At 54.9% G+C, this 57,671-nt stretch carries 52 protein-coding genes, 1 tRNA gene and 4 pseudogenes (1 of these 57 running past the window's edge); 51 read left to right on the plus strand and 6 right to left on the minus strand.

Translation table 11 applies throughout. From position 1 onward, the window contains the following. The 28 genes and pseudogenes from KHQ28_RS15425 to KHQ28_RS15550 form a co-directional block, all read left to right on the plus strand. A pseudogene (locus tag KHQ28_RS15425) lies at positions 1-279 on the plus strand (type VI secretion system contractile sheath large subunit); the annotation flags it as partial. A gap of 11 nt (positions 280-290) precedes the next feature. Beyond that, entirely contained in the window at positions 291-1,640 is a 1,350-nt protein-coding gene (gene tssK / locus KHQ28_RS15430; protein ID WP_025368032.1) for a type VI secretion system baseplate subunit TssK, read from the plus strand. Then, entirely contained in the window at positions 1,637-2,326 is a 690-nt protein-coding gene (gene tssL, locus KHQ28_RS15435; RefSeq protein WP_025368033.1) for a type VI secretion system protein TssL, short form, read from the plus strand. The genes tssK and tssL overlap by 4 nt, the downstream gene beginning before the upstream one ends. Then, positions 2,326-4,002, plus strand: a complete 1,677-nt coding sequence (locus tag KHQ28_RS15440; RefSeq protein ID WP_032415285.1) for an OmpA family protein — start codon at positions 2,326-2,328, stop codon at positions 4,000-4,002. The genes tssL and KHQ28_RS15440 overlap by 1 nt, the downstream gene beginning before the upstream one ends. A 2-nt stretch (positions 4,003-4,004) precedes the next feature. Further along, on the plus strand, positions 4,005-4,496 hold the full coding sequence (gene hcp, locus KHQ28_RS15445) for a type VI secretion system effector Hcp (RefSeq protein ID WP_025368035.1): 492 nt from the start codon (positions 4,005-4,007) through the stop codon (positions 4,494-4,496). A gap of 212 nt (positions 4,497-4,708) precedes the next feature. Beyond that, positions 4,709-4,879, plus strand: a pseudogene (locus KHQ28_RS15450) (type VI secretion system protein VasG); the annotation flags it as partial. A 37-nt stretch (positions 4,880-4,916) separates the two neighbouring features. Continuing rightward, entirely contained in the window at positions 4,917-7,274 is a 2,358-nt protein-coding gene (locus KHQ28_RS15455; protein WP_055314441.1) for a type VI secretion system Vgr family protein, read from the plus strand. Positions 7,275-7,280: 6 nt separating this feature from the next. Beyond that, entirely contained in the window at positions 7,281-7,682 is a 402-nt protein-coding gene (locus KHQ28_RS15460; RefSeq protein ID WP_223168855.1) for a hypothetical protein, read from the plus strand. After that, entirely contained in the window at positions 7,679-7,825 is a 147-nt protein-coding gene (locus KHQ28_RS29240; protein WP_322968824.1) for a hypothetical protein, read from the plus strand. The genes KHQ28_RS15460 and KHQ28_RS29240 overlap by 4 nt, the downstream gene beginning before the upstream one ends. 73 nt (positions 7,826-7,898) lie before the next feature. After that, the gene (locus KHQ28_RS15465; protein ID WP_032418589.1) at positions 7,899-8,369 is read left to right on the plus strand and encodes a DUF3828 domain-containing protein; all 471 of its coding nucleotides are present in this window, start codon (positions 7,899-7,901) and stop codon (positions 8,367-8,369) included. Further along, positions 8,370-11,093 (plus strand): hypothetical protein, encoded by a 2,724-nt coding sequence (locus KHQ28_RS15470; RefSeq protein ID WP_223175065.1) that lies wholly within the window; start codon positions 8,370-8,372, stop codon positions 11,091-11,093. Continuing rightward, entirely contained in the window at positions 11,090-11,707 is a 618-nt protein-coding gene (locus KHQ28_RS15475; protein WP_032418591.1) for a hypothetical protein, read from the plus strand. Before KHQ28_RS15470 ends, KHQ28_RS15475 begins: the two co-directional genes overlap by 4 nt. A gap of 64 nt (positions 11,708-11,771) precedes the next feature. Next, the gene (locus KHQ28_RS15480; protein ID WP_123836167.1) at positions 11,772-12,254 is read left to right on the plus strand and encodes a hypothetical protein; all 483 of its coding nucleotides are present in this window, start codon (positions 11,772-11,774) and stop codon (positions 12,252-12,254) included. Positions 12,255-12,517: 263 nt separating this feature from the next. Next, positions 12,518-12,961 (plus strand): hypothetical protein, encoded by a 444-nt coding sequence (locus KHQ28_RS15485; protein WP_123836168.1) that lies wholly within the window; start codon positions 12,518-12,520, stop codon positions 12,959-12,961. 189 nt (positions 12,962-13,150) lie between these two features. Next, positions 13,151-13,399, plus strand: a complete 249-nt coding sequence (locus KHQ28_RS29690) for a hypothetical protein (RefSeq protein ID WP_350028694.1) — start codon at positions 13,151-13,153, stop codon at positions 13,397-13,399. A 1-nt stretch (position 13,400) separates the two neighbouring features. Further along, a complete protein-coding gene (locus KHQ28_RS15490) occupies positions 13,401-13,859 on the plus strand; it encodes a hypothetical protein (RefSeq protein ID WP_123836169.1) in 459 nt (152 codons plus the stop codon). A gap of 86 nt (positions 13,860-13,945) precedes the next feature. Further along, a complete protein-coding gene (locus KHQ28_RS15495; RefSeq protein WP_071890414.1) occupies positions 13,946-14,347 on the plus strand; it encodes a lysozyme inhibitor LprI family protein in 402 nt (133 codons plus the stop codon). Between the two features lie 62 nt (positions 14,348-14,409). Beyond that, entirely contained in the window at positions 14,410-14,673 is a 264-nt protein-coding gene (locus KHQ28_RS15500; RefSeq protein WP_032418592.1) for a PAAR domain-containing protein, read from the plus strand. Positions 14,674-14,675: 2 nt separating this feature from the next. Continuing rightward, positions 14,676-15,884, plus strand: a complete 1,209-nt coding sequence (locus tag KHQ28_RS15505; RefSeq protein WP_032418594.1) for a membrane protein — start codon at positions 14,676-14,678, stop codon at positions 15,882-15,884. After that, positions 15,877-19,248, plus strand: coding sequence for an ImcF-related family protein (locus tag KHQ28_RS15510; RefSeq protein WP_032418595.1), 3,372 nt, complete (start codon positions 15,877-15,879; stop codon positions 19,246-19,248). Before KHQ28_RS15505 ends, KHQ28_RS15510 begins: the two co-directional genes overlap by 8 nt. A gap of 2 nt (positions 19,249-19,250) precedes the next feature. Then, positions 19,251-19,400 carry a hypothetical protein gene (locus KHQ28_RS15515; protein ID WP_153582916.1) on the plus strand — a complete coding sequence of 50 codons (150 nt, stop codon included), beginning with the start codon at positions 19,251-19,253 and terminating at the stop codon, positions 19,398-19,400. Between the two features lie 340 nt (positions 19,401-19,740). Beyond that, a complete protein-coding gene (gene tssA / locus KHQ28_RS15520; protein ID WP_032418597.1) occupies positions 19,741-21,348 on the plus strand; it encodes a type VI secretion system protein TssA in 1,608 nt (535 codons plus the stop codon). A gap of 33 nt (positions 21,349-21,381) precedes the next feature. After that, on the plus strand, positions 21,382-23,151 hold the full coding sequence (tssF, locus tag KHQ28_RS15525) for a type VI secretion system baseplate subunit TssF (protein ID WP_032418599.1): 1,770 nt from the start codon (positions 21,382-21,384) through the stop codon (positions 23,149-23,151). Then, complete coding sequence (gene tssG, locus KHQ28_RS15530) at positions 23,115-24,197, plus strand: type VI secretion system baseplate subunit TssG (protein WP_032418601.1); 1,083 nt, start codon at positions 23,115-23,117, stop codon at positions 24,195-24,197. Before tssF ends, tssG begins: the two co-directional genes overlap by 37 nt. A 33-nt stretch (positions 24,198-24,230) precedes the next feature. Next, a complete protein-coding gene (tssJ, locus tag KHQ28_RS15535) occupies positions 24,231-24,755 on the plus strand; it encodes a type VI secretion system lipoprotein TssJ (RefSeq protein WP_032418602.1) in 525 nt (174 codons plus the stop codon). Positions 24,756-24,759: 4 nt separating this feature from the next. Next, positions 24,760-26,221, plus strand: a pseudogene (locus KHQ28_RS15540) (type VI secretion system Vgr family protein); the annotation flags it as partial. Between the two features lie 114 nt (positions 26,222-26,335). Continuing rightward, positions 26,336-26,734 carry a hypothetical protein gene (locus tag KHQ28_RS15545; RefSeq protein WP_071844618.1) on the plus strand — a complete coding sequence of 133 codons (399 nt, stop codon included), beginning with the start codon at positions 26,336-26,338 and terminating at the stop codon, positions 26,732-26,734. Between the two features lie 72 nt (positions 26,735-26,806). After that, positions 26,807-28,030 carry a GIY-YIG nuclease family protein gene (locus KHQ28_RS15550; RefSeq protein ID WP_032418607.1) on the plus strand — a complete coding sequence of 408 codons (1,224 nt, stop codon included), beginning with the start codon at positions 26,807-26,809 and terminating at the stop codon, positions 28,028-28,030. Positions 28,031-28,254: 224 nt separating this feature from the next. On the opposite strand, the gene KHQ28_RS15555 is transcribed toward KHQ28_RS15550, so the two are convergent. Continuing rightward, positions 28,255-28,329 (minus strand) — tRNA-Arg (locus KHQ28_RS15555). An 89-nt stretch (positions 28,330-28,418) separates the two neighbouring features. After that, on the minus strand, positions 28,419-29,348 hold the full coding sequence (locus KHQ28_RS15560; RefSeq protein WP_004149224.1) for a formate/nitrite transporter family protein: 930 nt from the start codon (positions 29,346-29,348) through the stop codon (positions 28,419-28,421). Between the two features lie 289 nt (positions 29,349-29,637). On the opposite strand from KHQ28_RS15560, the gene mlaA reads away from it, so the two are divergent. After that, entirely contained in the window at positions 29,638-30,399 is a 762-nt protein-coding gene (mlaA, locus tag KHQ28_RS15565) for a phospholipid-binding lipoprotein MlaA (RefSeq protein ID WP_002913362.1), read from the plus strand. Between the two features lie 61 nt (positions 30,400-30,460). On the opposite strand, the gene fadL is transcribed toward mlaA, so the two are convergent. Then, positions 30,461-31,783 carry a long-chain fatty acid transporter FadL gene (fadL, locus tag KHQ28_RS15570; protein ID WP_002913360.1) on the minus strand — a complete coding sequence of 441 codons (1,323 nt, stop codon included), beginning with the start codon at positions 31,781-31,783 and terminating at the stop codon, positions 30,461-30,463. A 373-nt stretch (positions 31,784-32,156) separates the two neighbouring features. On the opposite strand from fadL, the gene KHQ28_RS15575 reads away from it, so the two are divergent. The 4 genes from KHQ28_RS15575 to sixA all read left to right on the plus strand — a co-directional run bounded on the left by KHQ28_RS15575 (position 32,157) and on the right by sixA (position 36,750). Next, complete coding sequence (locus tag KHQ28_RS15575; protein WP_002913359.1) at positions 32,157-32,441, plus strand: YfcZ/YiiS family protein; 285 nt, start codon at positions 32,157-32,159, stop codon at positions 32,439-32,441. 159 nt (positions 32,442-32,600) lie between these two features. Continuing rightward, the gene (gene fadI / locus KHQ28_RS15580) at positions 32,601-33,911 is read left to right on the plus strand and encodes an acetyl-CoA C-acyltransferase FadI (protein WP_002913358.1); all 1,311 of its coding nucleotides are present in this window, start codon (positions 32,601-32,603) and stop codon (positions 33,909-33,911) included. Beyond that, complete coding sequence (gene fadJ, locus KHQ28_RS15585) at positions 33,911-36,055, plus strand: fatty acid oxidation complex subunit alpha FadJ (RefSeq protein ID WP_032418609.1); 2,145 nt, start codon at positions 33,911-33,913, stop codon at positions 36,053-36,055. Before fadI ends, fadJ begins: the two co-directional genes overlap by 1 nt. A gap of 209 nt (positions 36,056-36,264) precedes the next feature. Then, positions 36,265-36,750 carry a phosphohistidine phosphatase SixA gene (gene sixA / locus KHQ28_RS15590; RefSeq protein WP_002913355.1) on the plus strand — a complete coding sequence of 162 codons (486 nt, stop codon included), beginning with the start codon at positions 36,265-36,267 and terminating at the stop codon, positions 36,748-36,750. A 20-nt stretch (positions 36,751-36,770) separates the two neighbouring features. On the opposite strand, the gene smrB is transcribed toward sixA, so the two are convergent. Further along, entirely contained in the window at positions 36,771-37,322 is a 552-nt protein-coding gene (gene smrB / locus KHQ28_RS15595; protein ID WP_002913348.1) for an endonuclease SmrB, read from the minus strand. A gap of 167 nt (positions 37,323-37,489) precedes the next feature. Between smrB and prmB the strand changes: the two genes are divergently transcribed. From prmB to KHQ28_RS15625, 6 genes are read left to right on the plus strand one after another with little or no spacing between them, the layout of a single operon-like run. Beyond that, positions 37,490-38,422 (plus strand): 50S ribosomal protein L3 N(5)-glutamine methyltransferase, encoded by a 933-nt coding sequence (gene prmB, locus KHQ28_RS15600; RefSeq protein ID WP_002913346.1) that lies wholly within the window; start codon positions 37,490-37,492, stop codon positions 38,420-38,422. Between the two features lie 41 nt (positions 38,423-38,463). Continuing rightward, positions 38,464-39,549, plus strand: coding sequence for a chorismate synthase (gene aroC, locus KHQ28_RS15605; RefSeq protein ID WP_002913342.1), 1,086 nt, complete (start codon positions 38,464-38,466; stop codon positions 39,547-39,549). Positions 39,550-39,551: 2 nt separating this feature from the next. Continuing rightward, the gene (mepA, locus tag KHQ28_RS15610) at positions 39,552-40,376 is read left to right on the plus strand and encodes a penicillin-insensitive murein endopeptidase (protein WP_004174960.1); all 825 of its coding nucleotides are present in this window, start codon (positions 39,552-39,554) and stop codon (positions 40,374-40,376) included. Next, entirely contained in the window at positions 40,376-41,185 is an 810-nt protein-coding gene (locus KHQ28_RS15615; protein WP_002913340.1) for a sulfite exporter TauE/SafE family protein, read from the plus strand. The genes mepA and KHQ28_RS15615 overlap by 1 nt, the downstream gene beginning before the upstream one ends. Next, entirely contained in the window at positions 41,185-41,733 is a 549-nt protein-coding gene (locus KHQ28_RS15620; RefSeq protein ID WP_004174962.1) for an elongation factor P hydroxylase, read from the plus strand. The genes KHQ28_RS15615 and KHQ28_RS15620 overlap by 1 nt, the downstream gene beginning before the upstream one ends. A gap of 31 nt (positions 41,734-41,764) precedes the next feature. Then, a complete protein-coding gene (locus KHQ28_RS15625) occupies positions 41,765-42,046 on the plus strand; it encodes a YfcL family protein (RefSeq protein ID WP_002913338.1) in 282 nt (93 codons plus the stop codon). Between the two features lie 61 nt (positions 42,047-42,107). Here the strand turns inward: KHQ28_RS15625 and mnmC are convergent. Beyond that, positions 42,108-44,097, minus strand: a pseudogene (gene mnmC, locus KHQ28_RS15630) (bifunctional tRNA (5-methylaminomethyl-2-thiouridine)(34)-methyltransferase MnmD/FAD-dependent 5-carboxymethylaminomethyl-2-thiouridine(34) oxidoreductase MnmC). A gap of 158 nt (positions 44,098-44,255) precedes the next feature. Here mnmC and fabB point away from each other — a divergent pair. Then, positions 44,256-45,476 carry a beta-ketoacyl-ACP synthase I gene (fabB, locus tag KHQ28_RS15635; RefSeq protein ID WP_002913291.1) on the plus strand — a complete coding sequence of 407 codons (1,221 nt, stop codon included), beginning with the start codon at positions 44,256-44,258 and terminating at the stop codon, positions 45,474-45,476. A 209-nt stretch (positions 45,477-45,685) separates the two neighbouring features. Further along, on the plus strand, positions 45,686-46,861 hold the full coding sequence (locus tag KHQ28_RS15640; protein WP_004149211.1) for an MFS transporter: 1,176 nt from the start codon (positions 45,686-45,688) through the stop codon (positions 46,859-46,861). Positions 46,862-46,947: 86 nt separating this feature from the next. On the opposite strand, the gene flk is transcribed toward KHQ28_RS15640, so the two are convergent. Further along, positions 46,948-47,925, minus strand: a complete 978-nt coding sequence (flk, locus tag KHQ28_RS15645; RefSeq protein ID WP_032418610.1) for a flagella biosynthesis regulator Flk — start codon at positions 47,923-47,925, stop codon at positions 46,948-46,950. A 110-nt stretch (positions 47,926-48,035) separates the two neighbouring features. Between flk and pdxB the strand changes: the two genes are divergently transcribed. The 10 genes from pdxB to KHQ28_RS15695 form a co-directional block, all read left to right on the plus strand. Then, a complete protein-coding gene (gene pdxB, locus KHQ28_RS15650) occupies positions 48,036-49,172 on the plus strand; it encodes a 4-phosphoerythronate dehydrogenase PdxB (protein ID WP_002913228.1) in 1,137 nt (378 codons plus the stop codon). Positions 49,173-49,235: 63 nt separating this feature from the next. Next, positions 49,236-50,249: an aspartate-semialdehyde dehydrogenase gene (locus tag KHQ28_RS15655; RefSeq protein WP_002913227.1), complete on the plus strand. Its 1,014-nt coding sequence runs from the start codon at positions 49,236-49,238 to the stop codon at positions 50,247-50,249. Then, positions 50,249-51,061, plus strand: a complete 813-nt coding sequence (gene truA / locus KHQ28_RS15660; RefSeq protein WP_002913226.1) for a tRNA pseudouridine(38-40) synthase TruA — start codon at positions 50,249-50,251, stop codon at positions 51,059-51,061. The genes KHQ28_RS15655 and truA overlap by 1 nt, the downstream gene beginning before the upstream one ends. A gap of 26 nt (positions 51,062-51,087) precedes the next feature. After that, positions 51,088-51,747: a DedA family protein gene (locus tag KHQ28_RS15665; RefSeq protein WP_002913221.1), complete on the plus strand. Its 660-nt coding sequence runs from the start codon at positions 51,088-51,090 to the stop codon at positions 51,745-51,747. Between the two features lie 185 nt (positions 51,748-51,932). After that, positions 51,933-52,853 carry an acetyl-CoA carboxylase, carboxyltransferase subunit beta gene (gene accD / locus KHQ28_RS15670; RefSeq protein ID WP_002913220.1) on the plus strand — a complete coding sequence of 307 codons (921 nt, stop codon included), beginning with the start codon at positions 51,933-51,935 and terminating at the stop codon, positions 52,851-52,853. Between the two features lie 75 nt (positions 52,854-52,928). Beyond that, positions 52,929-54,197 (plus strand): bifunctional tetrahydrofolate synthase/dihydrofolate synthase, encoded by a 1,269-nt coding sequence (gene folC / locus KHQ28_RS15675; protein ID WP_032418611.1) that lies wholly within the window; start codon positions 52,929-52,931, stop codon positions 54,195-54,197. Further along, positions 54,187-54,873, plus strand: coding sequence for a cell division protein DedD (gene dedD, locus KHQ28_RS15680; RefSeq protein ID WP_032418612.1), 687 nt, complete (start codon positions 54,187-54,189; stop codon positions 54,871-54,873). The genes folC and dedD overlap by 11 nt, the downstream gene beginning before the upstream one ends. A gap of 216 nt (positions 54,874-55,089) precedes the next feature. Further along, positions 55,090-55,578, plus strand: a complete 489-nt coding sequence (gene cvpA / locus KHQ28_RS15685; protein WP_002913214.1) for a colicin V production protein — start codon at positions 55,090-55,092, stop codon at positions 55,576-55,578. Positions 55,579-55,611: 33 nt separating this feature from the next. Continuing rightward, positions 55,612-57,129 (plus strand): amidophosphoribosyltransferase, encoded by a 1,518-nt coding sequence (gene purF / locus KHQ28_RS15690; RefSeq protein ID WP_019705512.1) that lies wholly within the window; start codon positions 55,612-55,614, stop codon positions 57,127-57,129. Between the two features lie 135 nt (positions 57,130-57,264). After that, a protein-coding gene (locus KHQ28_RS15695; RefSeq protein WP_002913212.1) for a UbiX family flavin prenyltransferase crosses the window boundary here: on the plus strand, positions 57,265-57,671 show its 5' portion. Its footprint extends 163 nt past the window's final position; 407 of the gene's 570 nt are visible here — the first part of the coding sequence; it begins with the start codon at positions 57,265-57,267; its stop codon lies beyond the right edge, outside the window.

Consider the following 57,671-nt stretch of genomic DNA (forward strand, 5'->3'; position numbering starts at 1 on the left):
AAGATGATCCAGCGCGAGAATATCGGCACCACCAAGGACCGGCGTCTGCTGGAGCTGGAGCTGAACACCTGGGTGCGGAGCCTGGTGACCGAAATGACCGACCCCGGCGACGAGCTGCAGGCCTCCCATCCGCTGCGCGATGCCAGCGTGGTGGTGGAAGATATCGAGGATAACCCGGGCTTCTTCCGCGTGAAGCTGTACGCGGTGCCGCACTTCCAGGTCGAGGGGATGGACGTCAATCTGTCGCTGGTTAGCCAGATGCCCAAAGCAAAAGCATAAGGCAGGACGGGATGAAAATTTATCGTCCACTATGGAACGAGGGGGCTTTACTATCTCCTCAACAGTTCCAGCAGCAGACTGAATGGGAGTCTTTCCGCAGTGCCGGTGCATCAGCGCTGGCATCCCCATTCCCCTGGGGCGTGGAAAAAATTGAGTTTAATGACAGTCTTCTTTCGTCCGGCCTGATCCAGATTACGCAGTTACGCCTTTGGCTGGAAGATGGTTCATTAATTGATGCGCAAAGGAGCGATTTGCCTCCGGCGCCGCGTGAGTTAGATGCCAGCCAGCTGACAGGTCGTGATGCGGTAACTGTAGTCATTGCATTGCCGCATATGCAGCCTGGCATAAGCAACGTTGAACAGGAGGGCGTCAGTTCAGAACGGCCGCTTCGCTATAGAGAAGAGTGGGTAACATTGCAGGATGCCTTTGGCTCTGAAGAAGAATCTATAGCAGTTGCCCGGTTTAATTTCACCATCCGGTTTGCCCATGAAAGCAATGATTCCTGGAAAGTGTGTCCGGTCGCAAGACTGATTCGGGATGGACAAAATGCGTGGCGACAGGATCTATCTTTTATTCCTCCAGTAGCGTCATTTGGAGCAAGCCCGGTTCTTCACGAACGTCTGATGTTGCTTAACCGCCAGTTACGCTCCCGACGCCAGCGTTTGATGACGATGCGCCGAGAAAGCAACGAAAGGCTTGCCGATTTTGCCGTCGCTGATGTTTCCCTTTTCTGGTTGCTGAATGCACTGAATTCTCACGCCACAGTGCTAGCAGAATACGAACGTTTTCCTTCACGTCCACCTGAACAAGTATGGGCTGAGCTCGCTCGTCTGGCAGGCAGTATGCTGACCTTTTCCCTGGACCATGATCTGGACGCCATACCGGGTTATGACCACGAGGAGCCAGCTAAGGCGTTTCCTCCGCTGTTTGACCTGATAACGGGTTTGCTTGAGGCAAGTCTGCCATCCCGAGTCATTGCTCTGGAAATGACCCGTCCGGACGGACAGACCTGGAAGGCCAACCTCCACGATATCCGTCTGCGTGAAGAGGCCGATCTCTATCTCTCTGTACGCTCGGATATCCCGGCCTGGCAGGTCGCCGAGAAATTTCCTGCACTCTGTCAGGCAGGTTCACCTGATGATGTCCGCGAAATCTATGGTGCTGCGCTCAAGGGGATCCCGTTGATACCGGTGAGCAGAGTCCCGGCAGCGTTGCCTGTACGCATGGAAAACCAGTACTTCGCACTTGATATAGAAAGCCCTGCTGCGCATGAAATGCTGGAGCAGGGGGTATGTATGTTCTATGTGCCTGAGTTACTTGGTGCTTTGGAACTTGAACTGTTTGCGGTATTGCGCTCATGAGACAGGATATCGATATCGACCAGCTAATGACGGAGACCTGGCTCACCGTCACCATGCTTAAGAAAGGCGCCATCACGCTTAATGGCTCTGCGCTTTACAACGCATGCGTTAAACAAGTTGAAAGTGTGCGGGAAGCGCTGGAGCGTGCCGGTTATGACGATGCCAGTGTGGAACATATTTCCTACGCACAATGTGCCTTGCTGGACGAAACGGTGATGAGCCGTAAGCCCGAAAAAAGCGAAGGAGGAGAGGAGCCGAAAGTAGATGAAGGCCAGATGGTCTGGCGTAAAGCACCGCTTCAGGCCCGTTTTTTTGGCTCACTTCGGGCAGGTGAAGCACTATGGGATCGGATTGCAGAGGTTCTGCGTCAGCCCTCACCGAACCCGGCCGTTTTAACCTGCTATCACCGGGTGATAGCGTTGGGCTTTCAGGGATTATACAGCCTGAAAGCGGTCAGCCAGTCACAGCGGGATGAGGTAGTGAAAGCCCTTTCTGAGCGAGTTTCTCCACCTGATGCTGGCCTGTCGCTGGTTGTTTACCGGATAGGGAAACATCGCTGGAGTCTGATGCGCTCGGTCTGGTTCTGGATAGTGCTGGCCGTCATTCTGACCGGGATTATCTGGTGGGGTGGCCATCTGTGGCTTCAGGCGCTGTTGTCAGCACAAATACCGGAGCTGCATGGCTAATGCGCAGAAAAGTCATCATTTCGGTAGGCCTACACACTTTAGCAGCTGTAGCCGCGCTACTGTGGTTGCTGTGGTATTTCATTCCGACAGGCAACGTATTTAAAGGCCTGTCCACTTTGCTGATCCTCCTTCTGGCAGGCTGGTATGTGTTCAAAAACTGTCGACATGAGGAGCCCGTACCCGACGCTTACCTCCCGGCGGCTGAACTGCCATTACTCGACGCTGAGGGCCCCGTTGTACTGGTGTGTGGCGACATGCTGGATGCGTTGTTTCAGGGAAGCCCTCTGCGTAAAACAGCCCAGGGATGGTGGCTACGGGTCGGCGACGTCAGCCGGTTAGCTGACGTTGTCCGCAGCATACAGACGCAGTTTCCGCGCCAGGTCGGTCAGCTCTCGGTAATGTACCGTTGCCTGCCAGACCATCATCAGGATGAAGCCGTACTTCGTTCCGCACTGAAAACGCTCCGCCAGCAGTGTAAACAGATTAAATCCCTGACGGGTATCACACTGCCGGTTGTGTTGAACGCTGAATTATCCGGGCCTGAAACGCCATGGATAATCGTCCGGGGTGACAAGCCGATGGTATGTCCCCTTAATGATTCACCGCAGGCATTCATTGACTGGCAGCAGACGGACGCCAATATCCTGGCGCTGCCGGCAGTCAGCCAGGCATTTTCCTTTATCCGTAATACGTTGGCTGATGAGCTGGATAAACCTGACCGCTTAACGCCGCCGGTGCGTGCATTTTCCGTGATCATGCGGCTCGGAGTAGTCAGCCCAGAGACTCGGTCTGTCTGGGCCGGTTGGCTCTATTCCCGTACCTGCTTGCAGTTTTCCCGAGCTCCCGGGCAGTCATCGACAAGTCTGTTCCCGGATGCGGTTTTGCCACTTCTGGCACCGTTTGCCTCGCCGGTACAGGGAGGCAAACGTACCCGTCTTCTGGTTTTGCTGATATGGCTGTGCGTTCTGACGGCGTTGGGCATCTCCGCCCTCAATAATCGTGATCTTATCCGTCATGTCAGTACCCATTTACAGCGCTGGAATGCTATTCCAATGAATCACTACCCCCCTAAAGCAGAATCACTGGTTGCACTGAAACAGGATGCGCTCCTGCTTGAACGCTGGCAGCGTCAGGGAGAGCCTTTACGTTATAGCCTGGGTTATTACCCGGGACAACGTCTGTGGCTGGCCTTGCAGCAGGCTATCGATACCTGGACACCGCCACCCGCCCCTGAACCGAAACCGGTACCGAAAATTGTACGACTCGACAGCATGTCACTGTTTGACTCCGGCAAATCGGTACTCAAAGACGGCTCAACCAAAATACTCGTTAATGCACTGGTAGGGATTAAAGCCAGACCAGGCTGGCTAATCGTGGTCAGCGGTCATACAGACAATACCGGCAGCGTTCAGCTAAATCAGACCTTGTCTTTGCAAAGAGCTGAGGCCGTCCGTAACTGGATGCGTGATACCGGGGACGTACCGGAAAGTTGCTTTGCCGTGCAGGGTTACGGCGACAGTCGACCGATTGCATCAAACGACACGCCTGATGGCCGTGCGCATAACCGGCGTGTCGAGATCAGTCTGGTACCGCAGGCTGACGCCTGTCGTCTGCCAGGCGCAAAACATGCGTCACAGGATGTAGGTGACGTTTCAACTCGAGAAATGGAGAAGTAAACATGGCAATCCCAGTTTATCTGTGGCTGAAAGACGACGGTGGCGCGGACATTAAAGGTTCCGTGGACGTGAAGGACCGTGAGGGCAGCATTGAGGTGGTGGCGCAGGAGCATAATCTGTACATCCCGACCGATAACAACACCGGCAAGCTGACTGGAACCCGTATTCACACGCCGTTCCTGTTTACCAAAGAAATCGACTCTTCCAGCCCGTACCTGTACAAGGCGGTGACCACCGGCCAGACCCTGAAATCTGCTGAGTTCAAGTGGTACAAAATCAACGACGCGGGTCAGGAAGTGGAGTACTTCAACACGAAGCTGGAAAACGTGAAAGTGGTAAAAGTGAATCCAGTGATGCACGACGTCAAAGATCCTTCTTTCGAGAAGCACAACCATCTTGAGCGGATCGAACTGCGCTACGAAAAAATCACCTGGACCTACAAAGACGGCAACATCATTCATTCCGATTCCTGGAACGAACGCACTACGGCGTAAGAACCTGGCGGGCAGGTCCTCTCTGTCCGCTCTTTTTGCTGAGCGTCTGTTTCACGGGCGTTGAGCAAAGAAAAACACAATCTGCCTGCCTGACCTGATGCGCTTTGGACTCCTTATCAAAAGGAAACAGCGACGGGCGGTAGCGTGTCTGCGAACTGCTAAAGAGAGAATCTCATGGAAAATCCCGCCATCTTGTTACGCCGTCTTAACCCTTACAGCGCCCGCTGACAATGCATGCCATGTGCACCATTGTTGGCATGAATCTGGCACAGATGAGCACGCGTCTACAACGCCACTACGGCATTTCTACTCACATTGGCGAACGTCGCATCGATATGCTGACGATGGCGTCTTTGCTGCCGGATACCGGTGCCCGCAACATAATTGACGATTAGTGGTATCCTGAAAGGGAGAAGAACTATGATTGATAGCTTAAGCAGCCTGGCGCAGAAGGCGATGGATGAAGCCCTGAGCCTGTCCCGCTACCGGGTTGCTGTGCATGAATGCAGCGATTTCCTGGATGTTCTGCGTTACAGCGCGGTGGAATCCCTCAGCCAGCCCTGGCGGTATGACGTGGCGGTCACCTGCTCCTCTGCGGATATTGCCTGTGACACGTTACTGCTGAAACCAGCGTCATTTACCTTCCAGACCCCGGTGTTTGACGGGATACCGGCGCTGCCGGTCCGGACGGTATTTGGCGTGGTGGAGTCGTTTCGCCGGATATCCACGTCAAATGACGATACCCGTTATGCTATGACGATCGTTCCCCGCATCGCCCTTCTGGACTATACGAAAGGGAGTGAAATCTATCTCAATCAGTCAGTCACTGAAGTGGTTGAACAGGTGCTGCGTAAACACGGTCTGGAGGGGCCTGATTTTGAGTTCCGGCTCTCCCGCGAATACCCCTCCCGGGAGCTCATCACCCAGTGGCGGGAAACTGACCTTGAGTTTATCCAGCGCCTGCTGGCAGAGGTCGGCATTTACTGGCGCTATGAAATGGACAGCCGACTTGAACAGGACGTGGTGATTTTTCAGGACAGCCAGCAGCAGTATGAATTTGGCGTCACGCTGCCACTGCGCAACCAGGCCGGGATGAGTGACAGCGGACAGGAGAGTATCTGGGATATTCAGACGGCATACAATGTGGTAAGCGGGGGTGTGGCCACCCGGGACTACAACTACCGTGAAGCGCTACAACCTCAGGACAGTGCCGAAAGCATTTTCAGCAAGGAGGGGATCACCACCGGGGAAACCTACCATTACGCGGAACCCTTCCTGACAGCAGGTGACGCTGAAAGCGCAGAGTCCGGGGCATACTTCGCCCGTCTGCGTCACGAACGCATTCTGAACGCCCAGTATCACGTCACCGGGCATTCCTCCAGCCCTCATCTGGCTCCCGGTCAGGTACTGGAAACGGACGGCACGTTACCCGATGCCGTCAGGGAAGGTATCGTCATCACCACGGTGCGTTCCAGCGGTTCACGTAAAAGTAGTTTTTCTCTGACGTTTGAGGGGATCCCCTACAGCGAAACTGTCTGCTGGCGCCCGGCACTGCTCAGTCGCCCGGTGATATCCGGCTCGCTTCCGGCACGGGTGGAAAGCACACAGAAAGGCGACACCTGTTCCTGGCTCGATCCGGACGGGCGCTACCGGGTAAAACTGGACTTTGACCGCAACAGTGCCGAACAGGGTTATGCGTATCTGTGGCTGCGGCTGGCGAAACCCTATGCCGGTGATACGTACGGATTCCACTCACCGCTTATCGACGGAACGGAAGTGGCCGTCGTTTTTGACGGCGGAGACCCGGATCGTCCCTACATCGCTTATGCCCTGCATGATTCAGAACACCCGGACCACGTCACCAGTGACAACCATACGCGGAACGTGTGGCGCACTCCGGCGAACAATAAGCTACGGATGGAGGATAAGCGCCAGGAAGAGCATATCAAGCTCGCAACGGAATATGGCAAAACGCAGCTGAACATGGGGCATCTGGTCAACAGCCAGCGTGAAAAGCGCGGGGCCGGTTTTGAACTGCGAACGGATGAGTATGGCGCAGTACGTGCGGCAAAAGGGCTGTTCCTGACGGCGGATGCCCAGGCCAAAGCCCAGGGGCCGGTACTGGAAATGGCCCCTGCCATTAATCAGATTAACCAGGCGAACAGCCAGATGCAGGCCCTGAACAGCGCCGCCGAAGCGGCCGGGGCCCTGATCTGCGACATCAATACCCAGATAAATTTTGTGACCGACAAAATCAAAGACCTCCAGTCTGCGGTCCTGCTGGGGAGTGCGCCGCAGGGGGTGGCACTGACCTCAGGCGAACACCTTCAGCTCAGCAGTACCCGCAACACCATGATCAATGCCGGTCAGCATCTTGATATCGGTGCGATGAAAAATGTTTCTGTAACGGTTGAAAAAGCCCTGGGTATGTTTGTGCATAAAGGCGGGGCGAAGCTGGTCGCCAATCAGGGAGACATCGAGATTCAGGCTCAACACAACACGATGGCCCTGTTTTCTGAAAAACAGCTGACGGTGACCAGCAGTGAAGATGAAATTATTATCAGCACCCCGGAAACACTGACGCTTAATGGTGGCGGGTCTTACCTGAGGCTGAGTAAGAACGGCATTGAACATGGCTCATCAGTTGAGTTCATTATGAAGACGTCTGACTATCTGGTACCAGGATCGGGCGCAAATCTCCCCAACGAAACACCCAATTTCAGCCTGACGGATATCACTCAGGAAAGCAAAATCAGCAGCAAATCTTTCAATGACTAAGGGCTGATGATGGATCCATTAATTCCTCATATGCGTAATGTGTTTTTATTTGCATTTTTGCTTTGTTTATCAAATTTTACACAGGCATCTGAGCAAACAAGCCCAGAAAGCATCGTGTACAATTTTTATAAGTCATATTTGAAAGAAGAATCATCGGACAACAGTCGATTTGTCAGCCAATATGTTTCTGATGAGTTAATGAAAAGCATTAACGACTCAATGATGTGTAATTATGATTCTGATGATTCAGTGTCGGCAGAAGAACTCGAAGAAAATGTTCACAAAAGCGCGAATGCAAGCAGTTTAAAGGGCGTTATATTTGTAACTGTCATGGTGCTTGGGTTGATACTGATGTTGATTATTTTACAAAATCACAAGATGTTTATCCTTCATGGAAAGCAAGCATAACTACCGTTGATGTATATCAGAAAGAGAATGACTCTTCAATCAACATTATTTTAGGAGTAGGTTCCGAGCCTAAAGTTAAACTTAATGTTGTGCTAGAAAGAATTGATGGGAAGTGGAAAATCACCAGCGTAACGGAACAATAAGAACGTGGTCATTTTCTAAATTTCTCACCTCGATTACTTATACAAATACCAACATATCTACGGAGAGACGTTCATGTTGAAGAAGATTGTTTTTGCTTGCTGCTTATTCTGCGTGGCCAATATAGCCTCAGCTTCAGCAGACGATAGTTCAATGCCTCGGGAAATTGTTGCAAATTTTTATCACGATTACCTTGTTGCGTCTGAAATGCCTGATATGGAATCAGCTGATAAACTAACTCAAAAAGCTATTTTTGAATATACAACTGAGCATCTCAGAAGTCTGCGGGATAATGATGAATCGGGTGCTGATTATTTTGTCGATGCTCAGGATATTTGTGAAGAATGGAAAGACAGCATTAATGTGGAAACTGTTTCAGAGAATGACCAGGTCGCACAAGTGAAGCTAACATTAGGATATGGTAAGGGTGTATCCCTGTATGCCGTTAACCTGGTTAAAGAAAAAGGGAAATGGTTAATGGATTCTGTTAAGCCCATATCTCATAGTAGTATTTATTGTCCTCGACAAGCAGAGGGGGGAGAATAAATGCTGGACAAGAATGTAGCAGTTAGTGTTTTAAATACTCAAGCCCTGGCCAGAGCGAAAATTAACGCTGAAAATTTTAAAAATGGCATAGATAAAAAGCTTAAATATGGCGAGTCAAAATGTGCCCGCTATGTTAAAAAAGCATTAATCGCTGGAGGGGCATCTGCAAAAAATTCAGGAATTGAATCAACTAAAAATTATGGCCCATGGCTGCTTGAAAATAACTTTAAAGTTGTGGGTGGCGCTACAACAGTGTGTACTGGCGGTGTATTCACAATTTCTGGTCAGCAAGTGGGGGATGTTGTCGTAATCCAGGCAGCACCACACCATGTGCATGGTCATATGGCGATGTTTAATGGTACACACTGGGTATCTGATTTTGTCCAGGAAAGGGGGTTCTATCCTGCCCAGATATATCGTGATCAAAACATACCCTATACACTTTATCGTTATGGCGATAATACCACATCAGAGCAGTACGCCACGGCTACCCAAAAAGGAAAAATTAAAATTGTCTGGCCGATCCCTTCTAATAACCGGGGAAGTGAGTTCAATAATCAGGAAGAGATCCTCTCTCATGTCAGGGGGGAATCCACCGGGCAGTATATGATTGGCCGTAGCGGGATGTGGCATGGCGGGATCCATATCACCGAAGCCACGACGCCGTGGTGTGCGCTTAGTGGTAAGTCTCCACTTGAAGCGATAGATTTCCCGGTTCCCTTTAAAGGTGAGCAGGCAATCCGATGCATGGCTGACGGCGAAGTGGTTGCTTATCGTATCTGCAAGGATTATCAGACGGTTGCATGGGAATCTGGTCCGCTGAATTTTTCCGGCTCTTTTGTTCTGGTGAAACACTACATTCAACCGGGTGAAACGAAATCCAGCGGGCTGCATTTCTACACCCTGTATATGCACCTGGCTCCGTATTCTGCTTATGAGTCAGAATCGGAAAATCAGTGGATTACACAGGATACGCTTAAAGCGTTTTCCGAAATGGACTGGCTCACGGCAAAACTGACTTCTGAACAACTTCAGCCTCAGATTGCAGGGTATATGCCTGTGAGGGCACGCGTTGAATGGGACTCCTCTGATGCCAGTCTTAACGCGGTGGGGTATAACCAGCGCCGGTATGGTCTTGTGACGTTGAAAAGTTTACCTGATGCTGATGGTCATACAGATGCTAAGAAAAAGGTCAGTACCTCACTTATCCCCGGTAAACGTTACTGGGTGGTAGTGGATAATAATAATATTAAACCCGCCCCCGGCGCTGGTCCGTCATGGTGGCGCAGGCTTATGCCTCCGGCCAAAGAGGTTATGAAATTTGACCAGGTTGTGTGCCCGACGCCCTGGGCCATCACTGCCGGTGATCCTGTTGGTCATATGGGCTACTATCAGGCCCCAAAGGATGGGGGATATGAGGCGAGATATCAGGTGCATATTGAATGTACCAGCATGGATGATAACCTTGAAAAATTCCTGACCAACCCGGAAAAGGTGGGGGAGAAAAACCCGCTCTGGTTGAAGTATTCTCCTGGGCTGGCGCTGTACAAAAAGGATGTTGCAACCGGTACATTCACGAAGGATACGAGAGTGACGACCAGGATCGGGATCCTGCCACTGAAACAGGTGCAAACGGAAGTCGATAAGTCGACCAGACAGGAATACTGGCAGCTGCGACCAGAAAATGCTTACGTCCCTAAAGGCCAGGCGGAACCTCAACTTTTGTCGCAGTATGATCTGGCAAAGCTGGGCTTCAGAACTGAAACCGCAGAACCAGCCAGCTTTGATTACCTGGATGGAAAAAACCAGCCCACTGGATTCTTCCGTAACCTTATCGATTCGCTTTACCAGGCCGCGACCAATGATCCGCGAACCAGTCATGCTCTCGTGAAGCATAATTATCAGCGCCTGCTGGATAAAATTGACAGCGGAAGTGACCGTTATTCTCCAATGGAGTACTGGAGAGCACTTCATAATCCCGACTATCGTGACGTCGTTCAGAAAACAATCGTAAAACATCCCAGCGACTGGTACTTCAAAAAAGACGATGTTATCTGGCAACCATTCCTGAATGCGCTTAAGAAAGACGCTCCGGAATGGAAGAAATACAGCGAAGATTTCCTTGATAAGATGGCGTGGATGCCAGACTTAACAACGGAGAAGCTTGGCCCTTCATTATGGCATATGCATCCAATAATGTTTTTAGGGACAATGATTAGCGTGAAAAAGCGACAATCGGGACTTTTCACTGTACAGGATGGGAAAGAAGCTTTATGTAAAATATATAATAAATACGGTAAAAACATGTCTGTAATAGTTGAAAGAATGTTTCGTATCGAGACCAAACACTTTACTTCTGGTCAATATCAACATTGTGGTGCTCCTGGTATGGAGGTACATGGTGCTCCACCAGCATACGGATGGAGTTCTGACTTTTTCTCGCAACATCCAGAATATCAACCGACTGGGATTTGGAGTAAAAAAGAAGGAAGAGGGTTAAGTGGGCAGGGAGGGAATTCCCAAGTCACAGATAAGCCAAAGCAATTTGTAGTATTCGATTCTGTTGAGAGTTCGATGGAATATATTGTGTACTATATTAATAAGCACGGCGGAAACTATGCCCGATGGTACTCAACCCAAGACTCAGCACAAAAACTATATAGAGAAGAATGTGGGGCGATCAAACCCAGATTCACTAATGAATTTTCTGAGGTAAAATCATGATCATATTTAAAGCACTTCCTTTTGTTTTATTGACTTACTCTATCTCAGCATTTTCTAGTGTTACTGATGATGATTTTGATAGATGCTCACAATTCTTAAATAAAATAGTGGCCTCCAGTAATGCAAATTTGATAAAAGAGTTGAAAGTGGATAGGGGGCTCATTAAAGCAGATGTTGACAGTATCAGTGGTAATGATATAACTGCTAAAGTTCAATTCAATAAGATGCAGTCAACTGACACTCCAGGTGAAGGCTTTCTTTTATGGATGAAATATGATTACGTTAAATTCAATTTGGAGGATGTTACTATTGATCCAGATAATCCAGAACAATTAAAGTTTGATAATAGATACGCGTCAGTATACTTCAGTTGCCTAAACAAAAAAGTGATTTACAAAGTCAATGGTGATTCCAGATTACAGTTTTATAAAGATGATAAATTATCAACTCCAGAAACCGGTGTGTTTATCTTACCAGGGGAATATGTGGAAGTTGAAAGAAAATCAGGGAGCGCCTCGTATGTTAAATATCAAGCAAAAAACGGAGTGGTATACTCTTCATGGGTGGATTCTAGCCGCATACAGAAATTTTCTCCAGAGGCCATTAAAAACTAAATAATTATTCTTCAAAGTTATTTTCTATATTAAACGGTAACCGGATGAAAAGCAGAGGATTGAAATGGTTAAAATCATGCTGTCCAGCTTATTATATTGTTTTTGTTACCATTCCTTTGCTAACGATTTTTGTTCCATTATGTCCAAAACAGCCGAGAATGAGCAAGCATATGTAGATCATTCTAAGAGTTTATTTAGGATTGCATCGAAAACCAGACTTTACTTCAATAGCGCACCAAGTAAACGATGCAAGATTAGCGATTTATTTATAGTTAATGGTGATGTTGTTTCAGGATACACCACACTTAATGGTTATTTGTTTGCGTCATACTTCAAGAGAAATGGCGATTCAGTTGATGGATGGCTTAAATTATCAGATTTAAAAAATACTGGATATACAAGTGGTCCGTCAAGTGACGAACAAACGGCTTTTAATATTATTCCGGATGCCATTAAGAAGAACGCACTGGCTACAGCACCTGAAAAATGTATCAATATCAGTAGAGATGACACTAACAATAAATACTACAAATTCGCTATAAATTGAAGAATGTAAAGACATGCAGCTCATTCCTTTTAGCATCTTGGTTAAAAAAGGGACTCAAGAAATTTACACAAACCAAGGGGATGATATTCATAAATTCCACCCCATCGAATGAAGCAGTTACATTCTGTATGATGAAAGGAGAAGCTATAATGACAATAAAGGCTTAGAACTGAATAAAGACAATGCAATAACCAAATATGAAGCAGGCTTTAAAGTAAGAGAGAAATTGAAATTAGGAGTGGAAGAAGGATATCGAGGTTAACATGCGAAAAATTCTGTGTTTGATAGTTACACTTTTACCTATGTATAGTATGGCAAACAGTTTCGACTTGCCCACAGTTCATTCAATAAAAAACGGAAACCAATGTGAAATATCTTTTAATGATAAAATTGTTTCGAAACATGACTGTGAGTATGAATCTCCTTCCTATTTGACATCTTACTCTCTCCTTGCTGATTCTTGGACTGGAGTATGGATATTCCAGGACTCTCCAATGGGAAATGCTTGTGAAGCAGGAGCAATCAGAATTATTTCCTTGGATTCTGAAAATAAAATCCAGGTGCATAAGCCGATAGATTATTGCATGGGGTCTGTTATGATTAATAATGACGGCGATAAAGTCATTGTTAATATTCAAGATATCAATGATTCTAAAAAATCTGAGGTGTGGGTATTTAAAGACAACAAACTAGCGAAGCTAAAATAGCTACATTTCCTATAATCACTGGTCGGTGTTTTGTGTTTTGTCAGCATTGTCCCAGTTGTAAAATTAATTACCTCCAAAAGTTGAGGCAGTGATTTTAAAAAAATGCTCGGTGAATTTATGAAAAATATCATTTGCAAAATTACCACAAGTTTGCAATTCCTCGATGCAATCTCATCCGGATAAGATCGACTGCATACAAACCAGCACAAAAAAACAGAGGACTCCGTTAAAGAGATTATTACCAAATCTGGTAAGGAGTATTCAATTGATATGGCGTTTTATAATAGTCAACGGAATTCTATTTCTGAACGATGCAGCTTATATAACTCGATGGAAGGTCAACGCACAGATTTGATAGAAAACCAATGCGAATATGATGGTGTAGAGCAACTAAATGATTTTATTAAAACCTATATGAAGACGGTTGATAATTATTAAAATGAACATAAAACTCTCTTTGGCTATGTTAATTTTAATGGCATCGGCAACATATGCTCAATGTTCTCAAACCAAAGATATTGATATGCTGGTAACGGCAAGTAAGCTGAAAAACTCTGGCTTTGTCGATGGGCAAACAGGTCGCGTTACTACTGACTTAAATGATGATGGTAAAAAAGATATCATCGAGTATACGTTTCTGAGTTCAACACCACCAGGCACTTGTGATCAATCGGAATGTATGTCTAATCTCGACAACTCTCCTACTTTAACATTCGAAATCACAATGCATGATGGAAAATCAATAGATGCAGCATATATGTGTACATCCATTGGAACATCAAAAAAATCACACAAAGGGCTAAAGGATATTTTTTTTGCGGACCTAAATATATCTTGCGATGGAATGGTGACGAGTATGATACAGAATAAATATTCAAAAGCATTTACATGCCATTGAGTCCAGAATGGGTCTTTTAAATTGTAGAACCAGACACTTATAGGTAAGTTAAATTACCAGTGCCTCCACTGGAGTGTTCAAATAAAATGAAGATTAAGAATAAAACACTGACTTTACTTCTAATACTCCCTTGTATTTCACATGCTGCACTAAACGACTATTCCAGGATTGAAACTGATTGCCGCAGAATGAATCAAGATATAAATAACTCTGTTGTAATGGGTTGTGCCGACCAGGCATCAGACGCCGCAAAGAAAGACATGAACATTGTTTACCAGAAAATATACAAAATCATTAAAGCGCGTGAAATGCCTGACATTACAAGTAAATTCAAGACGGCGCAAAAAAACTGGATTGCATCACGTGAAAATTGGTGTGATGTTCAAGGGTTTATAATCGGTTCGCCGATGTACAGCGTATGCCGTATGGACATGAATATTTCAAGAGTGAATGAGTTAAATGACTTACTGGAACAGATTCAGGATTAATATGTCTGGAGGCTAGTTACTTTAACCTAATGATAATTATTAACTAACAGAGACCCTTATTAATGCTCCAGATTATCCGCAAAGGCGATAAAACTACCCACGGTGGTTCAGTACTGACCGCCTCAGAAACGATGAAATTCGGCGGTATTGGCGTTGCCCGTAAAGGCGACAAAGTGTCCTGCCCGGTTCCAGGACATGGTCCTACAACTATCGTAGAAGGCAACCCTGATTACCTTGATCATGGTATCCCGGTTGCCTTTCACGGCCACAAATGTGCCTGTGGTTGCACATTGATCAGTTCATTTGCCGCAGCAAAGGTTGCCTGATTATGCCCGTCTGGCTGGATGCCATCCCTGAAAAGGCTCCGAAGGTAGCGCGTCCCGGCACCGGCCGTTGGCTGCTCTTCCTCGCGTTTGTCATGCTGGCAGGCATAGCGCTCACGCTATGGTGTTGGACGTCAGAGCGAACCGGATTTGTCTTCTGGTTCACCGCGCTGGGTCTTCCATTTTGCACCTGGGGGCTTATTTTCGGCTTACGCCGGTTTGCCTACAAAGCCGAACAGGTGGGGGCCGAGTCCCGAAATGTCCAGCGAGAAGCGCTTATTGACAGTGAAATTCTGCGCGGTCAACGCTGCGCCTGGATCCTCGGTACTTATATTCAGAGTCCGGCCGGAAACAAAGCCGATGACCTGCTGAAGGCAATGAAAGTCGCAGCTCCTGTTATCGAATTCTCTCACCCAAGAGGATGTGATAAACCGGTCAGATACGCGGCATTACCAGAATATCAGACAGATTTAACGAAGGCCCTGAAAGCAGCGGTTAATAAACTGACTACGCGTGTAGAGGGGATAGTTAAGCCGCTTCCGCCCGAGCTGCCATGCTGGCTGGTGCTGGATTGTGATAACGATCTGTATCCCCTGTTTGAAGAGCAGCTTAAAGCCGATCTCTCACTCAAGACGGGCAGGATTTTTCGCCTGATGGCCGGAAAAGGACTGGGGGCGTTTGATGCCTGGCTGGACAAGCGATGGGACAACCCTGGCATTCTGGTTGCCATCACGCTGTCGTTACCGGCGTCTCCCCGGGAAGAAGATGCTGATGCTGTCTCAATGGTGGTATTGAGCAACCGCAAAGCCCATGCCTGGCCGGATGCGCTTCGCCTTCATCGCCCCGAAAGGGGAACAGAAACAACGCTTACAAAGACACTTACTCGGGCGCTGCTCTGGTCGAAGACCCTGCCCAATGAACTCAAAGGAAGCTGGATCTCCGGTCCCACATTGACGTCGGGCAGCGGCTGGAATAATGCCTGCGAAGAGAGTGAAGTGGAATTTAGTCTTTCAGAAGACAATTCCAGTATCGATCCCGTGGTGGGATATACCGGCCATGCTGCTCCATGGCTGGCCATCACGCTTGCTAATGCTGACGTTGAACAACGAGGCCCCCAAGTTATCGCCGCACAACCCGACGCTGATAAGGACGACATCTGGATCGCTGTCATCACCAAAGAAGAAGTTCGCAAGGAAACGCCTAAGAATGACTAAGGTAAAAGTCAAAACACTCATCGGCTCCGTTGTCACTGTCGCTTTTTTTATGACGGTCATCGTGGCATTTTTGTTATATGCCTTTCCGGAAAACGTAGCTTCGGCCACGGGATTCGGTCCCTATGACGGCCAGCGCATACTCACATTTTGCGCCATACTGGTTGCCGCGTTGTTTTTACTCGGCTGGCTGACAGAGAAGGCTTTTGACATCGCCGGTAAATCCGGATTGTATTTCCACTGGGGACAGAAAAAGTCTCAGATTGCCGCTCCGGTGACGAACACCATCGCCAGTGAAGACGACGACGAACAACCTGTCTTCAGCGAAGAGGCGGTGTCCGAGCACCTGCGGTTTCGCTATGGGCGCCGCTGGCAGCGTAAGGTGCGTCTACTGCTGGTGATGGGTAATCCGGATGACGTCCAGAAAGCGGCCCCGGGCCTGTGTCATGACCTCTGGCAGGAAGGCGACGGCAATGTGCTGATTTATGGCGGTGATGCGCAGTCACTTCCGGATGAGATCTTCCTTTCAAAACTGAAGCGTCTGCGATCTGGCCAGCCGGTTGATGGCATCATTCAGGTGATGAGTACCTCAGCCCTCCCGACGGATAGCGAACGGGATGCCTTCTTGCGTTGCCGCCAGAAAGCCGACCACCTGTTAGGCTGGCAGGCGCCTGTCTGGCTGTGGCTGACTGATAAGGCAGCGGGTGCTCAGCAGGACGCGGAAACGGCTGCGACAGGGGTCATCTTCGGGCCGGAAGGCACCGTAAAAGAGGCTGGTAAGGCATTGACTACGCTGTCTCAGCACCTTCAAAAAGCCGGTATGGCGCAGATACTGAGTAATCCGGCGCATGATGGCCTGCTGCAGTTATCCTCCCGCCTGAGACATGAACTAAAAACCAGTCTGACCGTTTTGCTCAGCGGACTGATGCAGGGATCTGCGGCCTGGCGTTTACGCGGTGTCATGTTCAGTCCTGAACTGGCTGTTGCCGGAACGGTGCCGAACACGCGCCTCGACACGCCGACCTGGAAAGCCGTCATTGATGACAGCGATGCCGTCAGAGGCAGGAAACTGGGCTTCAACTGGCTGAAGATGCTGCGGTTAATCCTGCTTTCCCTGATAGTCCTGTGGGGGGCCGGTACACTGCTGTCCCTCGTCGTTAACCGTACCCAGATTTATCAGGCGCAGGAGACGGCCAGGCAGGCAGCGGATACTGCAAAACCACTGGCTGAACGCCTGCGCAGCCAGCTCGTACTCCAGCAAGCCATTGCCCGTCTACAACATCATGAGGCTACCGGCGCTCCGTGGTACACCCGATTTGGTCTTAATCAGGACAGTGACACGCTGGCCGCACTCTGGCCCCTGTATGCGAAAAACAACGCACAGCTGATGAGGGATGCCACAGCAGATCATCTGAAACAACAACTGAATGCCTTTGTGCAACTTCCTCCGGCCAGTGACGCCCGGATGCAGGGAACGCAACGGACCTACGATGTCCTGAAAGCTTACCTGATGATGACCAGACCGGACAAAGCCGATGAAGGATGGTTGGCGAAAAATGTACTAATAACCTGGCCGAAACGCCAGAATGTGGCGGATGGGACATGGCAGGAAATTGCCCCTAAATTACTGGGTTTTTATGCGCAGAACCTCCCGACACATCCGGAATGGAAAATTAAGCCTGACGCTGAATTAATCAGTACGGTCCGTCAGATCCTGCTCAAGCAGATTGGCCAGCGGAACGCTGAGGCCGGACTGTACCAGGACATGCTTAAGCGCGTGGCCAGTAACTGGCCTGATTTAACACTTGCTGATATGACCGGTGATACCGATGCTTCAACGGTATTCAGCACTGACGAAATCGTCCCAGGAATGTTTACGCGCCAGGCCTGGGAAGAGCAGGTACAGGATGCAATTAACGAGGTCGTTAAGACACGACGTGATGAAATCGACTGGGTCCTGACGGATAAAACGCACCAGGCAGGAAGTGATATCTCCCCGGAGGCGTTGAAGGCCCGCCTGACAGAACGGTATTTTACCGATTTTGGTAATGCCTGGCTGAACATGGTCAACAGCATTCAGTGGCAAGAAGCCACGTCTCTTTCTGAAGCAATTGCCCAGCTCAGTCTGATCGGCGATGTCCGTCAGTCTCCGCTTGTGGCCTTAATGAATACGCTGGCCTGGCAGGGAAAAACAGGAGAGAAGGGTGAGGCACTGGCTGATTCGATAGTGGATTCAGCGAAAAAACTGGTTGGTCGGAAAAAATATACCCGACAGTTCATTGAGCAGGCGCAGGGGCCGAAAGGTCCATTGGAGGACGTTTTTGGACCACTGACGGGATTTATGGAAGGTAAAGAGGGCACGGGTAGCAACGGTAACCTCAGTTTCCAGTCCTGGCTGGCCCGCGTTACCCAGGTGCGGCTGAAGCTTCAGCAGGTCACCAGCGCCCCGGATCCGCAAGCGATGTCGCAGATGCTGGCACAGACCGTATTCCAGGGTAAAGCCATCGACCTGACGGACACCCGCGATTACGGCAGTCTGGTTGCGGCAAGCCTGGGGCAGGAGTGGAACGGATTTGGTCAGTCGTTGTTTGTGCAACCGCTGGATCTGGCCTGGCGGCAGGTCCTTGCCCCGGCAGCGGGTAGTCTCAATAGCCGCTGGCAATCGACCATTGTCGAACAGTGGAATAAGGCCTTTGCGGGGCGGTATCCGTTTAAGGCCACCGGCAGCGATGCCTCCCTGCCGTTACTGGCTCAGTTCCTGCGTAGCGACTCGGGTCGAATTACTAACTTCCTGAAAACTAATCTTGGCGGGATCCTCCACCAGGAGGGAAATCGCTGGGTCGTTGATCCTTCCGCAAGTCAGGGGATGGTTGTCAGTCCGGATTTCCTCCGGGCGATTAATCAGCTGGCAGAGCTGTCTGATATCGTGTTCTCTCAGGGCGATGCAGGTATTCACTTCGAACTGATGGCGCGTCCTTCAAAGGATGTTGCCAGAGTGCAATTGACCCTCGATGAGCAGAACCTGGACTACTTCAATCAGATGGAAAGCTGGCAAAGCTTCACCTGGCCGGGGAATAGCTACTATCCAGGCGTATCGTTGAGCTGGCGTAGTGTAAACAGTGGTATGCAACTCTACGCCAGTCACCAGGGTAACTGGGGCTTCATTCGCCTGCTGGACAAAGCCCTGCTCACTCCTCTTGATGCCAGCCGGACGCAACTGGTATGGATCACCCCGGATGGCAATCCTCTGAAGTTTGTGATGCGTAGCGAACTCGGCAGTGGTCCTCTTGAATTACTGAAGTTGCAGGGGTTCACGCTGCCCAACGCTATTTTTAATGTTGCCGCTGGCGCAGAAGCGATCCAGTAACGATGGGCGCATTGTTCACCCTTGCCGCTTCTGTCTCCACGGCCATCAGTCAGCAGGAGGAGGGGATCCATGGATTCTGGAACGCGGTCCTGCCGGTGCTGTTCTGGCCCTGCTCTGAGAACAGTGAATGGGGCAAGCAGGGAAACCTGTGAGACCCGAACCCAGACGTGTCGGAAAGCATCAACGCCTCATCCACCCTGACAAGCCTGTGCAGATTTTTGTCGGCGCCCGGGCCGGTTCCGCGCTCAGGCAGGTACCGCGAGCGCCGGAAGCCAGTACATCAGGGGGCAGTCCCTCCACACCCCATCGGCGCCTGCGCCCCCATGTCAGAAAAGCCCACTGGCAAAGCGACTGGAAGGGCAAACCTACTCAGGGGGAGGAGAAAAGTATGCTGCTGAAATGGAAGCCACCGCAAATCGTCAATGGTAAGGACGACGATTCTCTGGAAGCGACCATGAGGTTTATGAAAGAGACTAACAAACGGGAAAAAGAATGAGTTCACCGGAAGATCTGTTAACCGCCTGCGCCACCAGCCAGGAAGAAAGGCAGCGCCTCACCTCCCGGGCAAATGATGCCCTGTCGCTCTGGGATAACTGGCTGCATCCGTTCACCTCCGGGCCTGAAACCGGGGACGATCCCGCATACGATGATAATTTTCAGCTGATGCGTGAAGAGATCAATAAGCTTTCAGGTACCGATTCAGCGTTGTTGTGCCAACTGGCCCAAAAGTGTCTTTGCGAATGCGCCAAAGACATTCGTGTCGTGACCTGGTACGTGCAGGCCCGACTCAGCCGCGACGGTGAAAAAGGGTTGTCCGAGGGCTTACTGCTTCTTGTCGCGATGCTGACCCGCTACGGGCAGGCCTGTCATCCCCGGCGCCCCGCCGCCCGGAAAGCTGCGCTGGAGTGGTTGAACAGTGCAAAAGTGATTGATGCACTGCTGTTATGGCCCGAGGTGGACAGTAATGATGCCGGTCTGACGGCTGGCGCTATAAGCCTGCTTGCATCCACAGTGGCAGACTGGCCGGAAGCCGAGAAACCGTCTTTTGCAGGCCTTTGTACCGCTCTTGAAAACCGCCTGGCACGTTCGGGTGGCATGGAAGTGCTGGTCCCCCAGAACAGCAGTGCTCAGGAGCAGGGGCATGAACCAGCCCATTCGGATTCACCGCAACTGTCAGCCGTGAAATCTGGCCGCGATTTACTCGACAAGGCAAAGTTACTTTCCCGCTGGCTGAGCGAACAATCTCAGGGTTGGCTGGCTTCTCACCGGCTGATTAAGACCGTGCGGTGGGATACAGTCGATCAGATCCCCCCTCTCGACAGTAGCGGCCGCACCCGCCTGGTACCGCCGAAACCCGAGTATCGCGCTCAACTTAAGCGGCTCTATATTCAGAAAAACTGGACCGAACTGGTTGAGCAGGCCAGCCAGATGTATTGCGAAGGGGTCAACCATTTCTGGCTCGATCTTCAGTGGTATCTCTGGCAGGGGCTCAGCCATGCCGGTCAGCCCTGGGATACCTGGACAGACTCCGTCCTGTTCGATCTGCGGCTGCTGCTTAAACGCCTCCCGGGCCTTGAAGGGCTGGCATGGAATGACGGTACCCCCTTTGCTGACGAAGTCACCACCGCCTGGATTGCGGAAAAAGTGAATGAAGAAGGCCTGATATACGACAATGAACTCGCTACCGTCGTTAATGGTCAGGCTGATGATGTGCTGCTCCTTGAGTCGGAAGCCATGGAAAAGGGCGACACGGATGGTCCCGAAGCGGCGCTTACCTGGCTCCAGTCCCGACCGGGGATAGACACACCACGCCATCGCTGGCTGATACGCCTGCTAATGGCCCGGGTGGCAGAGCAATATGGACGAAACGATATGGCGCTTCATCTGCTTGGCGAACTAACTACCTGTGCGCCACAGCTGACGCTGGGAGACTGGGAACCCGATCTGTTGTTTGAAGTCCAGGCCCGTCGACTGAACCTGTTACGTATGAAAGCTGGTCGCAGCGAATCTGATAAAGCCCGTTTGATGCCTGAGATGGAGTCCTTACTTGCCGGACTTATTGCCATTGACCCGGCCCGTGCCATGGTGCTCTGTGGCTAATGTTCTCTTTAATAATTTCCAGGAATGCCGTTCATGGATGATTTAACCCTGCGCTATTACGAAGCAGAGATGCGCTACCTGCGTGAAGCCGGTAAAGAGTTTGCCCGGGCTCATCCGGATCGTGCAGCGATGCTTAATCTGGATAAACCCGGCGCCCGCGATCCTTATGTGGAACGCCTGTTCGAAGGCTTTGCCTTCCTGATGGGCCGTTTGCGTGAAAAGCTGGATGATGATCTGCCGGAACTGACCGAAGGGCTGGTGAGTCTGCTGTGGCCGCACTATATGCGGACTATCCCGTCGCTGGCCATCGTCGAGTTCTCGCCTGACTGGCGTAGTCTGCGTCAGGCCGAAATGCTGGCTGAAGGCTTTTCCGTTCTGTCACGTCCTGTCGGGCCGCATAAAACCGCCTGTCAGTACCGGACGACCCGCGATGTGCCGCTACAACCGCTGCACCTTGCGGACGCCAGCCTGCACACGGAAACCGATGGCCGCTCTGCTATCCGCCTGCGCTTCGAATGCCCTGAAAAAGTGGACTGGCGTAAAGCCGGGATCGACAAGGTCGCCATATTCCTTAACGCAGAGAGTCCTGTCAGTTCAGCGCTGCATCTGGCAATGACCCGGCGTGTACATGCCATATATGCGCGTCATGCCGGGACGCATACTGAACGTCATCAGTTTGATGGCTGGTGCAAACCCATGGGCTTTGACGACAATGACGGCCTGTGGAAGAAAGCCGATACCGCCTTCAGTGGTTACCAGCTGCTGCTGGAGTATTTCAGCTTCCGTCCGAAGTTTATGTTTGTTGAGCTGCGCGGTCTCGACACCATCGGGCTCACTGCGGCCAGCACCTGGTTTGAAATCGACATTGTGCTCAGTGAAGCATGGTCATCCGATCTGCCTTTTGAGACAGAAAACTTCCGGCTGCACTGTGCGCCGGTCATCAATCTCTTTACCCTGGAAGCCGACCCGCTGACGCTTAACCCGCTGGAAAACGAATACCTGCTCAGGCCGCTGCGTCTTCAGGATGGACACACCGAGATTTATAGCGTCGATAACATCCATGGCGCGGTGAAGAATGGCAAACACCCCTATGTGCCATTCACCAGCTTCCGCCACCGGGGCGGTATGATGCGCCACGATGCCCCTGAGCGTTATTTCCATACCCGCGTGAAACGCGGTCCCTCTGGCCTGTATGACACCTGGTTAATTCTCGGGGGACGCTCGTTCGAACTGGAGCAGTTGTCCGATAAACCGGAGTCTCTCTCGATGCGAATAACCGGGACCAACGGTCAGCTTCCGCGTAAGGCACTGGAAAGTACCCTGCTGGACAGGGTGGTCAAAACCGGCAAGGTGCCCGTCAGAGTACTGAACGTCACAGCACCGACGATGCCACTATATCCCCCGGCAAACGATCGTTTTCACTGGCGGGTGATGAGCCACCTTGGTTCAAACTTTCTGAGCATGATGGACAATCCGGAGGTACTGCGGGGCACGCTGGCGCTGTATGACTGGACCGACGATGAAATGAACCGCCGTCGGCTTGAAGCAATCGTCGCTGTGAAGCACACCCTGCTCCGCCGTTTTGAGAAGGGTTTTATGCTCCGGGGCGTGGACATTGAGGTCACGCTGAATATGGACAATTTTGCAGGCGAGGGTGATGTAAACCTCTTTGGGGAGATGCTGCATCGGTTCTTCGCGCTCTATGCCGATATTCACCTCTTTAACCAGCTCACGCTGGTACTGCAACCGACAGGGAAACGACTGAGATGGCGCGAGAATCACAGCCAGCACGTACCGGGCTGACGCTGGCCCTTAACAAAGATATCTGGCGGGCCAATTTTTATCGTTTCTGCCAGTTGCTGGAACAGGAAAATCCGGACGCGCCGAAACTGGGCACCACCAGCCATCCGGGCGATGATCCGGTACGATTCAGACCCTGGCCTGGTATGGGTTTCCCGGTCAGTACCCTGAAAGCAGTGGAGACTGACGAAGACCATCCGACATTACCCCCAACGGTTCGCACGACATTTCTAGGGGTGTATGGCGTGGACTCGCCTCTGCCGACGTCCTGGCTGGACGATATTGCGCAGCGCCGCGAAGGACACGAGGCGGTTACCTCATTCCTGGACATTTTCAGCCACCGGATCACCACTCAGTATTACCGGATCTGGCGAAAATACGCGTATCCGGCGACCTTCGAGGCCGGTGGCCGTGATGCCACATCACAGTGTCTGCTGGGACTGGTGGGACTCGGTATACCAGGCACAGCGGAACGGGTGGCAACGCCGGTTTCCCGTTTTCTGGCCCTGCTGGGCACCATGCGATTACCCACCCGTAATGCCGAAGGTATCCGGGCCCTGGTGAGCCTGTTGGCACCGAATACCCGGGCAATTATCACCGAACCCGATCCGGTTAAGGTCCATATTGATAACCGCAGTGGGCTGGGGGCCAAAAACCGCATCCGTCTTTCGCAGCGGGCCACGCTGGGTAAAACGGCCAGGGAAGCATGCAGTCGGGTACTGGTGACGCTGGAAACGGAAGATCCGGGCGAAGCGGAAGGCTGGTTACCCGGTGCTGTCCTCCATACCGATTTGCTGGTCCTGCTGCGCGTCTATCTTGGCTACCGCAGTGACGCCCGACTGCGCCTCACGGTACCCGTGCGGTTATTGCCTGAGCCTCGCGTTGGCAAAGGCAGGCGTATTCAGCTGGGCCGAACCGGTTTGCTGGGGCTGAAAGCAGGAAAACTCAGCAATAACAGGGAGAGTCTGACCGTCAGCCTGGGCTGCTATGAAGGGTTGCAATGCTCTGTTTTACCTCCTGCTGAAGACGGGCATTACCGCTTCGACTAATCACGTATTCCCTCTCAATAAAGGAACTTTTGAATGGCAACAGTAACCCGCCGGAGGGCGCTGACGCTTATTGCCTGCGGTCTACTCGCAGGCTGCGGCCTGACGCAGACCGTCACGGACGGTACGGTCAGCATCACGAAATCCATCTTCTACAAAAAAATTAAAACGCTGCATCTGGATTTTACCCCGCGCACGGCCATTAACGCCGATGGCGCACAGACGCCGCTGGCGACAATGGTGCGGGTTTATCAACTCCGGGATCGTAAAGCGGTTGATGCCGCCGATTACCAGACACTGCTGCGCAAGGCCGATACGGTACTTAAAGACGACGTACTGGCATCAAAAGAGCTGCTGGTGATGCCCAATGGCAGCGTGACGCTCAATATGCCCATGGATGAAGACGCTCAGTTCGTGGCGGTGGTGGGGCTGTTTAACCGGCCGGATCAGAAGGACAACCGCTGGCGTCTGGTACTGACCCGTGACGACCTCGACCCGGACAACCCCCGCACAATTGAACTGGGTGATGGCTGGCTTGGCCTTGTGCCGGTGAAGGAGTGATGTGATGGATAGCTGGCTGGCGCTTTTTGACGGACAGACCCGATATTTTCTGGATATCAATGACAGTTCAGTGAAGCCGGATATTCTGCGCTTTCGTGGCAGGGAAGCCCTGAGCGAGCCCTTCCGGTGGGACATTGAGTTTACCTCCCTGCAGGCGAACATTCTCCCGGAACAGGTGCTGATGAAATATGCCTCTTTCCGGATGCGGAGCGGCAAAAGTGTTCACGGCATGGTGACCCGCCTGGAATGGCTGTCCACCTCTCAGGACCAGTCTCACTACCGGCTCACGCTCAGTTCCCGCCTGGCGCTGCTGGGATACACCCGGCAGTGCGCGGTATATCAGAACCAGTCCGTGCCGGAGGTGGTGGAGCAGGTGCTGCGCAAACATGGCCTGCAAGGACCTGATTTTGACTTCCGGCTGGAGCGCACCTACCCGCCGCGTGAAATTATCACCCAGTGGCGGGAAACGGATTTGCAGTTTATCCGGCGCATTCTGTCTGAGGTGGGGATTTACTGGCGTACGGAGATGGATGACACCCGTGAGCTGGATACGTACATTTTTGCCGACAGCCAGCTGAACTACCGGTTTGATGTGCGTCTGCCCTACAGCGAACCATCGGGTCTGTTTGACGGCGCGGCAGAGTCGGTCTGGGATGTGCGGACCTGGCACAACATCGCCACCGGCACTGTCACCACGCGGGATTACAACTACCGGACAGCCTCCACGCCGATGGATGCGACGGTCAGCGTGCGTAACGATGCGGTCACCAGCGGGGAGCATTACCGTTACGCGGCACCGTATCGTGACGCAGGTGATGACGCCAGCCCGGAGCCGGAAACGGAATCCGGGGCGTTCTATGCGCACATCCATCACGAGCGGGAGCTGAATAAATCAGCCCGTATTCATCTGTTCAGCAACGCTGCTCATCTCACACCCGGACAGGTGCTGGAGCCGCAGGGCGATGTCATTGCAGCCCTGAAAGAAGGCGTCGTCCTCACCCTGGTGACCTACCGGGGGGCCCGTGATTCCCGTCTGCATGTGTCAGTCTGGGGCCAGCCTTATACCGAACGTTACTGCTTCCGTCCGGTAGAGATCCCTCGCCCGGTCATCCCGGGTACGCTTCCGGCCCGGATCGAAAGTCGCGAAAAAAATGATACCTACGCACACCTGGACGGGCAGGGGCGCTACCGGGTGAAGCTGGACTTCGACCGGGAGGGGACGGAGCCGGGTTACGGCTACCTGTGGCTGCGGATGGCGAAGCCGTATGCCGGTGAAACACTCGGCTGGCATACGCCGCTGATTGATGGAACCGAGGTGGCGATAGCGTACAGCAATAGTAATATTGACCTGCCGTACATCGCGTATGCGCTGCACGACTCTCCGGCGTAATGGACATCCTGACCCTGTTAACTGGAATAACCATACTCGTAATGTCCTGCGTACGCCGGTCATCAATAAGCTGAAAACGTAAGGAGTGATAATTTATCTGCCAGTTAATCATTGCGTATTCTCTGGCGAAACAGTTAATACCTGACAGGTAACAGAACCCTAAATAACAACATACAACACGGATATGGAAATGAAAAAATTAATTCTTCTCTTGCTTTCAGGCATATTGTTGACCACTCAGGCTGACGCTGCTCGCGGAAGAAAGCCCTGCTCCGGTTCAAAAGGTGGGATAGCGCATTGTACATCCGATGGCCGGTTTGTCTGTAATGACGGAAGCCTAAGTCAATCAAAGCGATTTTGCTCTGGATATGGTGATTCCGTAACTCGCGAGCGGGTTAAACCTTCCATCCCTACCCGTAAAACGCAAACCAAAAAGACGACAACAGCGAAAAAGCAAGAGCCACAACGCGTTTATGAAAACGATGAGCTGGTTAAAACACCACCCCGACAGCCCACGTGTGCGCCTCTTTATATGGCCAGTAAGCCTGGCTTCACCCATTTACCAATTTGTTCCGGGAATCAGTATTAACAGGGAACGGAACATCATTTTTTCTGTTATTTCGGGTAAATCATCAAGATTAAAATAGAAAAGGAAGTAAATATGGCACGAAGAAATAAAGATGATAATGTTGCAATTCTCATTTTGATCATTATAGGAGCGATGGCCTGGGGGATTTATGTTGCGGTAAAGGCGTTAATCAATCTTAATGAGCGATTCATTGAATCCGTATCGAATCCGGCCGGAGTCATCGGTCTGTTCTTTGGTTTGCTGATAGCTGTTGCGCTGATAATCCGGGTTTTCATTTATCGCGGCTTTAGAAAAAAAGCCACTGACCTGGCAAAAAAGGAGCAAGCCTTTGACGAAACCGTCAGTAGCGAAGTGGCTTGCAAGCTGTATCAGGAAAAGCAACAGCTTGCCGTTCAGTGGACAGAATTTCACAATGCCAGAAATAAAGCCTCCCGTGCACTGCAGCGTATTGTGGATTCTGCGTATAAATTCAAAGTCAAAACACTACTTTCCGGCACCACGGTAAATAACTGGCAAAGCAAATACGACCAGCTCAGGAAGGAGAGAGACGCTTACGCGGCCATTAGCGAGAAAATCACCTTTCTGGAACTTGAAGATAACGCCGACTGGGAAGCTGTAAAGCAGCAGTTTCTGGATAAGGTCGCCCTGCTGGAAAAAGCGCAGGAAGAAAAAGAGTATCAGGCTGAGCTTAAGCGTCAGATTAGGGAAGAAAAACAGCGTCAGGATGAACTGGAACAGCAGCAGCGCGAAGCGGAAGAAGAGGAGCAACGCCTTGCTGAGCAGCAGCGTTTACTGGAGGAAGCTCTTCTCGCCGCTGAAGGCACACACCGGGAAGAGCTGGAAAGACAGCGTCTGGAGCTGGAGCAGAAAATCCAAGACGTACATCAGCAGTATGAACGCGCCAAATCCATGGCCCAGCTCACCAGGCAAGGATATGTGTATATCATTTCGAATATCGGCTCCTTCGGTGAAAATGTCTTCAAAATTGGTATGACCCGACGGCTGGAGCCTATGGAACGAGTAAAAGAACTAAGTGGGGCGGCGGTACCTTTTGATTTTGACGTCCATGCTATGATTTCCTGCGACGATGCCCCCGCACTGGAAAAAACGCTGCATGATCACCTGGAAAATTATCGCATTAATAAAATTAATCTGCGCAAGGAGTTTTTTCGGGTTGAGCTTCGTCGGATTATTGATGAGGTCGAGCGCCATCATGGTCAGGTTGAATATATTGCCGACCCGGTCGCGTTGCAATATCTGCAGAGTTTGGAATATGCAGAAAGCGAAGCTGCATAAAATGGTAGGCCGGGTAGCCACAACGGGTGTAGAAGCACCTTTGACTGAGCCGGTATTAGTGATGAAATCATTTCCCCTCGCTACCTGGCGGGGGAGCAAAATAAAAGTCATGGAAAAACTGCATGACCGGCCTGATAAAGTGGCTAAGAAGGCGATACAAAAGGGAGATTGGAGATTTATATTGTCTGCAATGGCTGCCGAGAGAAGATTATTGCGGCTGCGCATGGTGTCCCCTGCAGGAATCGAACCTGCAACTAGCCCTTAGGAGGGGCTCGTTATATCCATTTAACTAAGGGGACAAGGCGGCACGAGTATAGCGTTTTTTGCCCGCCTGAGTAAGAGCCATACCGTCTGACTGCTTAAACCCTCGCCACTCAGGGCGCTTTTTTTATGCCCGGTCGGCCTTTTTCCCTTTCTCCGCCGCCTGGGCGCGGGCTTCCGCTTTTCGCTTGCTGCTCATATCGTTACGGATCTGCGCATGGCTCAGCAGTGCGAAGATGAAGGTCCCGCCACAGATATTTCCCGCCAGGGTCGGCAGGGCGAACGGCCAGATAAAGTCGCTCCAGGGCAGATTTCCATTAAACACCAGATAAAGGATCTCGACCGAGCCCACTACAATATGGGTGGTATCCGCCAGGGCGATAAGCCAGGTCATGAGAATAATCACCACGATTTTGGCGGCGCCGGCGACAGGAAACATCCAGACCATGGTGGCGACCAGCCAGCCGGAAATAATCGCATTGGCGAACATCTCTGTCGGACTGTTTTTCATTACGTCTTCGGCGATGCTGACAAAGGCCTGACGGGTTGGCTCATCAAAAATAGGCATATAATTGAAGGCCCATGCGGCCACCGCGGTACCGATGAGATTGCCCGCCAGCACCACCGACCATAGCCGCATCAGCAAACCGACGTTACCGAGGGTGGGATTATGCATCACTGGCAGAACGGCGGTGACCGTATTTTCAGTGAACAGCTGCTGGCGGGCCATAATTACGATAATAAAGCCGAAGGTGTAGCCGAGGTTTTCCAGCAAAAAACCGCCCGGGATCCCCTCCAGTTTGACGTGAAAAATTCCCTTCGCCAGCAGGGAGGCCCCCATCGACAGGCCGGCCGCAATCGCTGACCATAGCAGGGCCAGCGCATCGCGCTCCATCTCTTTTTCCCCTTCCTGGCGAATATGTTCATGGATCGCCATCGCCCGCGAGGGAAGGCGATCTTCATTTACTTCGATCTCTTCACCACGCTGATTTTCCTCACTTTCCACTTCTCTTTCGTCATCCTCTGCCTTTAATTTGTTATTGTCTAGTTCATCCATTTCGTGGCCCTCGCTATCAATCTGTATAGTTATAGCGTAGCGGCTTTCCCTGCCGTCTGGCTGGGCATACTCTGAAATCGCAAAAATGGTAACGTCAGATTTTTGTCGCTCCGGTAGAATAGGAGCCCCGCGATTTCGTTATTCCCAGGCTAAGATCAAATCAACAACTTGGGTGATATAGACATCGTTCAACGTGCTGTTACAATCGCTCACATCTTTACGGGCGGAAGCGTTGTCTTTCCGTCATGGATGGCAACTCGCGATAGCCATAAAAACCAGGGAGACATCTATGAATTATCGCCTGTCGGCGCTTGCGCTTGGCGCCACATTGCTGGTGGGATGTGCCAGTTCCAGCTCTGGCGATCGGCCGCAGGGGCGCTCAGACCCGTTAGAAGGGTTTAACCGCACGATGTTTAACTTCAACTTTAACGTGGTTGATCCTTACGTGCTTCGCCCCGTCGCGGTGGCATGGCGCGACTACGTCCCACAGCCGGCGCGCAACGGGTTAAGCAATTTTACCAGTAACCTGGAAGAGCCGGCAGTGATGGTGAACTACTTCCTGCAGGGCGACCCCTATAAAGGTATGGTGCATTTTACCCGCTTCTTCCTGAACACCATTCTCGGTATGGGTGGGCTTATCGATGTGGCCGGGATGGCGAATCCGCAGCTACAGCGGGTTGAGCCACATCGTTTCGGCAGTACGCTTGGGCATTATGGCGTTGGCTATGGCCCGTATGTTCAGTTGCCGTTCTATGGAAGCTTTACCCTGCGCGACGAAGGCGGCGATATGGCCGATGGCTTGTATCCGGTGCTCTCCTGGCTGACCTGGCCGATGTCGATCGGTAAATGGGCGGTGGAAGGGATTGAGACACGTGCTCAGCTGCTGGATTCCGACGGCCTGCTGCGCCAGTCTTCCGACCCTTACATTCTGATGCGTGAAGCCTACTTCCAGCGTCATGACTTTATCGCCAACGGCGGTAAGCTGACCCCGGCGGACAACCCGAATGCTCAGGCTATTCAGGATGAGCTGAAGGATATTGATTCACAGTGATCGGCGAATGATAAAAAAAGGGTGAACATAATGTTCACCCTTTTTTGTGGCGCGCTGCTTATCAGAAGCGGTAGTTGAAGTTAGCGCCGTACAGCCAGGCGGTTCCTTCGGAACGGAAGGTATACGGACCTTCCTTAATTTCAACATGCTGCCCGTGCATGTATGAAACGCCGACGTCAACCGAGGCATCTTTATTGAACGCGTAGGTGGTACCCGCGCTCAGCCACAGGCGATCCTGGTCCGGAATAGAGATAGAGCGGTTATTAGCCGGCACCGGGCTGTCATCGAAGGCGATACCGGTACGGAAGGTCCAGTTATCGTCATAATAATAGGTGGTCCCCAGCGCAAGACGATAGGCGTCCTTGAAGCCTTCCTCTTTATAGAACAGCGTCTGGCCGTTGCTGCCGGTGGCTTTCAGCTCCTGGAACTGACTCCAGCTGGTGTAGGTCAGGCTATAGTGGACCGCCCACTGCGGCGCCACGCGGTTATAGCCGGACAGCTCCCACATTTCCGGCAGGTTAAGGGTTAGCGAACCATTGGTCGTCTGGCCGCTGGTGCCCGCCGGCAGGCCGAAGTTGCCGAGGATCTGGTTATAGGCCGCCGGCAGGCTGCTGCGGTAGTTACCGTCGAAGTCGATCTTGACCTCAGAACGGTAGGTTAAACCGTAGCGGTTATTCTTATCCAGCTCATAGAGGATCCCGGCGTTCCAGCCGAAGCCCCACGCGTTGCCATTAAGATGGGCGATCTGCGTGTCGGCCGGGATCTTCGCTACCTGGCCCGCCAGCGCCGGCGGCAGCGCGCCAGAGCCTGCGACAATCTGCCCCAGATCGCCTGCATAGCGCTCGATCTTCGCCTTGGCGTAGACCGCGTCAAAGCCTAAGCCGAAGCTCCAGTTGCTGTCGAGACGGTAGGCGCCGCTCAGGTTGAAGTTCGCGGTGGTCAGGTCGGTTTTACCGCCCATGCTGCCGGCCGCATAATCATCGTTATACTCTGTTGCCAGACCATAGTTAGAGGTGATAGACGCCCCCCAACCAAATTGGTCGTTAATCGGCGCGACAAAGTGGAAGTTGGGCACCCACGCCGTCGGGGCGATATTGTCTGCTTTCAGGCTCTTGCCGGTGGGAGAGGTGCCCGAAACATTAACGCCCGGGTCGACAAACACGGCGCCCGCCGACATGGTCGGGCGGTCAAACATCATAATTAATGCCGGGTTACGACTGGCATTACCAGCATCGTCAGCGATCGCCCCTTCACCGGAATAGGCACGACCCAGCCCCGATGCAGAGAATTCGTTGAGCTGGAAGCCTGCTGACCAGGCCTGGGTGGAAACAAGTGCGACAGCCACTGCAAGGGCAGATTGGGTAAAGCGGGTTTTCTGGCTCATGCCCATAACCTCATTGAGTTATTTTTTTTTAAACTATGTTACATGCCGTAACAGAAGCGCGGGAGTGTAGGGTCTGCGGTACAACCAAGAAATCAGACCAGTGCGCTGAGTATAGGTCTGACCAGATGATTTGTTGCAAGTATGTTTATGAAGTTTTTCAATTGTGATAACAGAAACGCGATCCAGCTGGCAAAAATCTCGGAGAGAGCAAGGGGGACAGAAGGGGATTTTTGTTTTAGATCATTTTTAAGTGTGATTTCTGTCACTTAACGCCGGCAGAGCGATTCTCGGCTGGAGGCTCACCGGGGACAGGGCGTAAAATAGGCACATCATTTTTCTGGCACCGAAGGTGCATCTCCAGAGGAAATCTACGATGAGTAAATGTAGCGCTGATGAAACCCCGGTTTGCTGCTGTATGGATGTTGGCACGATTGTTGACAACACCGACTGCACCGCCTCCTACAGCCGCGTATTCGCCAACCGCGCTGAAGCCGAGCAAACGCTCGCCGCGTTAAGCGAAAAAGCCCGCAATGTCGAATCTGAGCCGTGCCAAATTAACCCAACCTTCACTGACGTTGACGGCGGTGTGCAGCTGGATATCGATTTTGTTTTCAGCTGCGAAGCAGAATCCCTGATCTTCCAGCTGGGCTTACGTTAATCCTTCCCCCTCGACGCCCCTGATAAGGGGCGTTTCCTTTTCTTTTCACTGTGTTTTGGCTCGCAATTTTGCGCTTCTCCGATTGGCTTAATGTAAAAAATTAGTTAAGAATGTTATCAGGTCAGACCACTTGGTTGTCTTGGTTAACAGGGGAGTGTTATGAGTCAGGCATTACCGCTTATCACCCGTCAGGGCGATCGCATTGCCATTGTCACGGGGCTACGCACGCCATTTGCTCGTCAGGCTACGGCTTTTCATGGCGTTCCGGCCATTGATTTAGGAAAAATGGTGGTTGGCGAGATGCTGGCGCGCAGCGACATTCCTGCCGAAGTCATCGAGCAACTGGTCTTTGGCCAGGTGGTGCAGATGCCGGAAGCGCCGAACATCGCCCGGGAAATTGTGCTGGGTACCGGCATGAGCGTACATACCGACGCCTATAGCGTCAGCCGCGCCTGCGCCACCAGTTTCCAGGCCGTGGCGAACGTCGCTGAAAGCCTGATGGCCGGCACCATCCGCGCCGGTATTGCCGGCGGCGCCGACTCCTCCTCTGTCCTGCCCATTGGGGTCAGTAAAACGCTGGCCCGCACGCTAGTGGATGCCAATAAGGCACGCACGCTGAGCCAAAAGCTGAAGCTGTTTTCCCGTCTGCGGCCACGCGACCTGCTGCCGGTCCCCCCGGCGGTGGCTGAATATTCAACCGGATTGCGGATGGGCGATACCGCCGAGCAGATGGCGAAAAGCTGGGGGATCTCCCGCGAGCAACAGGATGCCCTGGCGCATCGTTCGCACCAGCTGGCAGCGAAAGCCTGGGAAGAGGGTAAACTGTCCGCAGAGGTGATGACCGCCTATGCTCCCCCTTTCCGCGAACCGCTCGAGCAGGACAACAATATTCGTAAAAATTCAACGCTCGCAGATTATCAGAAGTTACGCCCGGCCTTTGACCGCAAACATGGCACCGTCACCGCCGCCAACAGTACGCCGCTGACGGACGGCGCGGCAGCGGTGATCCTGATGACCGAGTCGCGGGCTAAAGAGCTGGGGCTGAGGCCGCTGGGCTATCTGCGCAGCTACGCCTTTACCGCCATCGACGTCTGGCAGGATATGCTGCTGGGGCCCGCGTGGTCCACGCCGCTGGCGCTGGAGCGCGCTGGCCTGACGCTGGCGGATCTCACGCTTATCGATATGCACGAAGCTTTCGCCGCGCAGACGCTGGCCAATCTCCAGTGTCTGGCAAGCGACCGCTTTGCCCGCGAGGTGCTGGGCCGCTCGCAGGCCACCGGTGAGGTAGATGAAAGCAAGTTTAACGTCCTCGGCGGCTCTATCGCCTACGGTCACCCCTTCGCCGCCACCGGCGCGCGGATGATCACTCAGACGCTGCATGAGCTGCGGCGACGGGGCGGGGGATTTGGTTTGGTGACGGCCTGCGCGGCTGGTGGTCTGGGTGCGGCGATGATCGTGGAGGCTGAATAATGGATACTGTTTCCGCTTTTAAGCTTGAGGTCCGTGCGGACAAAATCGCGGTGATCACCATTGATGCCCCGGGTGAAAAAATGAATACCCTGAAAGCCGAATTTGGCAGTCAGGTACGGGGATTGATACGCCAGTTACGTGACGATAAGTCAGTGCGCGGCGTAGTATTTATCTCCGCCAAAGCGGATAACTTTATCGCCGGCGCTGATATCAACATGATTGCCCGCTGCCGCAGCGCGCAGGAGGCGGAAGCGCTGGCGCGCCAGGGACAGCAGATTATGGCTGAGATCCATGGCCTGTCGATCCCGGTGATTGCCGCTATCCACGGCGCCTGCCTTGGCGGCGGTCTGGAGCTGGCGCTGGCCTGTCATGGCCGTATCTGTAGCGATGACGAAAAAACCCGACTCGGCTTGCCGGAGGTACAGCTTGGCCTGCTGCCGGGGTCCGGGGGGACGCAGCGTTTACCGCGGCTGATCGGGGTCAGCACCGCGCTGGATATGATGCTCACCGGCAAGCAGCTGCGGCCGCGGCAGGCGCTGAAGGCCGGTCTGGTGGACGAGGTGGTGCCGCAGGCGATTTTACTGCAGGCGGCGGTGGAGTTGGCGCTGAAGGGACGACCGACCAGCCGGGAGGTGCCTGTTCGTGAACGCGTACTGGCAGGGCCCCTGGGGCGCCATCTGTTATTCAAGTTTGTCGGTAAACAAACGCAGCGCAAAACGCAGGGAAATTACCCGGCGGTGAAGCGAATCTTGCAGGTCGTCGAGAATGGTCTGGCCCATGGCTGCAGCAGCGGATACGCTGAAGAGGCCCGCGCGTTTGGCGAACTGGCGATGACCCCGCAGTCGCAGGCGCTGCGATCGATCTTCTTTGCCAGTACCGATCTGAAAAAAGACCCTGGCGCCGAGGCGGAACCCGCTCCGCTGAGAAGCGTTGTAGTACTGGGCGGCGGCCTGATGGGCGGGGGGATCGCCTATGTGACCGCCTGTAAGGGTGGGCTGCCGGTGCGGATTAAAGATATCCAGCCGCGTGGCATCAACCACGCCTTAAAGTACAGCTGGGATCTGCTGAATAAACAGGTTCGTCAGCGTCGACTGCGCCCAGTGGAGCGCGATCGTCAGATGGCGCTGATCTCCGGCACTACCGACTATCAGGGCTTTGCTCATCGCGATGTGGTGATCGAGGCGGTATTTGAAGACCTGGCTCTCAAACAGCGGATGGTCAGCGAAGTGGAACAATACGGCGGGCCGCAGACCATCTTTGCGTCGAATACCTCATCGTTGCCAATCGGCGATATTGCCGCTCACGCCAGCCGCCCGGGGCAGGTAATCGGCCTGCATTTTTTCAGTCCGGTGGAAAAAATGCCGCTGGTTGAGGTGATCCCGCACAAGGGAACCGACCCGCAGACTATCGCCACCGTGGTGCAGCTGGCTAAACGGCAGGGGAAAACGCCGATTGTTGTCGCAGATAAAGCGGGGTTCTATGTGAACCGTATCCTCGCGCCGTATATCAATGAAGCGATGCGCCTGCTGGTGGAAGGCGAACCGATTGAAGTCATTGATAACGCGTTGGTTAAATTCGGTTTCCCGGTGGGGCCGATTCAACTGCTGGATGAGGTGGGTATCGATACCGGCACCAAAATTATCCCCGTGCTGGAGGGCGCGTTTGGAGAACGTTTTAGCCCGCCTGCAAACATCATTGACGCGATTTTGAAGGACGATCGCAAAGGCAGAAAAAATAATCGTGGTTTCTATCTTTATGAGACAAAAGGGCGTAAAAGCAAAAAACGGCCCGACCCGGCAGTCTATCCGCTGCTCGGCATCGGCCGCCCGCAGTCGCGGCTTTCCGCGCAGCAGGTGGCGGAGCGCTGTGTGATGATGATGCTTAACGAAGCGGCGCGCTGCTTTGATGAGCAGATTATCCGGAGCGCGCGCGATGGCGATATCGGCGCCGTCTTTGGTATAGGGTTTCCGCCATTTCTTGGCGGCCCGTTCCGGTATATGGATACTATCGGCGCGGGTGAAGTTGCCGCGATCCTGCAGCGCCTGGCCGCCCAGTTCGGCCCACGTTTTACACCCTGTGACACTTTATTACGCATGGCCGAACAGGGGACCACCTTTTGGCCAGCGGATGAACGGCTGACCTAAGTTGTGGTCAAAGAAGGTAAATCCGGCTGCGGACGACGCTGTTGATTGGCTGTTTTGTAAACAATGATTGACTATACTTACGCCATTGAGGTAAAAAACAGCGTTTCATTCGTGGAATGGATCAGGCACAATGCCCGGCCACCGGGTCACCTGCGTATTGTCTTCGCAGGCCAAACTACGGTGCTTCTGGTTAACAAAAGCGGTGCAATATGCAAGTTTTTATTATGCGTCACGGCGACGCTGCCCTCGATGCAGCCAGTGACTCGGTTCGTCCATTAACCGTATGCGGTTGTGATGAGTCTCGTCAGATGGCAACCTGGCTGAAAGGTCAAAAAGTGGATATTGAGCGCGTTCTTGTCAGTCCCTATCTGCGTGCGGAACAGACGCTGGATATTGTTGGGGAATGCATGAACCTGCCGAAACATGTCGACGTGATGCCGGAGCTCACGCCGTGCGGTGATGTGGGAATGGTGAGCGCCTATCTGCAGGCGCTGGCGAATGAAGGCGTGGCGACGGCGCTGGTTGTCTCCCACCTGCCGCTGGTGGGGTATCTGGTCTCAGAGCTGTGTCCGGGGGAAACGCCCCCGATGTTCACCACCTCGGCTATCGCCTGCGTGACGCTGGATGCCGACGGCAAAGGTGAGTTCCTCTGGCAAAAAAGCCCCTGCAACCTCAAGATGGCCAACGCCATCTGACGGCCCCCCGGAGCCCGCCGTTACGGCAGCTCCGGCGGTTGCCACTCCTCGACCTCAATCAATATCAGCAGTGCGGCGTCACCGCCGTACTCTTTTGGTGCCTGGTGAAACGCCATAATATGCGGATGTTGCGCCAGCCACAGCGGGGTTTGCTGTTTGAGGATGTGTTTCCCGTGCCCGTGCATCACGCAGGCGCAAAACACATGCTCGCGGCGGCAGGCGGCAATTAGCGCGCCCAGCTCCTGTTTGGCCTGCTGCTGGGTAAGCCCATGCAGATCGAGGAACAGCTCCGGCGAATAATCTCCACGGCGCAGCTTTTTCAGCTCGAAATGGCTGACGTCGGGGCGGACATATTTCGTCGAGCCTTCGGTATTCAGTAGCGGTTGAAACTCATCGGAAAAATAGTGGCTGTTATCGACCTGTTCCTGCAGCAAACGCTTAGGAGCAACCTCGGTAATTTTCTTGCGCTGCGGGCGGTGAACAATAGTGTCCTGTTTGATCTTCCGCGTGCCGGTCATCAGCTGACGGAACAGCGCCTGATCCTCCTCGCTAAGCGATGTCTTCTTTTTCATTGTCCGCTCTCATTCATACTTTGCGCTAGTTTACCCGACTCAATATCCCTTCGGGCAAGGAAAACCTGTTTTTTCCCCCGCCCCTTATCGCAAGAATGCTGATTTATCGCCGTCTTCATGGCACACTAGCCGCCGAATTTATAGCAGAGTGTGCCCTGGAGGATGTCGTGGATAAAATTTTTGTTGATGAGGCAGTCAATGAGCTGCATACCATTCAGGACATGCTGCGCTGGGCGGTAAGCCGTTTCAGCGCTGCTAATATCTGGTACGGTCACGGGACTGATAACCCGTGGGACGAGGCGGTACAGCTGGTGCTGCCTTCACTGTATCTGCCGCTGGATATCCCGGAAGACATGCGCACTGCGCGCCTGACCTCCAGCGAGAAACACCGCATTGTAGAGCGGGTGATTCGCCGCGTGAACGAGCGTATTCCCGTCGCCTATCTGACCAACAAAGCATGGTTCTGCGGGCATGAGTTTTACGTTGATGAGCGGGTGCTGGTGCCGCGCTCCCCGATTGGCGAACTGATCAATAACCAGTTTGCCGGACTGATTAACCATAAGCCGCAGCACATCCTTGATATGTGCACCGGTAGCGGCTGCATCGCCATCGCCTGCGCCTATGCCTTCCCGGAAGCGGAAGTCGATGCGGTAGATATCTCCCCGGACGCGCTGGCCGTCGCCGAGCACAACGTTGAGTCCCACGGCCTGATCCATCACGTTACGCCGATCCGTTCCGACCTGTTCCGCGATCTGCCGAAGCTGCAGTACGATCTGATCGTCACCAATCCGCCGTATGTCGATGAAGAGGACATGGCCGATCTGCCGGAAGAGTATGAGCATGAGCCGGTGCTGGGGCTGGCCTCCGGAAGCGACGGCCTGAAGCTAACGCGCCGTATCCTCGGCAACGCGCCGGATTATCTCAGCGACGACGGGATTCTGATTTGTGAAGTCGGTAACAGCATGGTACATCTGATGGAGCAGTATCCGGACGTGCCGTTTACCTGGCTTGAGTTTGATAACGGCGGCGACGGGGTCTTTATGCTGACCAAACAGCAGCTGATTGACGCCCGTGCGCACTTCGGTATTTATAAAGACTAAAAAAACAACACGCCAACATAACGAAAAAGATTGGAGCCGTGATGGCAGGAAATACAATTGGACAACTCTTTCGCGTCACTACCTTCGGCGAATCGCACGGTCTGGCGCTGGGCTGCATCGTTGACGGCGTGCCGCCGGGCATCCCGCTGACCGAAGCCGACCTGCAGCACGACCTCGATCGTCGTCGCCCGGGTACCTCGCGTTACACCACGCAGCGTCGCGAGCCGGATCAGGTCAAAATCCTCTCCGGCGTCTTCGAAGGCGTTACCACCGGGACCAGTATCGGTCTGCTGATTGAGAACACCGATCAGCGTTCGCAGGATTACGGCGCGATCAAAGATCTGTTCCGTCCGGGCCACGCCGATTACACCTACGAGCAAAAGTATGGTCTGCGCGACTATCGCGGCGGCGGTCGTTCTTCTGCGCGCGAAACCGCGATGCGCGTAGCGGCCGGGGCGATTGCCAAAAAATACCTTGCCGCGAAGTTCGGCATCGTCATTCGCGGCTGCCTGACGCAGATGGGCGATATTCCGCTGGCCATCAAAGATTGGGATCAGGTTGAGCAGAACCCCTTCTTCTGTCCGGACCCGGATAAAATCGACGCCCTGGATGAACTGATGCGCGGCCTGAAAAAAGAGGGCGACTCCATTGGCGCGAAAGTGACGGTAGTGGCTGACGGCGTACCGCCAGGCCTCGGTGAGCCGGTCTTCGACCGCCTGGATGCCGATATCGCCCACGCGCTGATGAGCATCAACGCCGTGAAAGGGGTGGAAATTGGCGACGGCTTCGAGGTGGTGAAGCTGCGCGGCAGCGAAAACCGCGATGAGATCACCAAAGCCGGGTTCCAGAGCAACCACGCCGGCGGCATTCTTGGCGGCATCAGCAGCGGCCAGCAGATCGTTGCCAACATCGCGCTGAAGCCTACCTCCAGTATTACCGTTCCCGGTCATACGATTAACCGCTTTGGCGAAGAAGTGGAGATGATCACCAAAGGGCGTCACGATCCGTGCGTCGGCATCCGCGCCGTACCGATCGCTGAGGCGATGCTGGCGATCGTTCTGATGGATCACTTTATGCGTCAGCGCGCGCAGAATGGCGACGTGACGACGACAATTCCACGCTGGTAACCATGAAAAACACCGTTATCGCACTGCTTGCGCTGTTGGCCAGCGCCGGTAGCCTGGCCGCCACGCCATGGCAGAAAATAACCCAACCGATCGGCGGCAGCGCCCAGTCAATCGGCGCATTTTCCAATGGCTGTATCGTTGGCGCCGAGGCGCTCCCCCTGAGTGCCCCCGGCTATCAGGTGATGCGTACCGATCAGCGTCGCTACTTCGGTCATCCGGATCTGGTTCAGTTTATTCAGCGCCTGAGTAATCAGGTGCACAATAAAGGAATGGGAACCGTGCTGATTGGCGACATGGGGATGCCGGCGGGCGGGCGCTTTAACGGCGGGCACGCCAGCCACCAGACGGGCCTCGATGTCGATATCTTCCTTCAGCTGCCGCAAACGCGCTGGACATCGTCCCAGCTGTTGAAGCCGCAGGCGCTGGACCTGGTCGCCAGCGATGGCAAGCATGTGGTGCCGTCGCTATGGAGCCCGCAAATCAGCCAGCTTATCAAGCTGGCGGCGGAAGATAGCGAAGTTACCCGCATCTTCGTCAACCCGGCGATTAAACAGCAGCTGTGCCTGGACGCGGGCAGCGACCGCCAATGGCTGCGTAAAGTCCGTCCCTGGTTCCAGCATCGCGCTCATATGCACGTCCGACTGCGTTGCCCGGCGGGAAGTCTGGAGTGCGAGGATCAGGCGCCGCCGCCGCCCGGCGATGGCTGCGGAGCGGAGCTGCAGAGCTGGTTCGAACCACCTAAACCCGGGTCTACCCCCCCTGTGAAGAAGACGCCGCCGCCGCTGCCGCCTTCCTGCCAGGCGCTACTGGATGAGCATGTGCTGTAATGGATAGTTTTATCGAGTTGTTTGCCGTATCGCCGCTGGTGCTGGTGGTACTCTTCTTTGTCGCCATCCTGGCCGGTTTTATTGACTCACTGGCGGGAGGCGGGGGCTTATTGACTGTCCCTGCGCTGATGGCGGCCGGCATGCCGCCAGCCCAGGCGCTGGCGACCAATAAGCTGCAGGCCTGCGGCGGGTCGCTATCGGCGACCCTCTATTTTGTCCGCCGCAAGGTGGTTAATCTGGCCGATCAGAAGCTGAATATTCTGATGACCTTTATCGGCTCAACCGCCGGAGCGCTGCTGGTGCAGCACGTGCAATCCGATATTCTGAAGCAGATCCTGCCGTTGCTGGTGATTGGCATCGGCCTTTATTTCCTGCTGATGCCGAAACTGGGCGAAGCCGACCGGCAGCGTCGGCTTTACGGTCTGCCGTTTGCGCTGGTCGCCGGCGGTAGCGTAGGGTTTTACGATGGCTTTTTCGGCCCCGGCGCCGGTTCGTTTTACGCCCTGGCTTTTGTCACTCTGGCCGGGTTTAACCTTGCCAAGTCGACGGCCCATGCCAAGCTGCTGAACGCCACCTCAAACGTCGGCGGCCTGCTGCTGTTTATCATCGGTGGAAAGGTTATCTGGGCCACCGGCTTTGTGATGATGGCCGGCCAGTTTATTGGCGCCCGCGCCGGGTCCCGGCTGGTGCTGAGTAAAGGGCAGTCGCTGATCCGGCCGATGATCGTTATCGTCTCGGCGGTGATGAGCGCGAAACTTCTTTATGACAGCCACGGGGCTGAGATTTTGCAGTGGTTGGGAATTCATTAATGCAACAGCAACACCATTATCAGCAGCTGATAGACCTTTTCGACAGCTGCTTTGCCGAAGAATTTAATACCCGCCTGATTAAAGGCGACGATGAGCCGATCTACCTTCCGGCTGACGATGAAACGCCCTATCACCGTATCGTGTTTGCGCACGGATTTTTTGCCAGCGCCCTGCACGAGATCTCTCACTGGTGTGTCGCCGGCAAGGCGCGTCGCGAACAAGTAGATTTTGGCTACTGGTACTGCCCGGACGGCCGCGATGCGATGACCCAAAGCCAGTTTGAAGATGTCGAGGTGAAACCGCAGGCCTTTGAGTGGCTGTTCTGCGTGGCGGCGGGATTTCCGTTTAACGTCAGCTGTGACAATCTGGAAGGGGACGTTGAGCCCGATCGCATCGCCTTCCAGCGCCGGGTGCATGCTCGGGTGATGGCTTTACTTGAACAAGGGATCCCCGAACGTCCGGCGCGCTTTATTCGCGCATTACAACACTATTATCAAACGCCGCCATTGACGGCGGAACACTTTCCGTGGCCGGAAGACCTGCACTAAGGCCGCACATTACATGACAAGAGGTAAGATGATGATCGCGGAGTTTGAATCACGCATTCTGGCGCTGATTGACAACATGGTAGACCACGCCAGTGATGATGAACTGTTTGCCGGCGGTTATCTGCGCGGCCACCTGACGCTGGCGGTGGCTGAGCTGGAAGGTGAGGGCGAGCATTCTGCTGACGCGGTACACAGCAGAGTTAGCCAAAGCCTGGAGAAGGCCATCAGCGCTGGCGAACTGTCGCCGCCGGACCAAATTCTGGTGCAGGGGATGTGGCATAACCTGTATCAACAGGCGAAAAATCAGGCCTGAGCCATGTTGTAGCCCGGGTCAGGCGTCAGCCGTACCCGGGAAATTGCCTGCCCTCATGGTTTTATTTCACCGCTTTTCCCTTCAGCAGTTTTCTCACCCACAGCCGATTCGGATTCAGCGCCGCCAGGGTGTCGCTATCCAGCGGCAGCGGTTCCGCGCTCATTTGCGCCGCCAGCAGCTCAGCGCTTAACGGCGCGGTGCAAAGCCCGCGCGACCCGAGCGCGCCAAGCATAAACAGGTTGCGACAGACCGGCGCGCTATCGGCGACATCCGGCTGTTCGTGGAGGCTGGCGTATTGCGTCAATGTTGCCGCGTAGTCCGGCACGTTGCCGACCATCGGTAGATGATCGCGGGTGGGCGCAGCGCACGCCGCAGCGAGCGTCGTTGGCGCTGATATCCACGTCCTGCGGCCACTCCGCGCCCGGGAAGCAGTCGATCAGCCGTTGCCGGTTGTGCTGCTGATCTTCTTCGCTGAAGGTGGTGTCGGTTTTCCCGCGGTGGTAGCTGGCGCCAATGCAGTGCTGCTGATTTTGCGGATTCTGTGGCGTCAGGTAGCCGTCGTAGCACAGCACCTGGCGCAGGGCGGCAAGCCGCGGGGTGGTGGGAATATGGCTGACCTGGCCGCCAACCGGGTAGACCGGCAGTTGGGCGGTTTGCGCAAAACCAGTGATGCGGTGGCCGTTCGCCAGAACCACCGCCTGATGATAGCGCTGCTGATTGAGCAGCCAGCCATCGCCCTCCGCGCTGAGCGTTTCGACGGGATAACCATAGTGCACGTGCAGTCCGCGCGTGGCCGCCAGCGCCAGCAGCTCGGCGGTGAGCTGCTGCGGGCACAGCCAGCCGCCGGCCGGATAGGTGATGCCGCTGCAGCCGGTATCGACGCCGGTCAGCCCGGCAACCTGTTCCGCCGTCACCGCGCAGGCGATGTCCGGGGGTAAATTCAGCGCCAGCATCTGGGCGATTTTATGCGCGCTTTTCTCATCCCAGCCGAGCTGGGTAACACCGCACCATTGGTGATCGAACATCACCGGCAGCGCGTCATACATTCGGCGGGCGAAGGTAAAGGCGGCCGGAAAAAAGCGTGCCAGCGCCGGATCGTGCTGACTTAACAGCGGATACAGCGCGCCCTGGCGATTGCCGGAGGCGCCCTGCGCTGGAGCCTCATCGGCGCAGTAAAGGGTCACCTGCCAGCCGCGGCGCAGCAGCGCCAGGGAGAGCAGGGCGCTGGCGATCCCGCCGCCGATGATGGCCGCCTCGCGGGCATCGCTGCTACTGCGAGCGAACCAGGGGGCGCGCGCAGGAAAGCTCAGCGTTTGCGCCATCTCGCCGGTCAGCATCTCCCGCTTGCGGCCGAAGCCTTTGCTTTTACGCATGGTAAAGCCGGCCTCCTGCAGGCCACGGCGGACAAAACCGGCGGAGGTAAAGGTGGCCAGCGTCCCGCCGGGTCGCGCCAGGCGCGCCATGGCGCTGAACAGATCCTGAGTCCACATGTCGGGATTTTTCGCTGGGGCAAAGCCGTCAAGAAACCAGGCGTCCACCTGCTGGTTCAGCGAATCATCCAGCTCCCTGGTCAGCTCATTGATATCGCCAAACCACAGATCGAGCGTCACCCGCCCGCCGTCGAGCAGCAGACGATGGCACCCGCCGAAGGCCGACGGCCATTGCGCCTGCAGCTGCTGCGCCCACGGAGCCAGCTCTGGCCAGCGCTGGTGCGCCAGGCGGAGATCCTCAGCCTTCAGCGGATATTTTTCAAAACTGATGAAATGTAACCTTTGCAAGGTAACGTCCGGGTTATCACGAACAAAAACGTCAAACGCCTGCCAGAGGGTGAGGAAATTGAGCCCGGTGCCGAAGCCGCTCTCCGCGACGATCATCAGCGAGCGAGGGTGGCTGGGGAAGCGCTCCGGCAGGCGATTTCCGCCGAGAAAAACGTAGCGAGTCTCTTCCAGACCGTTGTCATTGGAAAAGTAAACATCGTCGAAATCTCGGGAAACAGGTGTACCCTCAGCGTTGAATTCCAGGTTGGCGGGTTGTATGGCGTTTTGTTTCACGTAAGTTACTCGAATCACAAGGCGTAGCACGATCTTAACGATGTGTGCCTGAGGGCGCAAATTTATACACAAAATGTCTGATCGGACTTGTTCGGCGTACAAGTGTACGCTATTGTGCGACACGAAACTTAAAATAGTGCGACTTACAGAGGTATTTAATGAAACGTGCAGTGATTACTGGCTTGGGCATCGTTTCCAGCATCGGTAATAACCAGCAGGAAGTCCTGGCATCTCTGCGTGAAGGACGTTCAGGGATCACTTTCTCTCAGGAGCTTAAAGATTCAGGGATGCGCAGCCACGTATGGGGCAACGTCAAACTGGATACCACTGGCCTCATTGACCGCAAAGTAGTGCGCTTTATGAGCGACGCCTCCATCTATGCTTACCTGTCCATGGAACAGGCTGTTGCCGACGCAGGTCTGGCGCCTGAAGCATATCAGAATAACCCGCGTGTCGGCCTGATCGCAGGCTCCGGCGGCGGTTCCCCGAAATTCCAGGTCTTCGGCGCCGATGCCATGCGTAGCCCGCGTGGTCTGAAAGCCGTGGGCCCGTATGTGGTCACCAAAGCGATGGCTTCCGGCGTTTCCGCCTGCCTCGCTACGCCGTTCAAAATTCACGGCGTTAACTACTCCATCAGCTCGGCCTGCGCCACTTCCGCCCACTGTATTGGTAACGCGGTAGAGCAGATCCAGCTGGGCAAACAGGACATCGTCTTTGCCGGCGGCGGCGAAGAGCTGTGCTGGGAAATGGCCTGCGAATTCGACGCCATGGGCGCGCTGTCCACTAAATACAATGACACCCCGGAAAAAGCGTCCCGTACCTATGATGCTAACCGTGACGGCTTCGTTATCGCCGGCGGCGGCGGTATGGTCGTGGTGGAAGAGCTGGAACACGCCCTGGCGCGTGGCGCGCACATCTATGCCGAAATCGTCGGCTATGGCGCGACCTCCGATGGCGCGGACATGGTCGCCCCGTCTGGTGAAGGCGCAGTGCGCTGCATGCAGATGGCGATGCATGGCGTTGATACGCCGATCGACTATCTGAACTCCCACGGTACCTCCACTCCGGTCGGCGACGTGAAAGAGCTGGGCGCCATCCGCGAAGTATTCGGCGACAACAGCCCGGCTATTTCGGCAACTAAAGCGATGACCGGCCACTCGCTGGGCGCGGCGGGCGTACAGGAAGCCATTTACTCCCTGCTGATGCTGGAGCACGGCTTTATCGCGCCGAGCATCAACGTTGAAGAGCTGGACGAGCAGGCTGCTGGCCTGAACATCGTCACCAAACCGACGGACGCTAAGCTGACCACCGTAATGTCCAACAGCTTCGGCTTCGGCGGCACCAACGCCACGCTGGTGATGCGTAAATACAACGCCTAATCAGCATGTGATGCGCAAAGGGGAGCCACCGGCTCCCCTTTTTTGTCATCTTGACAGGGTAAGAGCCCGCAGGCACACTGCTCGCGGATCCATTAGTCTCTCCACTAATGCGTAAGCGTTTAACGTCAACCAACGCGCCTTAACCCTGATAATCAGGTGGAGGGGGCGTGTCGCTTTGCTCGCCTTACTCTGCGAATCTGGAGTAATGCATGTCCGCAGTTACTGAAACAACATCCAATTCTTCGGCGAATTTTTCGCTTTTCCGTATTACGTTTGCCGTCTTTTTGACCTATATGACCGTTGGTTTGCCGCTGCCGGTGATCCCGCTCTTTGTCCATCAGGAGCTGGGATTTGGCAACACCGTGGTTGGCGTGGCGGTAGGGATCCAGTTCCTCGCCACCGTTCTGACCCGGGGGTACGCCGGACGTCTGGCAGACCAGTACGGCGCTAAACGTTCCGTCCTGCAGGGGATGCTGGCCTGCGCCCTGGCGGGCGCGGCATGGCTGGCCGCTGCGCTGCTGCCGCTGCCGGTGCTCGCCAGGCTCGGCCTGCTGCTGCTGGGCCGCTTGATCCTCGGGTTTGGCGAAAGCCAGCTGCTGACCGGAAACCTGAGCTGGGGGATGGGCCTGGTGGGACCGGCCCGTTCCGGCAAAGTGATGTCATGGAACGGCATGGCGATGTACGGCTCGCTGGCGGTGGGCGCCCCGCTGGGATTATTGATCTATAGCCATTTTGGCGTGGCGGTGCTGGCCTGTGTCACCATGGGACTACCGCTCGTCGCCTGGCTTATTAACGGTACCGTGCGCAAAGTGGCGGCCCACGGAGGCGAGCGGCCTTCACTCTGGAGCGTCATCGGCATGATCTGGCGGCCGGGCATTGGCCTGGGCCTGCAGGGTGTCGGCTTTGCGGTGATCGGCACCTTCGTCTCCCTCTATTTCGCCAGCCATAGCTGGCCAATGGCCGGCTTTACCCTGACGGCGTTTGGTGGCGCCTTTGTGCTGATGCGAGTGCTGTTCGGCTGGATGCCGGATCGGTTTGGCGGCGTTAAGGTGGCGATGGTCTCGCTGCTGATAGAGGCGGTTGGTCTGACGCTGCTGGGACTGGCGCCGAATGCCTGGCTGGCGCTGGCCGGTGCGGCGCTGACCGGGTGCGGCTGTTCGCTTATTTTCCCCTCACTTGGCGTGGAAGTAGTGAAGCGCGTCCCGGCACAGGTGCGCGGCACCGCGCTCGGCGGCTATGCGGCCTTTCAGGACATCTCCTATGGCCTGACCGGGCCGCTGACCGGCCTGCTGGCGACCTCGCTGGGCTACTCGTCGGTGTTCCTTGCCGGCGCCCTCTGCGCGGCGCTGGGGATCCTCGTCACCCTTATCTCATTTCGCCGCTAGGTTATTGTCCGGCCTGAAATCGCTGTAGGAAACACCGCGGCGTTTGGCATGAAGGGGAGCCGTAAACGCCGCCGGTGGCTGCTGGGCTACAGCAGGAGCCACAGCACAAGGAGCAGGACAACCGCGCCCAGCGCCAGCTGCCACGGCTTAGCGCTCCACGTCCGCCTGGCGACAGGCTCCTCCTGCGGGATGGCCAGCGTCTCCTGGGCGCGGGCCACCCGCAGCACAAACACCTTGTTCAGCAGCGCCAGGATCTGCGCCGGGCTCAGCGTGGTCCGCGGCGTGACCTGCCAGCTGCGACGGGCGAAGTCGACAATTGTCTGCCACTCCGCGGCCTCCAGCGGCTGCTTGAGCGCTCCCTGCAGCGAGGTGAGCGTCGGCGCGCTTTGCGCACTCAGCGTTTGCCGCGCCTGCAGCCAGTACGAAAGCGGCAGGAAGTGCGTCGCCGGGATCAGCTCCCCGGACTTGACGCCGCAAAGCTCCAGCATGGATTGCCAAATCAGCTTGCTTGGTTCGCCGGTGGCGGCCGCCAGCTTAGTCACCAGCTGATTGAGCGTATTATGCTCGGCTGGCAACAGCGGGCGCAGGGTCGGCGGGCGCTGCTGCGGCTGCGGGATCGACAGCTGGCCATGCTGCAGCAGATGCAGAATGGTCTCCAGCTGCGTCTGGCTAAGGGCATGCAGCGCCGTTTGCCCATAATGCTGACGAATATAATCGCTCACCGCCTGGCGGTTATTGCCCTGACCGAGCAGATCGCTGAGCTGCGCTGAGGTCTGGCGATGATGATGATTATCCTGAGCGGCGGCTAAGCGCTGGTTGAGACTGGCCTCCGCGGCGCTGAAATGGCAGGCCAGCAGGGGCGAGTCGCCTTTCAGTCCGAGGTCATGTTTGACGCAGGCCCACACTTCCGCGTTCTGCTGCGAGGTCAGCGCCACCAGGCGCGTGATCAGTCGCTCCAGAACGGTGCGTTGCTGCATGGAAAGCGAAGGTTCGCCGGTGGCGGCAGTGCCTGATGGGCCTCGCCCTGGAGGACGGTCTGGCATATCAGCAAGGGGGTGCGTCATGATTCATCCTTTCGATATCGCGGTGCTGGAACCAGGTGATGAGTATGCCTGGCGGCCAGATTATGGCACACTTCCCCAGTTAACTCTCGTTCTCAGACAGGTACTGAACTGTGAAAATCCTCGTTGATGAAAATATGCCCTATGCCCGTGAGCTTTTTAGCCGTTTAGGCGACGTGCAGGCGATCCCAGGCCGTCCGGTCCCGGCCGATGCCCTGACCGATGCGGATGCCCTAATGGTGCGCTCGGTCACCCGGGTCAATGAAGCATTGCTCGCCGGCAAGGCCATTAAGTTCGTCGGCACCGCTACCGCCGGCACCGATCACGTCGATCAGGCGTGGCTGCAGCAGGCGGGGATTGGTTTCTCTGCGGCGCCCGGCTGTAACGCCATTGCGGTGGTAGAGTACGTCTTTTCATCGCTGCTGATGCTGGCTGAACGCGACGGCTTTGCGCTACGCGATCGCACCGTCGGGATCGTCGGCGTCGGTAACGTTGGCGGGCGACTGCAAAAGCGCCTGGAAGCGTTGGGGATCAAAACTCTGCTCTGCGACCCACCGCGCGCCGATCGCGGCGACGAAGGTGACTTCCGCTCCCTCGAGGCGCTGGTCCAGGAAGCCGATGTCATCACCTTCCATACGCCGCTGTATAAAGAAGGGCAATATAAAACCCTGCATCTGGCGGATGAGGCGCTGATAAGCCGCCTGAAGCCTGGAACGATTTTGATCAACGCCTGCCGCGGGCCGGTGGTCGATAACGCCGCACTGCTAAAGCGGCTGGAAGCTGGTCAGCCGCTGAGTGTGGTATTGGACGTCTGGGAGCCGGAGCCGGATCTAAACGTTGAGCTTCTCAAGCGAGTGGATATCGGTACCGCGCATATCGCCGGCTACACCCTCGAAGGGAAAGCGCGCGGGACGACGCAGGTTTTTGAAGCCTACAGCGCCTTTATCGGCCATCCGCAGCAGGTAGCGCTGGATACTCTGCTGCCGGCGCCGGAATTTGGCCGCATTACCCTGCATGGACCGCTCGATCAGCCGACGCTGAAAAGACTGGTCCACTTGGTGTATGATGTGCGCCGCGATGATGCGCCGCTGCGGAAGGTGGCCGGCGTCGCCGGTGAATTCGACAAGCTGCGTAAAAATTATCAGGAACGTCGCGAATGGTCTTCGCTGTATGTGCAGTGCAGCGATGAGCAGGCGGCGACGCTGTTGCGCCAGCTCGGTTTTAACGCCGTGCATCATCCTGTTCGTTAATGTCTTCTTAATGCCCCTGCCGGATACTCCGGCGGGGCCGCTTTATTTCTGGAGTTAACCACCATGTCTGAAGGCTGGAATATTGCCGTACTGGGCGCAACGGGCGCCGTAGGCGAAGCCCTGCTCGAAACTCTTGCTGAACGCCAGTTCCCGGTAGGAGAGATTTTTGCTCTGGCGCGCAACGACAGCGCGGGCGAACATCTGCGTTTTGGTGGCAAGTCGGTGATCGTCAAAGACGCCGCCGAATTTGACTGGACCCAGGCCCAGCTGGCTTTCTTCGCCGCCGGCGTCGAAGCCAGTGCAGCGTATGTCGAAGAAGCGACCAACGCCGGGTGTCTGGTTATCGATCTCAGCGGCCTGTTTGCGCTGGAGCCGGACGTACCGCTGGTGGTGCCGGACGTGAACCCGTTCGTATTAGGCGATTACCGCAACCGCAACCTGATTGCGGTGCCTAATAGCCTGACCAGTCAGCTGTTGACGGCGCTCAAACCGCTGATCGATCAGGGCGGGTTGTCGCGCATTAGCGTCACGAACCTGCTCTCCGCCTCGGGGCAGGGGAAAAAAGCGGTGGATGCGCTGGCGGGGCAGAGCGCTAAGCTGCTGAACGGCATCCCTATCGATGAAGACGATTTCTTTGGTCGCCAGCTGGCGTTCAACATGCTGCCGCTGCTGCCGGATCGTGAAGGTAGCGTGCGCGAAGAGCGCCGGATCGTCGATGAAGCGCGCAAAATTCTTCAGGATGACGGGCTGATGATCTCCGCCAGCGTCGTTCAGTCGCCGGTCTTCTACGGCCATGCGCAGATGGTGAGCTTCGAAGCGATGCGCCCGCTGGCGGCGGAGGAGGCGCGCGACGCTTTTACCCGCGGCGAGGATATCGAACTTTCTGAAGAGGGCGAATTCCCGACTCAGGTTGGCGATGCCTCAGGCAATGCCCGCCTCTCCATCGGCTGCGTGCATAACGATTACGGTATGCCGGAGCAGATCCAGTTCTGGTCGGTAGCGGATAACGTGCGCTTCGGCGGCGCGCTGATGGCGGTGAAGATCGCCGAGAAGCTGATTGAGGAGTACCTGTACTGATGTCTGAGATGGAGCAACAGCCGATCTGTAAAATCGCGCTGGGCATCGAGTACGACGGCAGCAAATATTACGGCTGGCAGCGGCAAAACGAAGTGCGCAGCGTGCAGGAGAAGCTGGAAAAGGCGCTCTCGCAGGTGGCGAACGAACCGATTACCGTCTTTTGCGCCGGCCGCACCGACGCCGGCGTCCATGGCACCGGCCAGGTGGTGCATTTCGAAACCCGGGCGCAGCGGAAAGATGCCGCCTGGACGCTGGGGGTAAATGCGAATTTACCTGGTGACATCGCGGTGCGTTGGGTCAAACATGTACCGGCGGATTTTCACGCCCGGTTCAGCGCCACGGCGCGCCGCTATCGCTACGTCATCTATAATCATCGCCTGCGTCCGGCGGTGTTAAGTCATGGCGTGACGCATTTTCACCAGCCGCTCGACGCCGAGCGTATGCAGCGCGCCGCGCAGTGTCTGCTGGGAGAGAATGACTTTACCTCGTTTCGCGCGGTACAGTGCCAGTCGCGTACCCCGTGGCGCAACGTGATGCATATTAACGTTACCCGCTACGGCGCGTATGTGGTGGTGGATATCAAAGCGAATGCCTTTGTACATCATATGGTCAGGAATATTGTAGGCAGCCTGATGGAGGTCGGGGCCGGAAACCAGCCGGAGAGCTGGATGGCAGAACTGCTGGCAGCAAAAGACAGGACGCTCGCTGCGGCAACGGCAAAAGCGGAAGGGTTGTATCTGGTGTCGGTGGATTACCCGGCCCACTATGATTTACCGGTGCTGCCAATGGGCCCGCTGTTTCTGGCGGACTAATAGGGTCATTAAGGGTAAAGACAAACATGGACTTGATTCACTTTTTAATTGATTTCATCCTGCATATTGATGTGCACCTTGCCGAACTGGTTGCCCAGTATGGCGTCTGGGTTTATGCCATTCTGTTTTTGATTCTGTTCTGCGAAACCGGGCTGGTGGTGACGCCATTCCTGCCGGGCGATTCCCTGCTGTTCGTCGCGGGCGCGCTCTCGGCCTTGCCAACCAACGATCTCAATGTCCACCTGATGGTACTGCTGATGGTCATCGCGGCCATCGTCGGCGATGCGGTCAACTACACCATTGGCCGGCTGTTCGGCGAAAAGCTGTTCAGCAATCCGAACTCAAAGATATTCCGTCGCAGCTATCTGGATAAAACCCACAGCTTCTACGAACGTCACGGCGGGAAAACCATTATCCTGGCGCGCTTTGTGCCGATAGTCCGAACCTTCGCGCCGTTTGTGGCGGGAATGGGGCATATGTCCTATCGTCATTTTGCAGCCTATAACGTGGTTGGGGCGCTGCTGTGGGTGCTGCTGTTCACCTATGCCGGCTATCTGTTTGGCGATTTGCCGGTGGTGCAGGAGAACCTGAAGCTGCTGATCGTGGCGATCATCGTGCTTTCCGTCCTGCCGGGCGTGATTGAGATTATTCGCCACAAGCGGGCGGCGGCGAAGCAGGCGAAGTAGTTTAGCCTGTGTTGCGCGTGGCGGTGCAGAGCGTCACGCGCAGCGGTTTGACCACTTTTTTATCCCATGTTCCGGGATGATATGATTTAATGTGCAACATTCATGGTCTGTAAGAGGCAAAAATGGCATTATGCGCCCCTTACGACAAAACTGGCATCGACCAGGTTCAGGCAGAAAGGTTATCAATGAGCTGGATTGAACGAATTAAAAGCAACATCACTCCCACCCGCAAGGCGAGCATTCCTGAGGGTGTATGGACCAAGTGCGACAGCTGCGGTCAGGTACTCTACCGCGCCGAGCTGGAGCGCAACCTGGAGGTTTGTCCTAAGTGCGATCACCATATGCGCATGTCGGCGCGTAATCGCCTGCATAGCCTGTTGGATGAAGGTTCTCTGGTAGAACTGGGTAGCGAACTTGAGCCAAAAGATGTGCTGAAGTTCCGCGATTCAAAAAAATACAAAGACCGCCTGGCGTCCGCTCAGAAAGAGACGGGCGAGAAAGACGCGCTGGTGGTGATGAAAGGTACGCTCTACGCGATGCCGGTGGTTGCCGCCGCCTTTGAATTCTCCTTTATGGGGGGATCGATGGGTTCCGTCGTCGGCGCACGCTTTGTACGCGCGGTGGAGCAGGCGCTGGAAGATAACTGCCCGCTGATCTGCTTCTCCGCCTCCGGTGGCGCCCGTATGCAGGAAGCGCTGATGTCGCTGATGCAGATGGCGAAAACCTCCGCGGCGCTGGCGAAAATGCAGGAGCGCGGACTGCCGTACATCTCCGTGCTGACCGACCCGACCATGGGCGGCGTATCGGCGAGCTTTGCGATGCTGGGCGATCTGAACATTGCCGAGCCGAAAGCGCTGATCGGCTTTGCCGGTCCTCGCGTTATCGAGCAGACCGTACGCGAGAAGCTGCCGCCGGGATTCCAGCGCAGTGAGTTTCTGATTGAAAAAGGGGCGATCGATATGATCGTTCGCCGTCCGGAAATGCGTCTCAAGCTGGCCAGCATTCTGGCGAAGCTGATGAACCTGCCGGCGCCGGTTGCCGTTTCGGAAGCGCCTCATGAAGGCGTGGTGGTGCCGCCGGCACCGGATCAGGAACCTGAGGCCTGATAAAGCAGAGGGCAGGGCCTGGCGGCGCTGCCCTTTTTTATTCATACGCGTTAACCGTCAATTCTTACGGGCATCATGGAAAAAGATCCTATTCCTCAGGCCACGTCGCCCCTGGCTACGTGGCTTTCTTATCTGGAACATCTGCACAGTAAAACCATCGACCTTGGGCTGGCGCGCGTCAGCGAGGTCGCCGGGCAGATGGATATCGTTAAACCGGCGCCGTTCGTTTTTACCGTCGCGGGCACCAATGGTAAAGGCACCACCTGCCGCACGCTGGAAACCATCCTGATGGCGGCCGGTTATAAAGTGGGGGTCTACAGCTCTCCGCATCTGGTGCGCTACACCGAACGCGTGCGCATTCAGGGGGCTGAACTGCCGGAGGCGGCGCATACGGCTTCGTTTGCTGAAATCGAAGCGGCGCGGGGTGACATCTCGCTGACCTATTTTGAATACGGCACGCTCTCGGCGCTATGGCTGTTTAAGCAGGCGCAGCTGGATGTGGTGATCCTTGAGGTCGGGCTCGGCGGGCGTCTCGACGCCACCAACATCGTTGATGCCGACGTCGCGGTGGTCACCAGCATCGCCCTCGATCATACCGACTGGCTGGGCCCGGATCGCGAAAGTATCGGCCGGGAAAAAGCGGGCATCTTTCGCGCCGGTAAACCGGCGGTGGTGGGGGAGCCGGATATGCCGCTCACCATCGCGGAAGTGGCTAGCGAGAAGGGCGCGCTGCTCCAGCGCCGCGGCGTCGACTGGCGCTATGAGGTGGAAGGCGAAACATGGTCCTTCCGCGATACGGCAGGGGCGATAAGCCACCTGCCTCTGCCTCAGGTGCCGTTGCCGAATGCGGCGACGGCCGTGGCGGCGCTGCGCGCCAGCGGGCTTGCCGTGGATGACGCTATCCTGCGCGCAGGGATCCGCGATGCGATGCTCCCGGGACGCTTTCAGATAATCAGCGACGCCCCGCGAGTGATCCTCGATGTGGCGCACAACCCGCACGCGGCGGCCTATCTCGCCGGGCGTCTCAAAACGTTAGCGAAAACGGGACGCGTGCTGGCGGTTATTGGTATGCTGCATGATAAGGATATCGCCGGCACGTTGGCCAATTTGGCCCCGGAAGTCGATGCCTGGTACTGCGCGCCGCTGGATGGCCCGCGCGGCGCGACGGCAGAGCAGCTGGTGGAACATTTGCGCTGCGGTACAGTCTATAGCAGCGTGGCGCAGGCGTGGCGTGCGGCCATGGCTGACGCTAAAGTGGAAGATACCGTGCTGGTGTGTGGTTCGTTTCACACCGTAGCGCAGGTTATGGAAGAGATAGACGCGGGGAGAATCGGTGGCGAGTAAGTTTCAGAACCGTTTAGTCGGGACAATCGTGCTGGTGGCGCTGGGGGTGATTATCCTGCCAGGGCTGCTGGACGGGCAGAAAAAGCATTACCAGGATGAGTTTGCCGCGATCCCGCTGGTACCGAAACCAGGCGATCGCGATGAACCGGATATGTTGCCGGCGGCAACCCAGGCGTTGCCTTCGCAACCGCCGGAAGGGGCGGCGGAAGAGGTGCGGGCGGGCGATGCCGCCGCGCCATCGTTAGATCCATCGCGTATTCCGGTGAACAGCAACAGCTTCGATGACGTTCAGGAGCCGGTGGTGGCCGCGAAACCGCAGCCCAAGCCGCAGCCGAAACCGCAGCCGCAACAGCAGGCCTCGACGCCAACGCCGCCGGCTAAGCCACAGCAGCAACAGCCACCGCAGCAGCAGGCGGCCCTGCCGGCGCCGACCGGCAAAGCCTATGTGGTTCAGCTGGGCGCGTTGAAGAACGCCGATAAGGTGAATGAGATTGTCGGTAAACTGCGGGCCTCGGGTTTCAAAGTCTATACGTCGCCTTCGACGCCGGTACAGGGTAAAATTACCCGCATCCTCGTCGGCCCGGATGCGTCAAAAGACAAGCTGAAAGGCCAGCTGGGCGATCTGCAGCAGATCTCCGGGCTTAGCGGGGTGGTGATGGGCTTCACCCCGAACTGATTGTTTTTTCCGCCATGCGGAGAGAACGTGGCGGGGAGAAACGCCCCGCAAACCCTGTCTCAGCCGCCCTGAAGAGGCGAAAGGCAGTCTGGCGTTGAATGTTTTTTCAGCGCCATTTTTATTTCTGTAGGGCATGGAAATCCCTACGCAAACGTTTTCTTTTTCTGTTAGAATGCGCCCCGAACTGGACGACAGGGCGTAAATCGTGGGACGTATATGGTCTGGATTGATTACGCCATTATGGCGGTGCTGGGTCTTTCTTGCCTGGTCAGCCTGATCCGCGGCTTTGTTCGCGAAGCTTTATCGTTAGTCACGTGGGGTTGCGCGTTTTATGTCGCCAGCCATTACTACGCTGACCTGTCTGTCTGGTTTACGGGCTTTGAGGATGAACGGGTTCGAAATGGGATTGCTATTGCGGCGCTGTTTATCGTGACGCTCATCGTTGGCGCTATCGTGAACTATGTGATAGGCCAGCTGGTGGAGAAGACCGGTTTGTCAGGAACCGACAGGGTATTGGGGATCTGCTTCGGCGCGCTACGTGGGGTGCTGATCATCGCCGCTATCCTGTTCTTCCTGGACACCTTTACCGGGATGGCGAAGAGCGATGACTGGCATCAGTCGCAGTTTATTCCCTATTTTACCCCCGTCATCAGATGGTTTTTTGAATACCTGCAAAGCTCGTCAAGTTTCTTGCCTAAAGTATAGACTTTGGGTCGTTGCTGAACGAGGAAAAGACGTATGTGCGGTATTGTCGGTATCGCCGGTGTTATGCCGGTTAACCAGTCGATTTATGATGCGCTAACGGTGCTCCAGCACCGTGGACAGGATGCCGCTGGCATCATCACCATTGATGCCAACAACTGCTTCCGGTTGCGTAAGGCTAACGGGCTGGTAAGCGACGTATTCGAGGCCCGCCACATGCAGCGTATGCAGGGCAATATGGGTATTGGCCACGTGCGTTATCCTACGGCGGGCAGCTCCAGCGCCTCCGAGGCGCAGCCGTTTTACGTTAACTCGCCGTATGGCATCACATTGGCGCATAACGGCAACCTGACCAATGCGCACGAGCTGCGTAAAAAGCTGTTTGAAGAAAAACGCCGCCATATCAATACCACCTCTGATTCCGAAATCCTCCTCAATATTTTCGCCAGTGAGCTGGATAACTTCCGTCACTACCCGCTGGAAGCGGACAACATCTTCGCGGCGATTGCGGCGACCAACCGCCTGATCCGCGGCGCGTACGCGTGCGTGGCGATGATCATCGGGCATGGCATGGTGGCCTTCCGCGACCCTAACGGCATTCGTCCGCTGGTGCTGGGTAAACGTGACGTTGGCGACGGTCGCACCGAGTATATGGTGGCCTCGGAGAGCGTGGCCCTTGATACGCTTGGTTTTGAATTCCTGCGCGATGTGGCGCCGGGCGAAGCGGTCTATATTACCGAGAAGGGCCAGCTCTATACCCGTCAGTGTGCCGATAATCCGGTCAGCAACCCGTGCCTGTTCGAGTACGTCTATTTTGCCCGTCCGGACTCGTTTATTGACAAAATTTCCGTCTACAGCGCCCGCGTCAACATGGGGACTAAGCTGGGCGAAAAGATTGCCCGCGAGTGGGAAGATCTGGATATTGACGTCGTTATTCCGATCCCGGAGACCTCCTGCGACATCGCGCTGGAAATCGCCCGCATTCTCGACAAACCTTATCGTCAGGGCTTCGTGAAGAACCGCTACGTCGGCCGGACGTTTATCATGCCCGGTCAGCAGCTGCGTCGTAAATCTGTTCGCCGTAAGCTCAACGCCAACCGTGCGGAATTCCGCGATAAGAACGTGCTGCTGGTCGATGATTCCATTGTACGCGGCACCACCTCGGAGCAGATCATTGAGATGGCGCGTGAAGCAGGGGCGAAAAAAGTGTATCTCGCCTCCGCTGCGCCGGAAATTCGTTTCCCGAACGTGTACGGTATCGATATGCCGACCGCCAACGAACTGATCGCCCATGGCCGCGAAGTGGATGAGATCCGCCAGATCATTGGCGCCGACGGCCTGATTTTCCAGGATCTCAACGATCTGATCGACGCGGTGCGCGCGGAGAACCCGGATATTCAGCAGTTTGAATGCTCGGTGTTCAACGGCATATATGTGACCCGGGATGTCGACCAGCAGTACCTCGACTATCTTGACTCCCTGCGTAACGATGATGCCAAAGCGGTCCAGCTACAGAACGAAGTCGAAAACCTCGAGATGCACAACGAGGGTTAAGCCGTTCACGCGTCGCGGGCCTGCCGTACCTAAAGGACGGCGGGCTTTTTTTCGCCCCTCAACTGTGCGTCAATAGTTGCGCCAGAGGCTATAATCCGGCAAAGTCTGCGGCACACGCGCAAGGGGTAACAGAACGTGAAACGACTGATTATTGGCATTTCCGGCGCCAGCGGCGCCATTTACGGCGTGCGGATGCTGCAGGTGCTAAGAGATGTGCCGGATATTGAAACTCATCTCATCCTCAGCCAGGCGGCGCGCCAGACGTTGGCCATGGAGACCGACTACTCCGTACGTGAGGTGCAGGCGCTAGCCGATGTGGTGCATGACGCCCGCGATATCGCCGCCAGTATCTCTTCCGGTTCGTTTAAAACCGCCGGGATGGTGATTTTACCCTGCTCAATGAAGACGCTCTCGGGCATTGTCCATAGCTATACGGATGGCCTGCTGACCCGGGCGGCGGATGTCGTGCTGAAAGAGCGTCGTCCGCTGGTGCTCTGCGTGCGGGAAACGCCGTTCCATTTGGGCCATCTGCGTCTGCTGGT

It is taken from the genome of Klebsiella sp. 28, from assembly GCF_018223905.1.
Classification (GTDB): domain Bacteria; phylum Pseudomonadota; class Gammaproteobacteria; order Enterobacterales; family Enterobacteriaceae; genus Klebsiella; species Klebsiella pneumoniae.

Excerpts from the sequence above, each read along its gene's own strand:
- tssK (WP_025368032.1), top strand. The coding sequence starts at position 291 with ATGAAAATTTATCGTCCACTATGGAACGAGGGGGCTTTACTATCTCCT.
- tssL (WP_025368033.1), top strand. The coding sequence starts at position 1,637 with ATGAGACAGGATATCGATATCGACCAGCTAATGACGGAGACCTGGCTC.
- KHQ28_RS15440 (WP_032415285.1), top strand. The coding sequence starts at position 2,326 with ATGCGCAGAAAAGTCATCATTTCGGTAGGCCTACACACTTTAGCAGCT.
- hcp (WP_025368035.1), top strand. The coding sequence starts at position 4,005 with ATGGCAATCCCAGTTTATCTGTGGCTGAAAGACGACGGTGGCGCGGAC.
- KHQ28_RS15455 (WP_055314441.1), top strand. The coding sequence starts at position 4,917 with ATGATTGATAGCTTAAGCAGCCTGGCGCAGAAGGCGATGGATGAAGCC.
- KHQ28_RS15460 (WP_223168855.1), top strand. The coding sequence starts at position 7,281 with ATGATGGATCCATTAATTCCTCATATGCGTAATGTGTTTTTATTTGCA.
- KHQ28_RS15465 (WP_032418589.1), top strand. The coding sequence starts at position 7,899 with ATGTTGAAGAAGATTGTTTTTGCTTGCTGCTTATTCTGCGTGGCCAAT.
- KHQ28_RS15470 (WP_223175065.1), top strand. The coding sequence starts at position 8,370 with ATGCTGGACAAGAATGTAGCAGTTAGTGTTTTAAATACTCAAGCCCTG.
- KHQ28_RS15475 (WP_032418591.1), top strand. The coding sequence starts at position 11,090 with ATGATCATATTTAAAGCACTTCCTTTTGTTTTATTGACTTACTCTATC.
- KHQ28_RS15480 (WP_123836167.1), top strand. The coding sequence starts at position 11,772 with ATGGTTAAAATCATGCTGTCCAGCTTATTATATTGTTTTTGTTACCAT.
- KHQ28_RS15485 (WP_123836168.1), top strand. The coding sequence starts at position 12,518 with ATGCGAAAAATTCTGTGTTTGATAGTTACACTTTTACCTATGTATAGT.
- KHQ28_RS15490 (WP_123836169.1), top strand. The coding sequence starts at position 13,401 with ATGAACATAAAACTCTCTTTGGCTATGTTAATTTTAATGGCATCGGCA.
- KHQ28_RS15495 (WP_071890414.1), top strand. The coding sequence starts at position 13,946 with ATGAAGATTAAGAATAAAACACTGACTTTACTTCTAATACTCCCTTGT.
- KHQ28_RS15500 (WP_032418592.1), top strand. The coding sequence starts at position 14,410 with ATGCTCCAGATTATCCGCAAAGGCGATAAAACTACCCACGGTGGTTCA.
- KHQ28_RS15505 (WP_032418594.1), top strand. The coding sequence starts at position 14,676 with ATGCCCGTCTGGCTGGATGCCATCCCTGAAAAGGCTCCGAAGGTAGCG.
- KHQ28_RS15510 (WP_032418595.1), top strand. The coding sequence starts at position 15,877 with ATGACTAAGGTAAAAGTCAAAACACTCATCGGCTCCGTTGTCACTGTC.
- KHQ28_RS15515 (WP_153582916.1), top strand. The coding sequence starts at position 19,251 with ATGGGCGCATTGTTCACCCTTGCCGCTTCTGTCTCCACGGCCATCAGT.
- tssA (WP_032418597.1), top strand. The coding sequence starts at position 19,741 with ATGAGTTCACCGGAAGATCTGTTAACCGCCTGCGCCACCAGCCAGGAA.
- tssF (WP_032418599.1), top strand. The coding sequence starts at position 21,382 with ATGGATGATTTAACCCTGCGCTATTACGAAGCAGAGATGCGCTACCTG.
- tssG (WP_032418601.1), top strand. The coding sequence starts at position 23,115 with ATGGCGCGAGAATCACAGCCAGCACGTACCGGGCTGACGCTGGCCCTT.
- tssJ (WP_032418602.1), top strand. The coding sequence starts at position 24,231 with ATGGCAACAGTAACCCGCCGGAGGGCGCTGACGCTTATTGCCTGCGGT.
- KHQ28_RS15545 (WP_071844618.1), top strand. The coding sequence starts at position 26,336 with ATGAAAAAATTAATTCTTCTCTTGCTTTCAGGCATATTGTTGACCACT.
- KHQ28_RS15550 (WP_032418607.1), top strand. The coding sequence starts at position 26,807 with ATGGCACGAAGAAATAAAGATGATAATGTTGCAATTCTCATTTTGATC.
- KHQ28_RS15560 (WP_004149224.1), bottom strand. The coding sequence starts at position 29,348 with ATGGATGAACTAGACAATAACAAATTAAAGGCAGAGGATGACGAAAGA.
- mlaA (WP_002913362.1), top strand. The coding sequence starts at position 29,638 with ATGAATTATCGCCTGTCGGCGCTTGCGCTTGGCGCCACATTGCTGGTG.
- fadL (WP_002913360.1), bottom strand. The coding sequence starts at position 31,783 with ATGAGCCAGAAAACCCGCTTTACCCAATCTGCCCTTGCAGTGGCTGTC.
- KHQ28_RS15575 (WP_002913359.1), top strand. The coding sequence starts at position 32,157 with ATGAGTAAATGTAGCGCTGATGAAACCCCGGTTTGCTGCTGTATGGAT.
- fadI (WP_002913358.1), top strand. The coding sequence starts at position 32,601 with ATGAGTCAGGCATTACCGCTTATCACCCGTCAGGGCGATCGCATTGCC.
- fadJ (WP_032418609.1), top strand. The coding sequence starts at position 33,911 with ATGGATACTGTTTCCGCTTTTAAGCTTGAGGTCCGTGCGGACAAAATC.
- sixA (WP_002913355.1), top strand. The coding sequence starts at position 36,265 with ATGCAAGTTTTTATTATGCGTCACGGCGACGCTGCCCTCGATGCAGCC.
- smrB (WP_002913348.1), bottom strand. The coding sequence starts at position 37,322 with ATGAAAAAGAAGACATCGCTTAGCGAGGAGGATCAGGCGCTGTTCCGT.
- aroC (WP_002913342.1), top strand. The coding sequence starts at position 38,464 with ATGGCAGGAAATACAATTGGACAACTCTTTCGCGTCACTACCTTCGGC.
- mepA (WP_004174960.1), top strand. The coding sequence starts at position 39,552 with ATGAAAAACACCGTTATCGCACTGCTTGCGCTGTTGGCCAGCGCCGGT.
- KHQ28_RS15615 (WP_002913340.1), top strand. The coding sequence starts at position 40,376 with ATGGATAGTTTTATCGAGTTGTTTGCCGTATCGCCGCTGGTGCTGGTG.
- KHQ28_RS15620 (WP_004174962.1), top strand. The coding sequence starts at position 41,185 with ATGCAACAGCAACACCATTATCAGCAGCTGATAGACCTTTTCGACAGC.
- KHQ28_RS15625 (WP_002913338.1), top strand. The coding sequence starts at position 41,765 with ATGATCGCGGAGTTTGAATCACGCATTCTGGCGCTGATTGACAACATG.
- fabB (WP_002913291.1), top strand. The coding sequence starts at position 44,256 with ATGAAACGTGCAGTGATTACTGGCTTGGGCATCGTTTCCAGCATCGGT.
- KHQ28_RS15640 (WP_004149211.1), top strand. The coding sequence starts at position 45,686 with ATGTCCGCAGTTACTGAAACAACATCCAATTCTTCGGCGAATTTTTCG.
- flk (WP_032418610.1), bottom strand. The coding sequence starts at position 47,925 with ATGACGCACCCCCTTGCTGATATGCCAGACCGTCCTCCAGGGCGAGGC.
- KHQ28_RS15655 (WP_002913227.1), top strand. The coding sequence starts at position 49,236 with ATGTCTGAAGGCTGGAATATTGCCGTACTGGGCGCAACGGGCGCCGTA.
- truA (WP_002913226.1), top strand. The coding sequence starts at position 50,249 with ATGTCTGAGATGGAGCAACAGCCGATCTGTAAAATCGCGCTGGGCATC.
- KHQ28_RS15665 (WP_002913221.1), top strand. The coding sequence starts at position 51,088 with ATGGACTTGATTCACTTTTTAATTGATTTCATCCTGCATATTGATGTG.
- accD (WP_002913220.1), top strand. The coding sequence starts at position 51,933 with ATGAGCTGGATTGAACGAATTAAAAGCAACATCACTCCCACCCGCAAG.
- folC (WP_032418611.1), top strand. The coding sequence starts at position 52,929 with ATGGAAAAAGATCCTATTCCTCAGGCCACGTCGCCCCTGGCTACGTGG.
- cvpA (WP_002913214.1), top strand. The coding sequence starts at position 55,090 with ATGGTCTGGATTGATTACGCCATTATGGCGGTGCTGGGTCTTTCTTGC.
- purF (WP_019705512.1), top strand. The coding sequence starts at position 55,612 with ATGTGCGGTATTGTCGGTATCGCCGGTGTTATGCCGGTTAACCAGTCG.